Raw genomic sequence first — 57,671 nt, 5'->3', positions numbered from 1 at the left:
CAAAGGTCAAACAGAACATTGTCCGGGATGGAACGCGCCCCGTCACGCAGATTGACGAGGAACGCTATGCGGTTCTGCACGATGGCAGCTACAACAGTGACCACGTCGAAAAGTCGCTGAAGCGCCAGGTTGAGGAATCAGGACTGTCGAAGGATATCTCTGTCGGTCATCTGAATCAGGGTATCAAGGCTGACAACAGGCAGGACCTGCAGAAAAAGCTGCAATCCGGTCTGGAAGGCTTTGCCGATGAAGGCCTTGAAAAGGCTGCTGAAAACCTCACCAAAAGCAGCAAGCCACAGAAGACAGCTCCCCGGGTTGTCGAAACCGCTGAAGAGCCAAGGAAAAAGTCTTTCCTCAAACGGTTCTTCTGACAGGCCCCTCCGGAAACAGGACAAAACCCCGATTGAAGCCGGCCCTTCATCGGGGTTTTCCTGTGAGGCGTCGGAAAAGCTTGATTTTTGAACGCAAAAGGCCTTCATTCTACAAACCTTGGAGTGTCATGCAGGAGTTCGGATCATGCTCAATCTCAACAGTGGCTATTTTATCATGCTGCTGGGTCTGGCCGCTTACATCGTTGTCGCCGTAACGCTTGCCGGTTTTCTGCCTGACCACTGGGCCGTACAGATACTCTATGCTCTCGTCGCAGGGATGGCCTGGATCTATCCGGCTGTTAAGTTCCTGGATTTTTCCTACAGAAAACAGCAGGACAAAAAAGCCACAATTGCCAAAGAGGATCACCCCTCACAGGATTGAGCGAGAAACCAAGCAGATGCGTACAAGCCCCCTTCTACTGTCGCTGTTTATGACAGTCTGGCTGTCTCCCCTGACAGCAAATTCCGCAGAACCTCCCCTTGAAAGAAGCGAGGCCCTCGCGTTCTGCAACAAGGAGCTGGCACGACACATCGGTGCCACGGAAGCCGGAGCCAGAGCGGGGCATTGCACATGCGTTGTTGATTTTGCGCTGGATTCAACACCCAGGGCTCTCAGGGATCCCCTGGCGCGCATCGTGCGCCGTCAGCCGCTGGAACAAAGCCACAGACAGGCACTGGAAAGCGAAGCCGGGAACGCACTTCTCTATCTCGGCCTTGTTGGCAGTCGCTGCCCCATGGTGATTGAGGACCCCCTGATCCAGAGCCTGATCTGGAAGGAACTCCGCAAGAACTAGGATCGCAGGCTCCTGATGTAATCCAGCCAGTTCGCCAGTTCCGATGTCCGCCTTTCCAGAATCAGATCATCCGGATCAGCCTTGATTGCGGCCAGAAGGGCGGAATCCTGTTCCAGCTCTTCCAGCCAGTCTGCCAGTGCTTTTTCCCGACCGGAGAAAAGCCCCTGCTCCCGGTTGATATAGTCTGCAATATCACCGGGTCCCAGCTCCGGGTGATACTGGACACCCCAAAAATCCGGTGATCCCGTTTCCCCTCCACAGGACGGGCCTATTGCAAAGGCCTGAACCGGAGAGTGATCGTTGCCGGCAAGCAACCGGGCGGAAGGGGGAAGCTCCTGCACCTCGTCACGGTGAATACAGGGCACAACCATGCCTTCCTTCCTGCCGTCCATCATTCTGTGACGCTGCCCTTCCCCTGTCAGCCTGAGCGGAAGGGTCAGACCGATTTCCAGCCCCTTCGGACTCGCCCCGACCCGTCCCCCCAGAACGACAGCAGCCAGCTGCATTCCGTTACAGGATCCAAAGCAGGGACGCTTGTGATCAAAAGCCTGCTCCATAACAGTCCAGAGAGGCCGTGAGCGCTCATCGTCCGTCGACCAGGAATTCGCGGATCCGGTAAAGACAACGCCATCCTGCTCTGGCAGCAGATCAGACAGAACAGCAGCATCAAAGCCATCTTCATAGGGAGTCACAGCACTGAACCGTACATCACCTGCAAGCCGGGAGAGCAAGGCGCCATACTGATCCGCAGCCGGATGCCTTTTGCCCTCTGGCAGAACCTCGGGGGCATTGCTTTCAACCACCAGGATTTTCATAACACGTCTCCTTGGACCCGGACCGGAAAAGAACAGAAACCATATTGCAGCCCTTTTTGGAAAAATCAGCCCGGAAAAGACCGACTAACACTTTTTTAATCAGAAAGGCGTTCAATGGAATCCTGTTTTGTTCCCTTGCCTGCACCGTCAGGCCTGTGAATTTGATTCACTTTCAAGTTCCTGAAAGCTCTGAAGGAATCCCGATTTTCTATAGGAAACAACAACAATTAGGGTTAACATGGCGCTACAGGGAAAAGAATTGTCGCTTTGGCCCGCTTCAGCAATCAAGCAGAGACAACAGAAAAAATGCTGATCAACAGCAGAAAAAACAGTCCCGTTCTCAATTGGCTCACAGCTGAGCCAAAGGCTTCCGACAACGAAAACGCAGCTCTCTTCAGCTCCATTGTCCCGTCTTTTCCTGCAATCCCTCTCAAAATTATCCGACCAACAAAGGATCTCATCCAATGAGCAAGTCCAGCAAGCAAAGCATTGCCGACCTGATTTCACGGATCAACGAACACGCTCTGAAAAAACTGCCAAAAGACAAAACAGCACAGGTGCAGGACTTCATTGAGCAGTTCTTCAGCAATGTTCCACTGGATGACATAGAAGACGAAAGCACCGAAAACCTGTTTGGTGCAGCCATGAGTGCCTGGGAAAGCATCCAGTGCAAGAAGGAAGGCGCGCACCTGGTCGAGGTTTTCAATCCCCGTCCCAACGTGCACGGATGGAAGTCCTCGCACACCGTCATCGAGATCCTGAACGACGACATGCCGTTTCTGGTCGATTCCCTGACCAGTGCCCTGCAGAGAATGGAAAAGGAAACACTCCTGATCGTTCACCCGGTCATCCACGTTGAACGGGACAAAAAGGGCAAGCTGATCAAGCTCCTGCCAGTCGATAAGGCTGAAACAGCAGGCAGCAGACATGAATCGCTGATGCAGATCCTGATCACGGAACAGACCGAAGAACAGCGTGAAGCCGTCAAAGCGGATCTCAACAAGGTTTTCCAGGACGTCCGTGATGCCGTCGACGACTGGAAAATCATGCAAAAGCGTCTGGAAAACTGCATCGCGGACATTCGCAAGAGCCCGCCGCCCCTGGACAAGAATCAGGTTGAGGAATCGCTCGCCTTTCTGGAATGGCTGGACAATGACAACTTCACATTCCTCGGTGTCCGGGAATACAGCTTTGAAGGCGAAGGACAGGACAGCATCCTCAAGATCAAGGACGGCTCCATGGGTGTCCTCAAGGATCACTCCATCCACGTTTTTGACGGCCTGCGCAGTTTCGGACGCCTGCCACAGGATGTCAGGGCTTTCATGATTCAGCCCTCCCTGCTGAGAATCACAAAGGCCAACAGGCGCTCGAATGTGCACCGCGCCACCCACATGGACACGATCGCCATCAAGCGTTTTGACAAGAAGGGCAATGTGGTCGGCGAAACGCTCTTTGCCGGCCTCTTTACCTCCTCTGCCTATGCGCGCTCACCCCTGGACATCCCGCTGCTGCGCCAGAAGGTCACCAGCACGATCAATCGCGCGAACTTCAGGCATTCCAGTCACGACGGGAAAGCCCTGTCCCACACGCTGGAAACCTTCCCGCGCGACGAGCTGTTCCAGATCAACGAAGACGAGCTTTTTGAAACAGCCATGCGCATCCTGCACCTGCAGGAGCGTCGCCGGATCGCCCTGTTTGTGCGCAAGGACCCCTTTGAACGCTTTGCCTCCTGTCTGGTTTACATCCCGCGGGATCGCTTTGATACCGCCCTGCGCCGCAAAATCGGGCAGATGATCTGCAACGCCTACAACGGGACGGTCTCCGCATTTTTCACCCACCTTGCAGACACGCCTCTGGCCCGGGTCCACTTCATCATCAAAACCAAACGGGGCGAGGTTCCCGATGTTGATGTGGCAGAGCTTGAAAAGCAGGTTGCCGAGGCAGGACGCAGCTGGGAGGACAAGCTTCGCGAGGCCCTGATTGAAGAACGGGGCGAGGAACAGGGCATCCTGGCCATGACAGAAATGGGCTATGCCTTCCCTCTCTCCTATCAGGAAGACTTCAACGAACACGAGGCTGTTTCCGATCTGACCAAGGCAGAGGAAGCTCTGCGCGGAGACGGTCTGGCCATGAATCTCTATCGCCCGCTTGGCGGAGAGACAAACGAACTGCGCTTCAAGATTTACCTGCGCAACACGGCCGTTCCGCTCTCCGACGTTCTGCCCATGCTGGAAAACATGGGACTGAAGGTCCTGTCAGAGAACCCCTATCACTTCAAAACTCCGGAGCACCGGAAGAATGCAGGCAAGGAAGACAGCGTCTGGATGCACGACTTTGAAATGGTCACCTCTGATGATCAGGAAGTCGACATCTACAAGGTCCGCGATGCTTTCCACGCCGCTTTCGCAGCCATCTGGCACAGAAAGATGGAAAACGACGGCTTTAACAAGCTTGTCCTCTCCTCTGCCCTGACAGTTCGCGAAGTCACGGTTGTTCGCGCCTATTGCAAGTACCTGCTGCAGGCCCGGATCCCCTTCTCCCAGAGCTATATGGAACAGACACTGGCCCGCAATCCGAAGGTAACATCCCTTCTCTTGCAGCTCTTCACAACTCGCTTCCTCGCAGAGGGACAGAAAGAGGATCACCCGGCGCAACAGGACATCGTCGATGCCATCAATGTCGAGCTGGAGCAGGTCAGCAATCTCGATGAGGACCGTATCATCCGCCGTTTCCGCAATGTCATCGTCAATACACTGCGGACAAATGTCGAGCAGCTGGACGAAAACGGTGATCCGAAATCCTATCTCTCCTTCAAGATTGAATCCGGCAAGATCACTGATCTGCCCCTGCCGCGTCCCTATCGCGAGATTTTTGTCTACAGCCCTGAGATCGAAGGTGTTCACCTGCGTTTCGGTCCGGTCGCACGCGGTGGTTTGCGCTGGTCGGATCGCCGGGAAGACTTCCGCACGGAAATCCTCGGACTGGTCAAAGCCCAGCAGGTCAAGAACTCTGTTATCGTGCCCGTTGGCTCCAAGGGCGGCTTTGTCGTCAAGAACCCGCCACCGGCCTCTGCCGGGCGCGAAGCCTTCCAGGACAAGGGCATTGCCTGCTACAAGACCTTTATCCGCGGGCTGCTTGATCTGACAGACAATCTCTCCGGAGGCGATGTTGTTCCTCCGCAGAATGTCATTCGCCACGACGATGATGATCCCTATCTGGTTGTCGCAGCCGACAAGGGAACCGCAACCTTCTCCGACATTGCCAACGGAGTCTCTGCAGACTACGGCTTCTGGCTTGATGACGCCTTTGCGTCGGGAGGTTCAGCCGGTTACGACCACAAGGGCATGGCCATCACAGCCCGGGGAGCCTGGGAATCGGTCAAGCGCCACTTCCGCGAGCTGGGCAAGGACATCCAGAATGAAGACTTCACCGTTATGGGCGTTGGTGACATGGCCGGGGATGTCTTTGGTAACGGAATGCTGCTGTCCAGACACATCCGCTTGCAGGCCGCCTTCAACCACATGCACATCTTTGTTGATCCCGACCCGGATTCAGCAAAGACATGGAAAGAGCGCAAACGGCTCTTTGACCTGCCACGCTCTTCCTGGATGGACTATGATCAGTCCCTGATCTCGAAGGGAGGTGGCATCTTTGAAAGAGCCGCCAAGTCCATTCCGATTTCACCGGAAATGAAAAAAGTCTTCGGAATCAAGGAAGACGAGCTTCCACCCAACCAGCTGATCCGGGCCATCCTCAAATCCCAGGTGGAACTGCTCTGGTTCGGCGGGATCGGGACCTATATCAAATCCACCTCTGAAACCAATGCCGATGCCGGGGATCGCGCCAACGACGCATTGCGTCTGAATGCAAACGAACTGACCTGCAAGGTTGTCGGTGAAGGGGCCAACCTCGGCATGACCCAGCTGGCCCGTGTCGAGTTTGGTCGCCATAGCGGCAAGATCAACACCGACTTCCTTGACAACTCGGCCGGCGTCGACTGTTCTGACCACGAGGTCAACATCAAGATTCTTCTGGGTGCCGTCGAAGGCAACGGTGACATGACACGCAAGCAGCGTGACAAACTTCTTGCCGACATGACCGACGAGGTTGCCGATCTGGTTCTGCGCGACAACTATCTGCAAAGCCAGGCCATTTCTGTCACAGCTGCCATCGGTGGACGCCTGCTCGATCGAACAGCCCGCTACATGCGTGCCCTCGAAAAACAGGGGCTCCTCAACAGGGAGATCGAGTTCCTTCCGGACGATGAACAGATTCTCGAACGCATGAAACAGGGCCTCGGGCTGGAACGGGCAGAACTGGCGACAATGCTCAGCTATGCCAAGATTTCCCTTTATGACGAACTGCTCCAGTCGAACCTTCCGGATGATCCTGCCATGGAGCAGGAACTGGTGAACTACTTCCCGACCCCTCTGCGGAAGAAATATGCCGGCGAGATTGCCCAGCACAGACTGCGTCGTGAAATCATCGCAACAGCCATCACAAACGACATGATCAACCGTGTCGGGATCACCTTTGTGCATGAAGTTCGCGAGAAAACCGGCTTCAATCCTGCCGAAATTGCCCGGGCCTATCGCGTCACGCAGGAGGTTTTTGATATCACGAGCATTTTCAGGGCCATTGAAAGCCTGGACAACAAGGTCCCCGCGACAGTTCAGGCCAGCATGCTGGCCGACTGTGGCCGACTGATTGAGCAGAGCACGGTCTGGTTCCTGCGCAATGCCAATCACCCGATCAGCATTCAGGACGAGGGCAAACGCTTTGTGAAACCTGTCGCATCCCTGACCAGCAATCTGGAAGGCCTGCTGTCGAAGGACAACAAGACCCAGATGAACCAGCGCATCAAGGCACTGATGAAGGATGGTGTTCCGGAAGATCTGGCCAAACGCATCGCCGGTCTCGGCGCTCTGGCCTCTGCCGGGGATATCGCCTGCATTGCCGAAGCTTGCAAACTCAGCGTGGAGGAAGCCGGCAGCACCTACTTCAACATCGGTGCCCTCTATGGCTTTGACTGGCTCCGCAAGGCTGCCCAGGCGCTGCCAAGCGAATCAGCATGGGACAAGCTGGCTGTAACAGCCATGATTGATGACCTCTTCGGTCATCAGGCCGATCTGACCGAGCGCGTTCTGCAATCGGCTGAAAAACTGGGCAAGGTTGACAAGGCCATTGAGGACTGGGCGGCATCCCGCCAGGCTCTGGTCAAGCGCACCGAGCAGATCCTTGCAGAGCTGTCAGCAGCAGGACAACCGGACTATGCCATGCTCGCGGTGGCGAACCGCCAGCTCAAGAACATGGTCACGGTCTGACAGCACCTGATCTTTCTGTCTGCTTCAAAAGCCGGGCCCTGTGCCCGGCTTTTCTGCTTTCCCGGACAGGGCTTCAAGGAAAAATCATAAGAAGCATTCCTTTTAATCATCCTCTCTGAATCCTGACAAACCTTTGATTTCAAACAATTGTTTAATTTGCGAACTGTCCATTGTCGCTATTGCACTTGCCTGCTCTGCCCGGGGAGAAGAAGCTTTCCACATAACAATATAAAAAACCCTGTCGGAGAGGTTCAGGATGACATCCCCATTTTCCATATCCGGATCAAACCGGAAAATAGATCCGACGCGCCGACGCGCGACCGGACTGAAAGCCGACGGTTCGCCGGATGACAATGATCGCGTAGAGATTGGCCCGACACAGCTCGCCTTTGACGAGTGGGCTGCTGCCGGGCTGGAAGCGCCCCACCTGGATACAATGCGCGCATTTCGCCTGAATCGCCTTGTTGCCGAGATCCGCAAACGCGATCTGGGCGGACTGCTGATGTTTGATCCGCTCAACATCCGCTATGCAACAGACACCACCAACATGCAGCTCTGGATCACTCACAACGCTGCGAGAGCCTGCTTTGTCAGTGCAGACGGCTACATTATCCTCTGGGATTTCCACAACTGCGAACACCTTTCCGCGCACCTGCCATTCGTCAGGGAGCTGCGCGGCGGAGCCTCCTTCTTCTATTTTGAAACCGGGGACCGCACAAACGAGCACGCAAAGCACTTTGCATCCGAAATTGCGGACATCATGCAGCAGCATGCCCCCGGCAACAAACGACTGGCCGTGGACAAGATCGAGATTGCCGGGCTGCGCGCACTCGACGATCTGGGCTTCACAGTCACGGACGGTCAGGAAGTCACCGAACTGGCCCGGGCCATCAAGGGACCGGATGAAATCAAGGCCATGCGCTGTGCTGTCCACTCCTGCGAGATGGCAGTCGGTGAAATGCACAGAACCCTGAAATCCGGACTGACTGAAAACGATGTCTGGGCTGTTCTTCACGCCGAAAACATCCGCCGTGGCGGAGAGTGGATCGAGACCCGGATTCTGTCATCCGGTCCCCGCACAAACCCCTGGTTCCAGGAATCGGGACCACGGGTGATTCAGCATGGTGATATTCTGGCCTTTGATACCGACCTGATCGGTGTCTACGGCATGTGCTGCGATATCTCGCGCACCTGGATGACCGACAACGTTGAACCCAATGCAGAGCAGAAACACCTGTACCAGGTGGCCCATGAACACATCCGGTACAACATGGAACTGCTCAAACCCGGCATGTCCTTCAATGAACTGACAGAGAAGGCACACCGCCTGCCCGAAGAGTTCAGGGAACAACGCTACGGCGTCGTCTATCACGGTGTCGGGCTTTGTGATGAATATCCCTCCATCCGCTATCCGGAGGATCTGGAAGGCCACGGCTATGACGGCGTGCTGGAACCCGGCATGATGCTCTGCGTCGAAGCCTATATCGGAGCTGTCGGTGGTCAATACGGGGTCAAGCTGGAAGATCAGGTTCTCATCACGGAAAACGGCTATGAAAACCTGACCCGCTATCCTTTCGAGGAGGCTTTCCTGAAATAGCCTCCTCCCTTCAGCAATTCTGACGAACAGGGCCCGTCAACCATCTGACGGGCCTTTCTCCCGGGAGCAGAACAGTTCGGAACTAGAACAGCTCTGACTGTGCGCCTTTCACCATGTTGGCCTGGGGCAGGTAAACCGTGAAGGTTGATCCGCGGCCGACCTCACTGTCGATCGTCATCACACCGCGGTGGCGATTGAGGATGTGTTTTACAATCGCAAGGCCGAGACCGGTTCCCCCCAGCTCACGCGAACGGGCCGGATCAACACGATAGAAGCGTTCCGTCAGACGCGGGATGTGTTCACGCGGGATACCATCGCCCTGATCCGTCACAGAGATTGCCAGCGACGGACGACCAAGACGGCGCATCCCGTGGCTGCCTTCGCCATAGAGCTTGCTCTTGACGGTCACAGTGGTTCCTTCACGGCCATACTTGACAGCGTTTTCCATCAGGTTCTGGAAAACCTGACGCAGTTCCTCTGCCTCCCCCTCGACGGGAACCATGGAATCAAGCTGGATTGAAATCGCCATGTTCTTCGCTTCAAGCTGGGTGTGCAGCCCGTCTGAAATGTTCTGAACCACACCGTCCAGAAGTGTTGCACTGGTTGGCTTGGTGTGTTCGAGCAACTCGATCTGTGACAGGGACAGAAGATCACCAACCAGATGGGACATCCGCTCGGCCTGATCCTGCATGATATCCAGAAAACGCTCACGCGCGTCCTCATCATCCCTTGCAGGTCCCTTGAGCGTTTCGATGAAGCCGGTCAGGCTGGCGAGCGGTGTTTTCAATTCGTGGCTGGCATTGGCAATGAAGTCGCCCCGCATCTGTTCAACACGCTTGCTGGCTGTCTGATCTGTCAGACTGATCAGAATGCGAATACCGTCCCACGTCGTTTCAGACAGACGAACGACGCGAGCTTCAAAGGAGTACTCAACATTTCCATAGATGGTAAAGCGGACCATCCTCGGGTTGGCACCCGGTTGGGCATCCATTTCATTGACGGCCTCAAGCAGATCCGGGTTGCGCAGAATGCCCGAAAGCTCGCGCCCGTAGATCTGCGATCCGAAAAGCTCTTCCGCAGCAGGGTTTGCCCGCACAATCCTGCGCTTTGAGCCCAGCATCAAAAGCGGATCGGGCAGGGATTTGAGGATTGCCTCGTTGCCCTCGATGGCAAGTTCCAGCTCACGCCTGTATTGCTGGCGTTCCTGGGCCATGCGCAAAAGCGAGGGATTAATCTCCGGGAACAGGATACTGCCTGCGCCAGCCGGTGGAAGCGGGAGGCGATCATGCCCCTTCACATGCCTCAGTGCCGTAATGAAAAGCTTGAGGTCCTCAATATGCTGGAAGTGACTGTAAAGGATGTAGGACAGTCCGGAAAAAATCAGCAACCCGGCACCCAGACCTGCCAGCCAGGGCAGCATTCCCGACAGAACCATCAGGAACAGGACAACAATTGCCGGTGAGCTCAGAACCAGTGTTGTCGCCAGAACTCTTTGAAAGGACACGGGGGGGGATGGAACAATATTCAAATGATTCGTTGCCTTCGGGCTGGCGGAGGAATCGTGCATAGTCTGTATGGAACCCAATCTGATAATCAGCAGTAATCTACAAAAATACCATGACAGTTTTGCGTCACCCCTGCTCAATCAGGCAGAAATCATGGTTTTTTTACCATCATTTCCTCTCTTTTTCCTTAACGGGCCGTCTTTGACAGCCCGCCGGGACAAACCGGCACGATCCCCCTTTATTCCGTTATCGCATCATGCGCACCGATCAGGGCCATCGTGACCAGATCGTTGACACCGGCACCCATCTGGACAATCTGCGCCGGCTTTTCAAGACCAACCAGCATCGGCCCCACGACAGGCTTGTCACCGCCAACCCTGAGCAGCTTGGCAGAGATATTGGCCGACTGCAGCGCGGGCATAACCAGAATGTTGGCAGGACCAGTCAGACGGCTGAAGGAATAGAGTTGCTGCTGCAGGTCAAAATCCAGGGCAACATTGGCCTGCATTTCACCTTCGTACTCAAAGTCACAGTCGCGTTCATCCAGCAGGGCCACGGCATCACGGATACGCTTGGTTACATCCCGAAGCGGATTGCCGAAGTTCGAGAAGCTGAGGAAAGCCACTCGCGGCTGATATCCCATGGAGGCAACCTTGCGGGCCGCTTCCTCGGCAATCTGTGCCAGTTCTCCTGCTGTCGGAACCTCGGAAACAGAGGTATCTGCCATAAAGACACTGCGCCCGCCGATCATCATCATGGACATCCCCATGACACGGTGCCCCTCGTCACAGTCAAAGACCCGGCGGATGTCGTTCAGGGTGGCAGAGTAAGACCGTGTCAGCCCTGTCACCATGGCATCCGCGATCCCGTTGTGCACCAGCAGGGAGGCATAGACATTCCGGTTGTGGTTCACCATCCGCTGGCAATCGCGATAAAGCTTCCCTTCACGCTGCAGGCGGTCATAGATAAAGTCGATATAGCGCTGTCTTTCATCAGACTTGGCAGCGTTGTGAATCTCGATGAACTCGCCGGAGATTCCCATATCCGTCATCTTGCGGCGAATAATCTCCTCGTTGCCCACCAGAAGCGGGGTCCCGTAACCGGCATTGAAGAACGCAACGGCTGCACGGATTGCCGTTTCCTCCTCTCCCTCGGCAAAGACAACACGCCTGGGATTGTGGCGCACCTTCTGGGCAATCCTTGAGAGCGTCGTGGCTGTCGGGTCCAGACGCGCGGACAGTTCCTGCTCATAGGCATCAAGATCCTCGATCTTGCGTCGTGCAACCCCTGTGTCCATCGCAGCCTGCGCAACCGCACGCGGAACAACAGCAACCAGACGGGGATCAAAGGGAGCCGGAATGATATAATCCCGTCCATACTTGAGCTGACGGCCGGAGTAGGCCTTGCCAACCTCGTCGGGAACATCCTCGCGCGCCAGTTCGGCAATGGCCTTTGCCGCTGCGACCTTCATCTCCATATTGATCGAGGTCGCACGAACATCCAGAGCCCCCCGGAAAATGTAGGGGAAACCGAGGACATTGTTCACCTGGTTCGGATAATCCGAGCGCCCGGTTGCCACAATGACATCATCCCGAACAGCCTGGGCCTCTTCCGGTGTAATCTCCGGATCCGGGTTCGCCATGGCAAAGATAATGGGATCAGGCCCCATGGACGCGACCATGTCCGGCGTCAGGGCTCCCTTGACAGACACCCCGAAGAACACATCCGCTCCTTCAAGAGCTTCCTCCAGAGTCCGGGCATCAGTCTTTGCTGCGTGAGCCGATTTCCACTGGTTCATCCCGTCTTCACGCCCCTGGTAAATCACACCGCGGGTGTCACACAGCAGAACATTGTTGTGCGGAACCCCCATCGCCTTGATCAGCTCCGTACAGGCAATCCCTGCAGAACCGGCCCCGTTGACCACCATTTTAATGGTTTTGATATCCTTGCCCGTCAGTTCCAGGGCGTTGAGCAATCCCGCTGCTGCAATGATCGCCGTGCCGTGCTGGTCATCGTGAAAAACGGGAATATCAAGGAGCTCCTGCAAACGCTGCTCGATGACAAAGCAGTCCGGTGCCTTGATGTCCTCAAGATTGATGCCGCCAAAGGACTTGCCCAGATAGCGCACACAGTTGATAAATTCCTCGACATTTTCTGTATCGACTTCCAGATCAATGCCATCGACATCTGCAAAGCGCTTGAACAGAACAGCCTTTCCCTCCATCACGGGTTTGGAACCCAGCGCACCCAGATTTCCAAGCCCCAGAACAGCTGTACCGTTCGAGATCACGGCCACGACATTTCCACGGGCCGTGTAATCATAGGCCTTGTCCGGATCCTGGGCGATTTCAAGACAGGGGGCAGCAACACCCGGAGAGTAAGCAAGCGCCAGATCACGCTGGGTTGTCAGGGGTTTGGTCGCACGGATTTCCAGCTTGCCGGGACGACCGGAAGCGTGCAGTTCAAGGGCTTCCTGATCGATAGAGGACTTGCTTTGACTCATCTTGTTAGAAACTCCACTGTCAGAGACGTCTTTGAGAGGGGACTCTTTTTTTTGAATAGGGGGAAGTTACTCTGCACAGAGTTCCGACAGGAGTAAACATCTCATTAAGAATTTTGTTCTGATGGCGACAACTTTGTTCACTTTTCCTGCTCTTCTGCCTTGTGTTAAGGTCCAGTTTCCTCGCGTTCCATTTGTTTATTGTTTCGTTTAACAGGCTCATCCATCCGTGACAGATTCAGACTACCCGACACCAGAGACACTTGCTGAAGAAGACGTTCAGGAACAAAGTGTTAAGCCAAGAAGAGGCCGACCTTCCAAAAGGCAGGCGGATGATTCAGACACACCACAGGCCAAGGCTGAGTCAAAGGTCACTCCCATGATGGCCCAGTATCTGGAAATCAAGGAGCGAACCACCGACGCCCTGCTCTTCTACAGGATGGGTGATTTTTACGAACTCTTTATGGATGACGCACTGGTTGCCGCAGAAGCCCTGGACATTACGCTAACGAAACGAGGTCATCACAACGGTGATGACATTCCCATGTGTGGTGTCCCCGTCCACGCTGCAGAAACCTATCTGTCCCGCCTCATCAAGAAAGGCTTCAAGGTTGCCATCTGTGAACAGATGGAAGATCCGGCAGAAGCAAAAAAACGCGGTTACAAGGCCGTTGTAAAGCGGGATGTTGTCCGGCTGGTCACCCCCGGAACCATCACGGAAGACAACCTGCTGGATGCCCGCAGCAACAACTATCTTGCCGCGCTGACAGACGCGGCCGGCGAATACGGCCTGTCCTGGCTGGACATGTCCACAGGCGTTTTCCACGCACAGCCCGTCACCGTTCCCGGCGAGGACATCAGCGGCCCCCTGCTTGCAGCGCTGGCACGCCTGTCACCGGGCGAGCTTCTGATTCCGGATCGCCTGCTCGGACGCGAAAATTTCAGAACTGTTTCTACAGAATGGCAGGATCGCCTGACTCCGATGCCCTCGGCACGCTTCGACAGTGAAAACGCCCGTCAACGCCTGCAGGATGTCTTTGATGTCAAGGCTCTGGATGCCTTTGGTGCGTTCAGCCGCGCCGAACTTTCTGCTGCCGGTGCGCTTCTGAACTATGTTGAACTGACCCAGAAAGGCAAGTTTCCGCGCCTTTCACCGCTTCGCCAGCTACGCGAGGGGGCCGTTATGGAGATTGACGCTGCCACGCGCCGCAATCTCGAGCTGACACAGGCTCTTACAGGCGGTCGCAAGGACAGTCTTCTGGGCACCATCGACCGGACCGTCACAGGTCCGGGTGCCCGCATGCTTGGCGAGTGGCTGTCCGCGCCACTGACGGACCCGGACGCCATTGTTTCACGCCATCATGCTGTCGGCTGGCTTCTGGAAGAGGAACTGCTCCGAACCGATCTGCGCGACACTCTGCGCCAGAGCCCGGATATGGAGCGCGCCCTGTCCCGCCTTTCACTGGGACGGGGTGGTCCCCGTGATCTTGCCGCCATTCGTTCAGGCCTTCAGGCTGCAGAAACCCTGCGCCGCATGCTTTCTGCGCGTGGCTCGGAATTTGTTCCCGAGCTGCTCTCCCTGCTGGAACAGAGCCTTGGCGAACATGAAGAACTGGTTGATCGCCTGCAACGCGCTCTGGCAGAGGACCTCCCCCTGCTTGCACGTGACGGGGGGTTCATCGCACAGGGCTATGAGCCCCAGCTGGATGAATTCAAGACACTGCGCGATGAAAGCCGACGCCTGATTGCGGCCCTGCAAAGCCGATACGTCGAGGAAACAGGCGTCAACAGCCTGAAGATCAAACACAACAATGTGCTTGGCTACTTTATCGAGGTCAGCACAGCCAACGCAGGGAAGATCGACACCTCCCCTGACAGTGCCTTCATCCACAGACAAACCCTTGCCTCCGCCATGCGCTTTACCACCGTGGAGCTTTCCGAACTGGAACAGAAAATCTCGGGTGCAGCACAAAAGGCACTGGCAATCGAGCAGGAGCTGTTCAGCGATCTGGTCAGCCGCACCCTTGGGCAGGGCGACACCATCGCCGAGGCCGCACGCAATCTTGCTGCGCTGGATGTCTTCACTGCCCTGTCCCAGATTGCCATGGAACAGCGCTGGACCCGACCTGTCATCGACAGCTCGCTCGACTTTACAGTTGAAGGCGGTCGTCACCCGGTCGTAGAGGCAGCACTGAACAAGGCCGGCGAAGGTCCCTTTGTTGCCAACAACTGCGATCTGGGCAAGGCCCAGCGTCTCTGGCTGATCACCGGCCCGAACATGGCCGGTAAATCCACCTTCCTCCGGCAGAATGCCCTGATTGCCGTGCTCGCACAGATGGGGTCTTTCGTCCCGGCCCGCTCTGCACGCATTGGCACGATTGATCGCCTGTTCTCCCGGGTTGGTGCTGCAGATGATCTTGCGCGCGGTCGCTCCACCTTCATGGTCGAGATGGTTGAAACTGCTGTCATCCTGAATCAGGCCACAGAACGTTCTTTGGTGATTCTGGATGAAATCGGTCGCGGTACAGCAACCTATGACGGCCTGTCCATCGCCTGGGCCTGTGTGGAGCACCTCCATGAAACCAACAAATCACGCGCACTCTTTGCCACGCACTACCACGAGCTGACCAGCCTCACAAGCAGCCTTGCCTCACTCTCCTGCCATTCCATGCAGGTCAAGGAGTGGGAAAACGAGGTCATCTTCCTGCATGAGGTCGGTCAGGGTGCAGCAGATCGCTCCTACGGTATTCACGTTGCACGTCTGGCCGGTCTGCCAACCGTTGCCATCGCACGTGCAGAACAGGTCCTTGAAGCGCTGGAAAAGGATGGGCAGAGCGGGGATCTCACACGCATGGCCGATGATCTTCCGCTCTTTTCCACACTCCGGCAGGAACCTGCCCAGCCTGTCTTCAGCGGCCCCTCTGCCCTCGACAGCAGGATTGCAGAGATCAATCCGGACAGTCTCAGCCCGCGCGAAGCCCTGGATCTTCTCTATGAACTGAAGCAACTGGGCACCACCTAGTATTCTGTAAAATACCTCCCCCTCCACCCCCTACTCCAGGTCAGACCACAATGCTCAAGGAAGCCGTTTCTCACCCTTATGAACAGGATGTCCCCAACCGGGAACGGATCATCGACAGCATTGCTGTTCAGGCACAGATTGAAATGGTGCAGGACAACAGGGATCTGAAGGACAGCCAGCGTCGCGGCGAAATCCTGAAAATCCTCAAGGAGACCCTCAAAGCCGGACGGGAAGAGGTCAAACAGCGCTTTGAGCAGAAGACCTCGGGCACTGTTGTGGTCAAGGCACACTGCTATCTGATGGACCAGATCGTTCTGCTGCTCTATCGCCACGTCAACGAATTTCTCTATCCGGCCAGCCTGACCAAGGGAGAACACCTCAGTCTGGTCGCCGTTGGTGGTTATGGCCGCGGTGAACTGGCCCCTCACTCCGACGTCGATCTGCTCTTTTTGATGCCCTACAAGAAAACGGCCCGAACAGAACAGATCGTTGAAAGCATTCTCTATTTCCTGTGGGACCTGAACATCAAGGTCGGACAGTCCGTACGAACCGTCAACGAATGTATCAAGGCAGCGCAGGGCGATATTACCATTTCCACATCGCTGCTGGAAGGACGCTACCTGATCGGGGATGAACGTCTCTACCGTGCCCTGCACGTCTATTACGAGCGCAACATCCAGTCCCGCATGGAAAACGAGTTCATCGAACAGAAACTGGCAGAGCGCAGAACCCGCCACAGCAAACAGGGGGTTTCGCGCTACACGCTTGAACCGAACATCAAGGATGGCAAGGGCGGTCTGCGCGATCTCCAGACTCTCTTCTGGATTGCCAAGTTCCTTTACAAGGTCAACGACATCCGCGAACTGGTCAGTGCCGGCGTCTTTACAAAAAAGGAAGTCCGCAAGTTCGAGAAGGCCCAGGATTTCCTCTGGTCCCTGCGCTGTGCCCTGCACTATCTGACCAACCGCCCGGACGAACGCCTCAGCTTTGATGTCCAGCGCGAACTGGCCGTTCAGATGCACTACACCGATCACGCCGGAACACGGGGCGTCGAGCGGTTTATGAAACACTACTTCATCGTGGCAAAGGATGTCGGGAACCTGACCCGTATCTTCTGTGCCGCACTGGAGGCTGATCACAACCGCCGTTCCCGTTTCCGCCTGCCGCTGACTTTCCTCAGCAAGAAACGGACAGTCGAGGGCTTCGCGCTGGAGGGTGACCGGGTCAGTTTCCGCGCCAGGCATGATCTGAAGGAAAACCCGCTGGATATCCTCAAGATCTTCCACGTTGCCCAGAAAAACAAGCTGGACATCCATCCGGATGCCCTGCGTTACATCACCCAGTCCCTCAAGCTCCTCAACAAGACATTCCGCGAGAACGAGGATGCCCAGAAACTCTTCCTGGCTATCCTGACCGATCCGAATGAACCGGCCCTGACACTGCGCCGCATGAACGAGGCCGGTGTTCTGGGGCAGTTTATTCCCGACTTTGGCAAGGTCGTGGCCCTGATGCAGTTCAACATGTATCACTCCTATACTGTTGACGAGCATACGATTTTCACCATTGACGTGCTGACGCAGATCGAACGGGGCGATCTCAGTGAAGCGGCTCCGATCGCAACAGAAGTCATTCACAAGGTCCAGTCCCGCCGGGCGCTCTATGTTGCGATGCTCCTCCACGACATTGCCAAGGGACGACCGGGGGACCACTCTGTCGAAGGAGCCAAAGTTGCCCTGAGGCTCTGCCCGAAACTGGGCCTGAGTCCCGAAGAAACCGAGACCGTCAGCTGGCTGGTCCGCTATCACCTGACCATGAGCGAAACCGCTTTTTCCCGCGATATTGACGATCCCCAGACCATTCAGGACTTTGCAGAAATCGTCCAGTCTCCGGAACGGTTGCGCCTGCTGCTTGTTCTGACTGTAGCCGATATCCGCGGGGTTGGTCCCACTGTCTGGAACGGCTGGAAAGCTGCACTTCTGCGGGATCTTTACTGGCGTACCGAGAGTCTTCTGTCCGGCGAACACGCCGAAGAAGGCCGTCAGCATCGCATCCAGGCAACCATCCACCAGCTTCAGGAAAGGCTGGAAGAACAGAACTGGACCCAAAAGGCGATCAAAACGCACATCAAACGCGGAACAGACAGCTACTGGCTTTCAACAGACACCTCTGCCCAGGTCCGCCATGCCCGCATGATGAAAGAGGTTGAGGACAAGCAGACTCTCTTTGCGCTGAGAACCTATGTTGATCGCTATCGCCAGATCACGGAGGTGACCCTCTATGCCGGTGACCACCCCGGGCTTTTCAGCCGCCTGGCCGGAACCCTTGCCCTCTATGGCTGTTCTATCGAAGGTGCAACGATCTACACGCTGCGCAACGGAATGGCTCTGGATACCTTCTACGTTGTCGACAGCATGACCAAGGATCTGATTGACGATCCCGAACGACTGCAAAAGCTGGAAGAGAACATTGAAAGAAGTCTGACCGGAGAACTCAAGCAGACCCGGCAGCTTGCCGACATGGCCCACCACCTGCCAAGCCGTATCCACAAGGCCATTCAGGTGACCCCGCGTGTCATCATCGACAACAATGCCAGCCAGCATTACACCGTCATTGAAGTCAACGGAAAGGACAGAACCGGTCTGCTGTTCGATCTCACCAAGGCTCTGACGAAGATGGGACTTCTGATTCACTCGGCCCGGATTTCAACCTACGGCCTTCGGGCTGTGGATGTTTTCTATGTGGAAACCGCACTGGGTGAAAAGATCACAAGCCATCAGAAAAGAACAGCTGTCCTGAAAAAGCTGATGTCCATTCTGGAATAGCAACAGGAAGAAAAGCTGTCTCTATCGCTGCGTTGAAGCCAGCAAGGCACCAGCGCCAACAAGAACGCCCCCGGTAATCCTGTTGAGCAGCCGGATGTTCCCCGCTTTCTGAAACAGGGGCACAAGCCGGTCACCAAGAACCGCATAGGTCATCATGCTGGTGAACTCGATCACGGCAAAGCTGATCGCAATGGTGAGAATCTGTGGTGTTCTGGGCAGAGCTGGATCCAGAAACTGCGGCACGAAAGCTCCAAAGAAAACAATGGCTTTCGGATTTGAAATGCCAACCAGAAAAGCCTGCACAAAAAGTCCCCTGGCCGACTTGCGCGGCTTGTTGTCTTCTGAATCAGCATTACGGGCCACCGCCGGCGCACGCCAGGCCTGAATGCCCAGATAGCAGAGATAGGCCACACCGGCCCACTTGATCACTTCAAAAAGCGTTGCAGAGGCCGCAAGAATTGCGCTCAGACCGGCAAGGGACAGAAACAGAAGCAACAGCATGGACACCACGCCGCCAACTGTGGTCCAGACGGCAGAAACAGCGCCGCGCTCAATACCAACGGAAAGAGCCAGCAGCATGTTCGGGCCCGGTGTCATGGAGATTACAGCCGTAAAGGCAACAAATACAAGCCAGGTTTCAAGAAGCATCAAGCTTTCTCCCTTCACACAGATCAGCTGTCTGTCCGCGATGCCTTTTCAGAGATACCCGATGTGCCCCGGCGTTTTTCCAGCGCCGCCCAGACATCATCGGGACGAATATCCTGATCTGCCCAGAGCACAAGCAGATGAAACAGGAGGTCCGCTGATTCAGCCGTCAGGGCCTCGCGATCCCCTTTCATGGCCTCAATCACCGTTTCAACCGCTTCCTCACCAACCTTCTGAGCAATTTTGCCAGTCCCTTTGGCAAAGAGCTTCGCTGTCCAGGATTCAGAAGGATCAGCACCCTTCCTGCTTTCCACTGTGGCAAAGAGTTCATCCAGAATGCGCGCATCAGACATGGCTCAGGCCCCTTCTGTCAACCGCATCGGAATACCGGAGGCAATCATGTGTTCCTTGGCTTCAGCAATGGTGTGGGTCCCGAAGTGGAAGATTGAAGCGGCAAGAACAGCCGTCGCATGGCCATCGCGCACACCTTCTGTCAGGTGATCGAGATTGCCAACACCACCGGAAGCAATCACCGGAATGCGCACAGCATCGGCAATCGCACGGGTCAGATTGATATTGTAACCCTGTTTGGTGCCGTCACGATCCATGGAGGTCAGGAGGATCTCACCAGCACCGTTGGCTTCCATTTTCCGGGCCCATTCAACGGCATCCAGTCCTGTCGCGTTCCGGCCACCATGGGTAAAAATCTCGAACCTGCCGGGCTCGACTTCCTTGGCATCAATCGCAACGACAATGCACTGGCTGCCAAACTTCTTGCTGGCTTCCGTCACGAAGTCCGGATTGGTCACAGCCGTTGTGTTGATGGAAACCTTGTCCGCACCGGCGAGCAGCAGCTTGCGAATATCCTCGAGCGTACGCACTCCGCCGCCCACAGTCAGCGGCATAAAGCATTCCTCGGCCGTCTTGCGCACGACATCCAGCATGATCCCGCGGTCTTCATGGCTCGCTGTGATGTCCAGAAAGCAGAGTTCATCCGCACCGGCCCTGTCATAGAGGCGGGCCTGTTCCACAGGATCACCCGCATCGCGCAAACCGACAAAGTTCACGCCTTTGACAACACGGCCATCCTTGACATCCAGACAGGGGATAATTCGAGCCTTCAGCATTTTCGTCCTCAATACCCGTTAGCGCACCAGAAGAAATTCAATGAAACGCGACCTTAAAGCCTGCCGTCTGCAACAGCAACAGCTTCTGCAGGATCAATGCGCCCGTCATAGAGGGAACGCCCACAGATCACACCTTCAATTCCTGCAGCTTCAACAGCTTTCAGCGCCTTGATGTCCTCAATCGAGGCCACACCACCGGAGGCAACGACCGGGATGGAGATGGCGCGGGCCAGATCCGCGGTGGAGTCCACATTACAACCCTGCAGCATGCCGTCACGGTCAATGTCCGTGTAAACAATCGAAGCCACACCCGCATCCTCGAACTTGCGCGCCAGATCAACGGCGGACACATCACTGCTTTCCGCCCAGCCCTCTGTCGCGACCATTCCACCCCTTGCATCAATACCCACAACGATTTTGCCGGGGAAAAGCCTGCAGGCTTCCCTGACGAGATCAGGGTTTTTGACGGCAATGGTACCAAGGATCACACGCGTGATACCGGCTTCCAGCCACTGTTCAATCGTTGCAATATCGCGGATACCTCCACCCAGCTGGGTGGGCATGGAGATCGAGGACAGTATTCCTTCCACAGCAGACCTGTTAACCGGCTTGCCTTCGAAGGCACCGTTCAGATCAACAATATGAAGCCAGCGAAATCCCTGCTCTTCAAAGGAACGCGCCTGGGCAGCCGGACTGTCATTGAAAACAGTCGCAGAGTCCATTTCACCCTTGCGCAAACGGACAGCCTGTCCGTCTTTCAGGTCAATTGCCGGGAAAACGATCATGATCGGGATACCTTACCTTGGAGTTTCTCTCTTCACCCGATCAGCCATGCCTTAAAGCGTTGGGAAGGTCAACCTCAATGCGGGATCAGAATCTTGCTGTAGTGATGTCCTGCCACCCATTCGCCATCAACGCAAGCATAGGTGTGCTGTGTCCCCCAGCGAACAAACCCGCAACGTTCATAGACATTGATCGCCGCTTTCTGCGTTTCCCGCACGTCCAGATTGAGGACTTCCAGACCACAGTCTCTCGCCTCGGCCTCTACAGCGCGAACCATCTGTGCAGCCAGTCCGTGTCCGCGTGCCCAGGGCGCAATGAAGAAGGAGGAGAGATGACCTGCATGGGCTTGCGCCTCATTGTTCGAGGGCTGTCTGTAAAGCTGGGCAGATCCGCAGATCACACCATCAAGACGGGCGACAAAGAGGGTCCGCTGCGGAATGAGAACAACGCCCTTCCAGTGCTTTTCCAGAACGTCACGCTCCGGAACACGAAGCCAGCCAAACCCGCCGCCCTCTTCAATCGCGGCCTCTGTGGCATCACAGAGATCGTGAAGATCAGGCCCCTTGAATTCCTTCAGGAGCTCGACAGATGCTGTGGCTTGGAAATCAGGCATAGCGTTCATTGTTCTCATCATTTTTTTGTTCGCAGTCCATCTGTTTTATCGCGAGTAACACAACAGACGTGATCCAGTCGCAGAGTCCGGCTGGAATTTCTTTCGGTCAGCCTGTCGGTTCGACAGTGTGATAAACCTGTAGAGCGAGTGTCTGTATGACCACTTTGTGATCGTTTCTTTTCAAACACTCAAGCAGAAAACCACAACCTTAAAGTGAAATTCCTTTCAATTTCACTAAAAAGCCTTCCCTCAGGCAGACCATTGCAGGAAATTGGCAAAAAGCTTCAGCCCTGCATCCTGGGATTTTTCAGGGTGGAACTGGGTTCCGATCATGTTGTCCCGTCCGACAACCGCAGTCAGCGCACCTCCGTAATCCACCTCTGCCAGAACATGATCCCTGCTCTTTGGCAGATAGTGATAGGAGTGGACAAAGTAAACATGTGTCCCGTTATCAAGCCCGTTCAAAACAGGGTGATCGCCCTGAAGCGACAGGGTGTTCCAGCCCATGTGCGGAACCTTCAGGGAAGGATCGGCAGGATCGATTGCAACAATGTCACCGGCAATCCAGTCCAGCCCCCTGCAATCCCCGTGCTCACGGCCAACAGAAGCCATCAGCTGCATGCCAACACAGATTCCGAGAAAGGGCACGGAGCGCTTCAGAACAGCGTCTTCCAGCGCCGCAACCATTCCATCAAGGGAATCAAGGCCGGCCTTGCAATCAGCAAAGGCACCAACGCCCGGCAACACAATCCGGTCAGCCCGGGCCACCAGATCGGCATCAGCGGTTACGACGATATCAAAGGCCAGACCGGCTTCACGCGCAGCACGTTCAAATGCCTTGGCAGCAGAGCGCAGGTTGCCGGAACCATAGTCCACAATTGCCAAGGTTTTCTGGTTCGGGGATGTCATCTCAGACGTCCTCTTCTTTTCATTCTAACGCTACAGAAATTCAAACAGGGTCCCTGAATTACAGGGCACCCTTTGTCGATGGCACTTCATTGGCCCGGCGGGGATCAATTTCCACCGCATCGCGCAAGGAGCGCGCCAGACCCTTGAAACAGGCTTCAATCATGTGGTGATTGTTGAAGCCATGCAGTACCTCGACGTGGAGAGTAATCCCCGCATTGAAGGCAAAGGCCTGGAACCATTCGCGAAACAGCTCTGTATCAATCTCGCCAATCTTGTCCTGGGTGAAGTCGACATTCCAGACCAGATAGGGACGATTTGACAAATCAAGGGCAACACGTGCCAGCGTTTCATCCATTGGCAGAAGGCAGGATGCATAGCGACGGATGCCCTTCTTGTCGCCCAGCGCCTGCTTGAAGGCCTGACCCAGAGCAATCCCGACATCTTCAGTTGTGTGGTGAAAGTCGATATGCAGGTCGCCTTTGGCTTCAATATCAAGATCCATCAGGCCATGGCGCGCGATCTGGTCCAGCATGTGATCCAGGAAACCAATGCCGGTGTTGACATTGCACGTTCCTGTGCCATCCAGATTGATAGACGCCCTGATCCGGGTTTCTGATGTATTGCGTTCAACAGAAGCCTGACGCATTGCCTGTCCTTTCACTCCCGAGCCTTTGAGATTGCCTTCTTTTAGCAGGTCTCTGACAAGCCCGTCACTCACTATTGTTGCGCAGGGGCTTCAAAGTCAGGATTTTTTCAATCCCAACACATCCTGCATGTCATAAAAACCCGGTGCCCTGCCCTGCAACCAGAACGCAGCCTTGACAGCACCCCGGCTGAAAACCTGGCGGTTGCTGGCCCTGTGCCCGATCTCGATGCGTTCACCTTCTGCAGCAAAGATCACAGAGTGATCCCCGACAACATCACCACCGCGCAATGTCGCAAAACCGATGTCTCCGCGTTTTCTCTCGCCCGTGATGCCATCACGCACCTTGTCAGCCACAGCATCCAGATCGACACCCCGTCCCGTTGCAGCCGCTTCTCCCAGTGCCAGGGCTGTTCCGGACGGTGCATCAACCTTGTGACGGTGGTGCATTTCCAGAACCTCGATGTCGTAGTCTTCATCCAGAGCAGCAGACACCTGCTGTACAAGGGAAAGCAGCAGGTTGACTCCAAGGCTCATGTTTCTGGCAAAAACAATCGGCGCCTGACGGGCTGCATCCTGAACCACAGCCAGATCGGCCTCTGTCATGCCGGTTGTTCCGATCACCAGTCCGGTTCCATGCCTTGCAGCCAGTTTCGCATGTGCCGTCGTCGCGACAGGGGCCGTAAAATCAATCACAACATCGCTTGTTGAAAACAGAACATCCAGATCATCGCTTGCCTGAACGCCCAGGGCTCCAATGCCTGCCATTTCACCAAGATCCCGGCCCACCAGTCCGCTTTCCTGTCGTTCGGATCCGCCGGCAAGTCTGACAGCCGCTCCCGCCTTGCCTGCCTCGACAACAGCAGAAACCAGCATGCGTCCCATGCGCCCACCGCAGCCCGCAATACCGATTGCGAAGGAAGAAGAATTCTGAGGATCAGACATGACAAAGCTCCAGACAGTCGAACAAAAGCTGTTTCCTGTTCCCACTCTTAACAGCTTTCCCAAGCTGTACAAGCTTTAGAACGTCCAAAACCGATCAAAGAATACCGTCGTTTTCGTATGGATCGCTTTCGTGTCGCTGTCTGGCTGTTGTTGTCTGTCTTGCAAGCTGCAGGCGCGCATCTGTCGGCGTCAGCACCGCTTTTTCAAACAGGCAGCGTGCATATTTCCTGCCGTTGTTCAAATCCCAGCCATCCCTGTCGATACCGGCCATGCGCCAGTCTCCGTCCTTTCGCCCCAGGATATGGGTGGCAATCAGACGAATTGCCTCGAGATGATCCGTGTTCATGTGATCCACGATATCCTCCTCACTGGCCATCAACCGAGCTGAATCAGAAGTATCGACAGCAAGCTCCTCTGCGCTGATCCAGTGAATGTCTCCAAAACCGGCAACAATATGCGCCGCAGAAACATCAACCCTGTAGAGATTGAAATCAGCAAAGCCGGCATAGCCTGCCGCGGAATGGTGATACCGGAAAAAACGGTCAAGCAACCGGCGGGACTCAGCCGCATCATCCACTCTGCTGACTGTTCCAAGCAGAGTCACCCGCGCACCTGTCAGGGGATCGGCAAGATGTCCGGTGTTGTCAAACAGCAGGCTGACCCTCGGCTCTACAAGGAAATTCCGGGTGTGCTCGGCCAGATCAGACAGCAGCATGTAGGGCGTTCCGTCGTGATCAACCATCACAAGAACCAGCGACACATAGGGTACTGCTGATCCCTTCATTCGCGATTCAAGCCCGTCGGGCCACTCTGTCATCGTCGTGCCCAGAGAAGCCTTGTGAACGGCGCGCATCACATATCTGGCCCTAGCTGCAGGGTCGAGATCCATAAAGGCATTTTTCTGATCTGGTGCTTTGTTTTCTGTTGTCATTTCCAAACCTTCCGCTTCATCACGGCAAACCAACGCAGATGTGATGATGTTCCCGGGGAACCATAAAAGAGATATGAACCTTGCCACGAGTTTAAAGCATAAAACACAGGCAAGTCTTTGATTTGTGTCACATCCTGTGCAGGAAGACAGATGCCTGATTTCTCGGCAGATTGTTGCGTCCGGTCACAGGCAATGGTATTAAAATAAATGCGAAAGCAGTCACATCCCTTGAAAAGCCTCAGGGTTTTACACAGTTGTTTCTGCAAAAGCCGTTTTCGGCACCAATATCGCTCTACAGGGAAAAGAGGAATTATTTATGACAGCATCCACTGCTCCTTCCACCGGTCGCAAGGTTCTTCTGGTTGATGATGACGATGCCCTGCGCACTTCCCTGAGCGAACAGCTTCGGCTCCATGAAGAGTTCGAAACAGCCGAGGCAGCAACGGGCCTGGATGCCGTTGAAATTGCCAAGAATGAAAACTTTGACGCCGTTCTTCTGGATGTCGGCCTCCCCGACATGGACGGACGCGAAGTCTGCCGCCTGCTGCGCAGAAACGAAGTCAAATGTCCGATTATTATGCTGACAGCAGCTGAATCGGATGCTGACACCATTCTGGGTCTGGATGCAGGTGCCAACGACTATATCACCAAGCCTTTCCGTCTGGGTGTTCTGCTCGCACGTCTGCGGGCCCAGCTGCGCCAGCACGCCCAGAGCGAGGACGCCATCTTTACGATCGGCCCCTACAGCTTCCAGCCCAGCAACAAGCTCCTTCTGGAAAACGAGACCCAGAAGAAAATCCGCCTGACCGAAAAGGAAACAGCCATCCTGAAGTTCCTTTACCGCAAGGGTGCACAGGTTGTCGGACGCGATGTTCTGCTCAACGAGGTCTGGGGCTACAACGCCGGTGTGACAACCCACACACTGGAAACACACGTCTATCGTCTGAGACAGAAAATCGAGCCCGATCCTGCAAATGCCACCCTGCTTGTGACCGAGCCGGGCGGGTACCGACTGGTTCCCTAAAGGCCGGAACAGGCTGTCTTCAGCAGAGCCCGCAACATTTAAAAATTAAATATTTTCAATGTTTTGAAGAAATATCAGGACAAATGAACAATTGCGCCTCTACTACTTGATCCATTTCATCCTATATTCATAATAGGACGCTAAAAGGGTCAGCAGAAATTGAGCAATTCTGACTGGAATTCTCGGCGAATTCATAAGGGCTGTCAGTCAATCTGCATACAAGAACCCCCAGAAAGCTTCGGCTCAAACCATTGGGAACAAGGCAGTTCGGTGTGATAAAGGCTATCAGTACAGGTCTCAACGACCAGCTAGAGTATGGAACCAAAAGCGATTTTTCCGTTCGCATTTGGGGTACACGTGGTTCCATTCCCTGTGCAGACAAGGATTTCCTGACCTTTGGAGGAAACACCTCCTGTGTCGAGGTTGTCTGCGGCAAACGCGGTCTCGTCTTTGACGCCGGTTCCGGTATTCACACACTGGGCAAGCGACTCAGCGAAAACAATCCGGACGGGCTGGTCACGGATGTTTTCCTGTCCCATACCCACCACGATCACATTCTGGGTGTTCCCTTTTTCAAACCCAACTTTTGCGGGGCCAGCAAAATCCGTTACTGGGCCGGTCACCTGAAAGACCAGGATGAAAACCTGCATGACATCCTCTGCCGCTTCATGCAGCAACCTCTCTTCCCCGTTCCTCCGGGTATCTTCATGGCCGATGTCGAGTTTCGCGATTTTGTCGCCGGGGAAGACATTGAACCCTTCCCGGACTTCACCATCAAGACAGCCCCTCTGGTTCACCCGAACGGCGCCACGGCCTACCGTGTGGATTACGAAGGCCGTTCATTCTGCTATGTCACTGACACAGAACACAAAATCGGTGAGCCCGACCAGAACATCCTGAAACTGATCGAAGGTGCCGACTGTGTTGTTTACGACTGCAGCTTCAATGACGAGAATTTCGGGAACTTTATCGGATGGGGACATTCGACCTGGCAGGAAGGCCTCCGCCTCTGTGAGGCTGCAGGAGCCAAACAGCTGATTCCCTTCCACCACAGCCCCTCCAGTGATGACAGCTTCCTGAAGGAAGAGGAAAAGCGGGCCCAGGCCATTGCACCCAACACGATTTTTGCCCGTGAAGGCATGACAATTTACCTTTAGGATTCTTTTCACCTTAATGTGAAACAGTGTTTCTGGAGCCCGCTTCACAAAAAGAAGTAAGCTGTCAGAAGGTTAATTGATCAAACAGTTCCAAGAAGAAACTGATTTCTATTTCGGGGGCAACTTGCATGACATTTCTGAGTAAGGACCTGCTCAGTAGCGGGATTGAAAAGACCCTGCCAGAACGTGTGAAACGTGCCATTGAGGATCAGGAAAACAGAACAGAGAAACTGATCGGCTGGATTCAGCTGTCCGTGGTTCTGATCTTTGGAACCCTCTATCTGATTTCCCCCAAGACCTTTAACGAGGCTGCGCCGTTCGAACCTGTTCCCTGGGCGCTTTCCATCTATCTTCTCCTGACGCTTGTCAGGCTTGTCTGGGCCTACAATTTCCGCCTTCCGGACTGGTCTCTGGCGCTTTCAGCCTTTTTCGATATGGCGCTGCTGATGAGTCTGATCTGGTCGTTCCACATCCAGTACAATCAGCCCCCCAGCTTTTACCTCAAAGCACCCACCCTTTTGTATGTCTTTATCTTTGTTGCCATTCGCGCCCTGCGCTTTGAAGCGAAGTTCGTTGTGATTGCCGGTCTGATGGGCGCACTGGGCTGGGGGTCCATGATTGTCTACGTCCTGGTCATGAACCCTCATCAGGACATGATCACCCGGGACTACGTGCACTACATGACCTCGAACTCCATCCTGCTGGGAGCAGAGTTTGACAAGATCATCTCCATCCTGCTTGTCACGGGAATACTGGCCGTCGCCCTGATCAGGGCCAGACGCCTCCTGATCGCCTCGGTCTCCGAAAAGCAGGCTTCCGAAGAGCTTTCCCGCTTTTTCTCCCGTGATGTCGCCCAGCGGATCAAGAACTCTGATGACGGCATCAAGGCCGGCATGGCCGAACGCCGGGAAGCTGCCATTGTCAATCTGGACATGCGCGGCTTTACAACACTTGCTGCCAGTGAATCTGCCGAAAAGGTTATGGGGATGCTCGCCGAATACCAGGGCCTCTGTGTCCCGGTGATTCAGAAACACGGCGGGTCCATCGACAAGTTCATGGGCGATGGCATCATGGCAACCTTCGGGGCCTCAACACCATCGGAAAGCTATGCTGCCGACGCCATGCGAGCCATGGATGAGCTGATGGACATCACTGCAAAATGGACATCCGGAGAAACGAGCAGCGACGGGTTGCCCCGTCCGTCCGTCAACGGCTCCATTGCTGTCGGCTCCATTCTCTTTGGTGCCGTCGGTGATGAAAGCCGTCTGGAATACACTGTAATCGGTGATGCCGTTAACCTGTCGGCAAAACTGGAAAAGCAGAACAAAAACCTGGGTGTGCGGGCTGTTGGCGACAAACTGAGCTACGACAGGGCCATTGAACAGGGCTATACTCCCCTGCTCCCCAAGGAAACAAAGGATCAGGAAACAGTTGATGGTGTTCGCCACCCCATGAATCTGGTAATTCTAGCGTCCTGACAACAATACTGTAAAATCCACTCAATCCCGAAGAACTGTCACAGTGACAGTTTAGCTTGTCGTGTTTTCCGGAGAAGTTAGGCTGTCATGCTCACCGAACAATCATCCCTGTCCAGAGGTATCCTGCTGATTTTGCTCGCCATTGCCAGCTTTTCGGCAGGTGATGCCTCCGTCAAGTGGATTGGCGGCACTGTCAACGAGGTCCAGATTGTCTGGGCCCGTTATCTGGCCCTGTTCTTTTTTATTGCACTGCTGCTGACTGCCCAGGGCAAAATCCGTGCAGCCATCCGTCTGAACAGGCCGACACTCACCATTGGCCGTTCAGCACTGCTGCCTGCCTTTGATTTTCTTTTCATCACCGCCTTTATCCTGCTTCCCCTGGCAACAGTGAATTCCATCTCTTCCTCTGTCCCCATCATGGTCACCATTCTCTCCGTGTTCGTGCTCAGGGAAACAATCCGGATTTACAGATGGATCGCCGTGATCATCGGGTGTGTCGGGGTCCTGATCATTGTGAATCCTCTCTCCGTTTCTTTTGACAGGAATCTCGTCTTTCCCCTCTCCGGCGCCGTGATCCTCGCCTTTTATCAAATTCTGATCAAAATCGGGGCCAACCGGGAAAGCCAGGGCACCAACCAGCTCTACATGGGTCTGGTCCCCTGCATTCTGACCAGTCTCTGTGTTCCTTTTTTCTGGCAGGAGCTTTCGATGCAAACGCTTCTTCTCCTGATGGGTATCTCCCTTTTCCATGCCGTCGGACACTTTCTCATGATTCTGGCCATGACCCTGACAAGCCCTTCCAACCTGCAGCCCTTCTTCTATACCGGCCTGCTCTGGGCGACCTTCTATGGCTGGTTTTTCTTCTCGGAACTTCCGGATCTGAAAGTTGTGACCGGCCTGTGTCTCATTGTTGCCAGCGGGCTTTTTGTCCTTTATCGCCAGAGGGTTCTCCAGAAGCGTGGAGAAGCTTCATAGAGAGCACTTGCCAGAAAAACAGGAATTGATCACACTCCCTGCAAGAACAGAAAACAGGGATCCAGTTTCATGCGCAGCAGCAAAACCATTCACGTTGTTTCATGCCATGCTGAAGGCGAAGTCGGCGATGTTATCGTTGGCGGTGTTGCCCCGCCTCCGGGCGAAACGCTGTGGGAACAGAGAAACTTTATCGCCAGGGACGAAACACTGCGGAACTTCGTTCTGAACGAACCGCGCGGCGGTGTTTTCCGGCACGTCAATCTGCTGGTTCCCCCGAAAAATCCCGAAGCCCAGATGGGCTGGATCATCATGGAACCGGAAGACACGCCCCCCATGTCGGGTTCAAACTCGATCTGTGTTTCCACTGTCCTGCTCGACAGCGGAATTGTTCCCATGTCCGAGCCTGTCACGGAAATGGTCCTCGAAGCGCCGGGTGGCCTCGTCAGGGTAAAGGCTGATTGCAGAAACGGAAAAGCCGAGCGGATTACCGTTGAAAATCTGCCATCCTTTGCGGACAGGACAGACGTTCCGCTGGAGGTTCCCGGTCTGGGGACCATCACGGTTGATACAGCCTATGGCGGGGACAGCTTTGTTATGGTGGATGCAACGAAACTGGGCTTTGAACTGGTGGCTTCGGAAGCAGAGCAACTGGCTGACACCGGGATCAGAATCACCAATGCTGCCAACGAGCAGCTGGGTTTCACCCACCCCGAGAACCCTGAATGGGATCACATTTCCTTCTGTTCCTTTGCAACGGAGCCGAAAGAGGAGGAAAACGGTGATCTTTCCATCCGCTCGGCTGTGGCCATCCAGCCCGGCAAGATCGATCGTTCCCCAACCGGAACAGCCCTCTCTGCCCGCATGGCGACCTTTCATCACAAGGGTCTGATGAAAACGGGGCAGCGCCTGATCGGACGCTCCATTATTGATTCCACCTTCACAGGTCAAATCAGACGGGAGGTCACCGTCGGCGACAAACCGGCGATTGTCCCCGCCATTACAGGACGCGGCTTTATCACCGGAACACACCAGCACATGCTGGACCCTTCCGACCCCTGGCCGGAGGGCTATCGCATCAGCGACACCTGGCCCATGAAAAAGTGATTCCAAATCGATTGACGCAATAAAAAAGGCCGGGTTTCCCCGGCCTTTTTCTTTTGTCATCCCGTCAGATTATTCGGCTGGTTCCTCTGCAGAGTAGCCAACACCCAGACGGTCACGCAGATCATCGCGGATCAACGCCTTGGTCAGGGACACACACATCAGAACCATAACCATGGTAAAGGGCAGTGCGCCGATAATCATCGCGTTCTGAAGGGCTTTGAGGCCACCGCCTCCGGCAAGCAGAAGCGTGGCAATAACCAGTGTCAGCAGGCTCCCCCAGATGATGCGGTGCTTGATGCCTGTATCCACGCTGCCACCAGCCATAATGGTGTTCATCACCAGAATACCGGAGTCAGCAGAGGTGACGAGGAAGGTCATGATCAAAATCACTGACATCACAGTAATTCCAAACAGAAGGCCACCATCCAGAATCTGGCCCAGCGTTGCAAAAAGCTTCGCCGTTGTGGACGCACCGATCAGGGCACCCTCGGCCACACCGGACAGCTCCAGATCAATGGCGGTACCGCCCAGGATGGTCATCCAGGCAAAACACACCAGGGACGGAGCAATCACAGCACCCAGAACGAACTCGCGGATCGTCCGGCCCTTGGAAATCCGGGCAAGGAAAAGACCCACAAATGGCGAGAACGCAATCCACCAGGCCCAGTAGAAGGTGGTCCAGCCGGACTGCCAGCCAAAGAGACGACCTTCTTCACCGATCTTGTAGATTGCACTGACCAGCTGATCGGAATTGCTCAGGGCAAGGAAGCTTTCCGGCAGACCGGACTTGAAACCGTCCAGATTGCCCCAGGCATTTGTTGCGGAAGAGTAAAGCGCACTGACATCCTCGGCAGGCAGTGCTGCAACAGCTTCAGGCAAGGCAGAAACAAAGGCCTCCTGTGTCAGCGGGCTGTAGGCCTCGAAAGACAGGGCGGCAAAGTGGATCACATAGTCCACAAAAGCCTGACCGTAGGTTGTCATCGCAAAGGCAAAGGACCCCGCCACAACAAAGGTCAGCAGCAGGATACAGGACATGATCAGGTTCAGATCCGACAGGATCTTCACACCCTTTCCAACACCCGATACAGCCGAGAGAATGGACATGCCCATCACCAGAACCAGCGCAACAATCAGGCCGACTGTGCTCGGTACAGGTGCCTCGCCATCCGTAATGGTCACAAGCCATTCCATACCGGTAATGCTGTAGATACCATCCACAAGCTGGCTCACACCGAAGCCGATGGTCACGGAAACACCCAGAATGGTCGCAATGACAGCCAGAACATCAACAATATCACCGAGGATACCGTTTACGTGCTTGCCAAACAGAGGTGTCAGCGCAGAGCGGACTGTCAGCGGCATCCCGCGTGTGTAGGCATAATAGGCCAGTGACAGGCCTGTTACGACATAGATCGCCCAGGCGTGAAAGCCATAGTGCGCAAAGGTATAGCGGTATGCAGACTGAACCGCTTCCTGACTGTTTGCAGCAATATCCGTGTTTTTGATCAGTTCCGGATTGCTTCCCCAGAGCCCCAGAGGCTCAGCGGTCGCGTAAACCATCAGGCCGACACCCAGACCGGCACCGAACATCATGGAGAACCAGGAAAAGTTTGAAAACTCCGGTTTTTCACCGGGTTGCCCCAGCAAGCGGCGGCCAGAAGACGGAATGATTGCAATGGCAAAGAGGAAAAGCGCAAAAAGGCCAACGGTCAGGACATAGAAGGTGTTGAAAGAGTTCAACAGTGTTCCGTTGACAAAGGACAACATTTCTCCGGCATTCAATGGCCAGACAAGAGCCCAGAGAACCAGGGCTGTCATAAGCACCTTGCTTACAACTGCAATAGTTTTGCTGTAGCCCTCATAAAAACCCTGATCTGCTGTTTTGATATCAAGGTTTGTAAAAGGCGGTTTAATTCCCATCAAGACATACTCCCTGTTATTAATTTTGCTTTAACCTAATAAAAGAAAATGTCGCCAACTTTCCTATTAGCGACATTTTTCAGGGCGTATTTTGAAAAAACCGAACAGCTACCAATACAAATTGAAAATATTTTCAATATTAATCTTCTACTGACCAGATTGGATTTTTGATTTTTGAAAGCATTTCTGTATGGGATAGTTTTTCTAATTCTGGAATTAGAAAATTTCTGGGTTCTCTGGCTTTTTTGTCTGGATTATTACTTGATGACAACTGAACTGTTCTTGCTTTTTCCGATCTTGCTCCAATTGCCTTTTTTGAAGCAAGATCAAAGCCGTGCTGCCGTCCGCCACGCAATTCAAGATAGACTTCAGCCAGCAATTCGCAGTCAAGCAGGGCGCCGTGATAGGTCCGTGACGAGTTATCAATTCCGAAGCGCCGACAGAGCGCATCAAGATTTGCCGGCGCTCCGGGAAACATCTCCCGCGCAATCAGGACAGTATCAATGGGCTTGTTCACAAGTTTTGGCCGACCGGCCCATTCCAGCTCTGCATTGAGAAATTTCATGTCAAAGGCAGCGTTGTGAATCACAAGCGGATCCTCTTTGACAAAATCAAGGAATTCATCAACCACATCTGTGAAAACCGGCTTGTCAGAAAGGAATTCACTGCTGATGCCGTGGACCTTGAAAGCCTCCTCCGGCATGTCCCGTTCAGGATTGATATAGAGCTGCAGTGACTTTCCTGTCGGAATGTTCTGGATCACTTCCAGACAACCGATTTCCACAATTCTGTGACCTTCTTCGGGTTTAAAGCCGGTTGTCTCGGTATCAAGGACAATTTCTCTCATGGACTGTCTTCACTTGCTGAATTGGACGGTTTTATTCGGTTTCAGGGATCTGATCTGTCGAATGACTGATTCAATATCCCGTCTGGTTTTTCGCATGCCAAGGCCTGTTTGAACAACCCATTGTGCTCTGATTGCCTTTTCCCGGACAGGCATTTGCTTGCCCAAAATGGATTGCAGCTTCTCCGCGGTCATGTTGGGACGGCTCAAAACACGCTGTTTCTGGAGAAAGGCAGGAGCCTGAACAACAAGAACGGCATCACATTCCCTGTCTGTTGCTGTTTCGTACAGCAGGGGAACATCAAGAACAACCAGGGGACTTCTTTGAAGGGCCTGCTGTTTGAGGAACCTTTCACGATCCTCTCTGACAAGGGGATGAAGGATGGTTTCCAGCTGTTCAAGAGCCTCGGGATTTCCAAAAACCCTGTTTCCCAGCTCTTTTCTGTTCACTGCACCTGCTGAATCAAGAACGGCCTTTCCAAAGCATGCAGCAATTCTTTCAACAGCCCGTCCTCCGGAAGCCATCAGGCTGTGCACTGTTGCATCGGCATCATGCACAGAAATCCCTGCTTCACGAAAGAAGCGCGCCGCTGTCGATTTCCCCATGGCAATGGACCCCGTCAGCCCCAGGACAAACAAGATCAGACCTCCCTGTCAGCAGTTTCCCCGCCCAGAACTGTCCGCCTCAGGGCCTCTGTGACTTCCGGTTCCCGCCCGAACCAGGCCCTGAAACCCGGGCAGGCCTGATGCAGGAGCATGCCCAGCCCGTCAACAATCCTGTAGCCTTTCTCTCTGGCAGCAGCCAGCAAAGGCGTGATCAGGGGCGCATAGACAATATCAGTGACAACCGCATTTTCGGGCAAGGCGGAAAAATCCAGATCAAGCGGGGGCTGACCTTCCATTCCCAGAGATGTTGTGTTGATCAAAAGATCGCAGTTTTCCAGAACGCGATCCTTTTGATCCCAGTCAATCACTGTGATCAGCCCGGCTTCCGCGTTTTCCCGGCTGTTGTTGAGATCTTCAGCCAGTTTTTCAGCCCGGCTTGCCGTTCTGTTTGTCAGTTTGATTTGCGAAACGCCGGCGTGTTGCAAAGCGACCAGAATACCCCGTGCTGCACCACCGGCGCCCAGAACACCAACCCTCAGGCCATGAAAATCAAGCGAGGACCCCTGTCGCAGATTTTCCAGAAAACCGATCCCGTCGGTGTTGCTGCCATGAATTTTACCGTCTTCCCTGAAAACAAGGGTATTGACCGCACCAATTCTCTGGGCCAGGGGATCAATCTCGTCACAAAAGGCCATCACAGCTTCCTTGTGGGGAACGGTCACATTTGCTCCCCGGAAACCGGCAGCCTGAAGACCTTTAACGGCTGTTCCCAGATCGTCCGGGGCAACCGACAGAGGGAGATAGGCGCCGTCTATTCCGTAAGCCCTGAGCCAGTACCCGTGAAGACGAGGGGATTTTGAATGGGAAACAGGAAAGCCGATCACTCCGGCCAGTGCGGCCTTTCCGCTTAAAAGAGTGTCTTTCTTGTCAGGAGAATCAGTCATTTTTACCAAATCCGTTCACAAGTCGATCAGGAGGAAAACTCACGGGCCTGTCGTTCTTCAAAGTGGCGATTGTAGTGTTTGATAATGGTGGCAGCCGTTTCCTCGATTGAACGCCGTGTGACATCAATAATGGGCCAGCGGTTTTCATTACAGAGCTTGCGGGCCATTTTGACTTCTTCTGTCACAGTCTCGAGATCAACGTAGTCTGTTTCGTCATCGTGCTCGTGCGTCATCAGACGCAAGCGGCTTTTGCGAATAAGAACAAGGGATTGCGGATCCTTGGTCAATCCGATCACAAGCGGACTGTCCAGATTGAAAAGCTCTTCGGGCAGGGGGCAGCCGGGGACGATCGGAACATTCGCAGTCTTCAATCCCCTGTTTGCCAGATAGACAGAAGTCGGGGTTTTCGATGTTCTGGAAACCCCGATAATCACAATATCTGCAGAATTCAGGTTTTGGGGCAACTGGCCATCATCGTGGTTCAGGGTGAAGTTCATCGCCTCGATCCGGTTGAAATACTCTGTATCCAGAGCATGCTGGAGCCCCGGTTTTCCCGACATTTCAAGGTTGTAGTAATTCGCCAGGGCATGGATAACAGGGTCGAGGACGGGAATGGAGGGCACACCGTACTGCCTGCATCCCCTGATCAGAATGTCCCTGAGTTCCCGGTTGACCATTGTAAAGAGAACCGGACCCGGATTTTCCCGCACTCCCATCAGGACCTTTTCCATCTGGGTTTTCGTTCTGACCAGCGACCAGACATGTTCAACAGGTTCTGCGACATCAAACTGGACCATGCAGGCCCGCGTTACGGAGTTGATTGTTTCACCTGTTGAATCAGAAACAAGATGCAGATGCGTTTTTACCAAGGTCACAATCCTTCAGACTTGAACTGTGAGCAGTTAAACAAACATCCCGGTTTTTGAACACCGCTTTCGAGCCTTCTCTTTGAAAGAAAAAAGCCGGAAAGGAAAAAAATCCGTGGATAAGAGTCTGAAGGACTCCGAGCGAATCTGGGGATAACTTTTGGGATTCTTTGAAATCCCTCATTTCTTCAACGTTCTCTATGTCAGTATTTCTCTGGTTTTCATAGGGAACTTTCAGTTTTTCAGGGGTGTGAATAAACCGGAGTCGATTCAGGCGTCAAAAAAACTTATCCACATGATTCACCTGTTTCCGACAAAAAGCACGACTCTTCAAAAAAACAGGGAGTCCCTCCTTTCAGAAAAAAAGTAACTCACAAATTTTTGTCCGTGTGATTCAGAATTTCGAAAATCTGCGGATAAAACTGTGCAGAGAATTTAATCCACATGACTCACAGGGATTAACAACAAAAACAAACCTTTCATAAAATAATACTATGAACTGGAGGGCATTTGACTCATCACAAGGCAAGCGCCATACAGGACAGGTAGGAACGTGAACGACTGACAATTCCCGAAAAGGGATTTCAGCAAACAGAACTGCTGTTTTGAACAGACTGCCACTTTCATCTGTTTTACGTTCAAACCCGCCTTAAGCAAGCGAACCAGGAGATACAGAAACCAATGAAAACCAATGAAAAACTCATGATTCGTGCCCTTAAAGGCGAAAAAACCGAGCGTCCACCCATATGGCTCATGCGTCAGGCCGGACGCTATCTGCCGGAATATCGCGCAACCCGAAAGGAAGCCAACGGCTTTCTGGATCTCTGCTACAATCCGGAACTGGCAGCAGAAGTTACCTTTCAACCCATTCGACGCTTCGGGTTTGATGCTTCAATCCTCTTCAGCGATATTCTCGTCATTCCCCATGCTCTGGGCCAGAAAGTCTGGTTTGAAGAGGGAACAGGTCCAAAACTGGAAGCATTACAAGACGCACAGGACATTGAAAATCTCACCCTTGAAAACCTTCACAGCCATATGGCACCGGTCTATGAAACCGTCGAACGACTGAAAGAAGGTCTTCCAGAGGAAACAACGCTGATCGGCTTTGCCGGAGCTCCATGGACTGTCATCAGTTACATGATCGAAGGCGGGTCTTCCAAGGATTACGCCAAAGCAAAGAGCTGGGCCTTCGCTCAACCGGAAACATTCCAGAAACTGGTTGATCTCGTTGTCGAGGCCACATCCCTTTATCTGATTGAACAGATCAATCGCGGTGCAGAAACAGTTCAGATCTTTGATTCCTGGGCCGGTGTCTGGCCTGAGTGGGCTCTGAGAAAATGGTGCCTGGAACCCTGTAAAAGGATTATTCAGTCGATCAAGGCTGTTCACCCGGATGTTCCTGTTATCCTCTTTCCGCGCCTCGTAGGCCCTTCCTACAAAACCTTTGCACTGGAATCCGGTGCCGATGCCCTGGGGCTAGACACGACCCTGTCCCTGCAATGGGTTCGCGAGGAAATTCAGAAACATGTCACCGTTCAGGGCAATCTTGATCCCCTGGCACTGGTTGCTGGTGGCAAGGCACTGGATCAGTCCATTGATGATATTTTGTCTCACCTCTCAGATGGGCCTTTTGTTTTCAATCTTGGTCATGGCATTGTTCCTCAAACGCCAATTGAACACGTTGAACAGATGCTGAAACGTGTCCGCGGATTTTAATCCGGAACAAACAAGGCAAATCAGGAGCTTATATCGTGATGGAAGATCTGTCCTCCTTTCTCTCGCCAGCTTATGACTGGATCAAGGTCATTCACATCCTTGCTGTTATTTCCTGGATGGCCGGTCTTCTCTATCTGCCGCGCCTGTTTGTCTATCACGCGTCTGTTCCTGCAGGATCTGAAAGATCCGAGCTGTTCAAGGTGATGGAATACAGGCTTTTCAGGTTCATCATGGGCCCGGCAATGCATGTTGCCTGGTTTGCCGGGCTTTTGCTCGCCATTATTCTGGAAGCCTGGGAAGATGGTGGCTGGTTTCACGCAAAACTCACAGCGGTTGTATTAATGACTGTTTTTCATGCCTATTGCGGACGGTTGGTCAAGGCATTCAAAGCAGACAAAAATGTAAAATCAGAGAAGTTTTTCCGGATTTCCAATGAAGTACCAACACTTCTTATGGTTTTGATTGTAATTCTTGTGGTCGTAAAACCGTTTTAAATGGTTTACAAATATTAACACAAGAAAACTGGTTTTTTTTTCTGGAATCGATTATCGTTTGAATCGGTTTTTGACCAGAGAAAAGTATGACGCATAGTTCTTCCAGTGATCATCGATTTTTGAAGGCTGTAACCCAGCTGGTCGACACGCCGGTTATCCAGCGTGAAAAGATATATCAGTCTGCGGCTCTGGCTCTGGCTGAGGGCACCGGCTATCGCTACACCGGTACTGCAACGGTTCTTCCTAATGAAAATCAGGTTTATGTCCAGTCCTTCTGGGATGGGGAGGAAATGGGCAAGGGATTGATTTATGCCCTGGAAAACACGCCCTGCGATATTGTTTACAAGAGCTGTGAATACTACTGCCATACAAAGAACCTGATCGAGGATTTTCCCGAGGATCTTCTTCTTGCAGACATGAATCTGAAATCCTATCACTCCATGGGCATTCAGAACAAAAGCGGGAAGGTGATCGGCCACGTTTTTGCCCTTCATGATCAGGATGTCGGCGAAGACGAGAACTTCGAGGATCTTTTCAAGCTCGTTGCTCACTGGTGCGCCATTCAGTTCGAGAACGAGGAGTTGATTTCGCGCCTGAAGGACAGTGAAAGCAAGGCTCTGGAGGCCCAGAATGTTGCAGAGCGGGCCAGTCGGGCCAAATCAAGCTTTCTTGCACACATCTCACACGAACTGAGGACCCCGTTGAACGCCATTATCGGCTTCTCGGAACTTCTGGAGCAGGAAATATACGGTTCCCTGGGGAATGAACGTTACAAATCCTATGCAGAGGACATTGTCAGCAGTGGTAAGCATCTTCTTTCGCTGATCAATGATATCCTCGAGATTTCAAAGCTGGAAGTTGATGAAACCAATCTCAATGAATCAATTTTCTCTGTCCAGGAAACCATGAATCAGGCTTTCACACTCATTCAGACTGAAAGCATAAAAAAACAGCTGCAGACAGAGCAGTTTTTTCCGGACGGGGATATTGTCATTGAAGGAGACAACCGGGCCTTTTTGAAGATCATCACCAACATCCTCGAAAATTCGATCAAATACACGGATGATGGTGGTTGCCTGATCGGACGGGCGGCACTCAATCAGGAAGGTAATCTGGAAATTATCCTGTCTGACAATGGCTGTGGAATAGCGGAGGAAAACCTCGAAAAGGTCATTCAACCCTTCCTGAGCAGTGACAACTCCTACAGCAGGCAGGAAAGTTCCGGCATCGGTCTTGGTCTGGCCATTGCTGACGGTTTGATCAAGCTTCACGGAGGTCATCTGAAGATTTCAAGCCAGTACGGAGAAGGCACAGTTGTGACGATTATTTGCCCGAAGGAAAGGATTCAGGCAGAGGCCCTTGTCTATTCAGGGTAGGGCCTGCGTCATTCTTTTACTTGACGGGTAATTTGGTGTACTATATCTCCCTAGTGAATAAGACAGTGACTTTAAAAGACAGATCAGAAAGGTCTCTGTTTTATTCTTCCTTCCTCTTTTGTTTCAAAAATGTGGTGCATCCTGACGGGATCAAAGTCTGTGCCCGGCTTTTTTGAAACACCTCAATTTGACAGATTTTCATCGGGCAGTGGTTACACAGGGCTACAGTTGTTTGGCCGTCTTTCTTTCTACAGAAGCCCGAACAGTGAAAAATCGTTAGACAGTCCATCAAGCTGAACAGAAAATTTCATGAATTTACAAGATCTTAAAGCAAAAAGCCCGGCAGAGCTTCTCGCTCTGGCTGAAGAGCTGGAAATTGAAAACGCCAACAGTTTGCGCAAGCAGGACATGATGTTTGCCATCCTGAAACAAATGGCTGACAACGATGTGCCGATCTACGGCTCAGGAGTTCTTGAAATTCTGCATGACGGCTTCGGTTTCCTGCGCGCGCCGGAATCAAACTACCTTCCGGGTCCGGATGACATCTACATCAGTCCGAATCAGGTTCGCCGGTTTGGCTTGAGAACAGGTGACACTGTTGAGGGTCAGATCCGTGCGCCGAAGGAAAACGAGCGTTATTTTGCCCTTTTGAATGTGAAATCCATCAACTTTGATACGCCGGAAAACTCCCGTCACCGTATCAACTTTGACAACCTCACACCGCTTTATCCGGATGAAAAGCTGAACCTCGAGCTGGGTGACGGATCCAAACGGGATCTGACTACGCGTGTGATTGATCTGGTGACACCACTGGGCAAGGGACAGCGTGCCTTGATTGTTGCGCCCCCCCGGACCGGTAAGACCGTTCTCATGCAGAACATTGCCCATGCCATTAACAAGAATCACCCCGAGGTTTTCCTGATTGTTCTTCTGATCGATGAACGTCCGGAAGAAGTCACCGACATGGCACGTTCCGTGAAGGGTGAAGTGGTCAGCTCGACCTTTGACGAGCCTGCGCATCGCCACGTTCAGGTGACAGAGATGGTTCTCGACAAGGCCAAGCGACTGGTCGAGCACAAGAAGGATGTTGTGATCCTGCTTGATTCCATCACCCGTCTGGCACGGGCTTACAACACTGTGGTGCCAAGCTCAGGCAAGGTTCTGACCGGTGGTGTTGATGCCAATGCCCTGCAACGACCAAAGCGTTTCTTCGGCGCAGCGCGTAATGTGGAAGAAGGCGGTAGCCTGACAATTATTTCCACATCCCTGATTGATACAGGAAGCCGCATGGACGAGGTGATCTTCGAGGAATTCAAGGGAACCGGTAACGCAGAAATTGTTCTGGATCGTAAACTGGCTGACAAGAGAACCTTCCCGGCGATTGATATCGGTAAATCCGGTACTCGTAAGGAAGAGCTTCTGGTCGACAAGGCTACACTCTCCAAAATGTGGGTTCTTCGCCGGATCCTCATGCCAATGGGTGTTACGGACTCAGTCGACTTCCTTCTCGACAAGCTCAAAAACACCAAGAGCAATACAGAGTTCTTCGACAATATGAACCAGTAAGTCGAAAGAAAGCCCCGGGAATTTTTCCGGGGCTTTTTTAATATTTGAACGACTTTGTCTGATGTTTCTTCTCAGTCAAAAAATTATGAATATATATCAATATTTTAAATAGAAAAACCTCTACTGGATTTTCCTGTGACTTTCCTATAGGTTGATTTTTCACTTCACGTTTTTGCGATCAACCTGTGTGCTAACTTATTATGTCTGTTCAATCTGTTAATTCTGCCGAGGTTGATACTCCTTCTGGTCAAAAAGAACAAAGTCCCTCAATAGACAGCGGATTGCTATCCTTTTGCATGCTGTTGCATTTTCTGAAGGTTCCTGTTGACCCTGACGCCATCCGTAATGAATTTGCCCCTGCAGGAACAGCTTTTGATAGTTTAACAATCCTTCGGGCGGCAAAATCACTTGACCTGAAGGCGCGGTCTTCTGTTGTTAAGCCAAAACGTCTGGATCGTGCTGCCCTGCCCGCTATTGCGCGTGGCAGAAACGGCGAGTTTTTCATTCTTGCCCGGGTCCAGGGACAGGATGTTCTGATACAGCGTCCCGGGCATCCTCCGCAAACCCTGACTGTTGAACAGCTCTGGTCTGAATGGGCCGGTGATATTGTCTATCTGACCAAGCGATCGGTTCTTGCGGGGGAAGAACGCAAGTTTGATATCACCTGGTTTATTCCGGTTATCGTAAAGTACAGAAAGCTCTTTGGTGACGTTCTGCTGGCCTCCTTCTTCCTGCAGCTTTTTGCACTGGTCACCCCCCTCTTCTTCCAGGTTGTTATTGACAAGGTGCTGGTTCACCGCGGTTTGACAACTCTTGATGTTCTTGTGGTTGGTCTGGTCGCGATCACTCTTTTTGAAATCGTGCTGGGAACCTTGAGAACCTATATCTTCTCCCACACGGCCAGTCGTGTTGATGTTGAACTGGGCGCCCGTCTGTTCAGGCATTTGCTGAACCTGCCGATTGCCTATTTTGGCAGCCGGGCTGTGGGTCAGATTGTTGCACGTGTCAGGGAACTTGAGTCCATCCGGTCCTTTTTGACAGGCAATGCCCTGACTGTGGTTCTGGATCTTGTTTTCACAGTCGTTTTCTTTGCTGTGATGTTCTATTTCAGCCCCCTGCTCACCTTTATTGTTCTGGGATCCATTCCCTTTTACGTCATTCTGTCGATCGCTATCACACCGGAACTGCGCCGCAGAACGGAAGAAAAGTTTCAAAGAGGCGCTCAGAACCAGTCCTTTCTGGTTGAGTCCGTTTCGGGGATCGAAACCCTCAAGGCCATGGCTGTTGAGCCGCAAATGCGTCAGCAGTGGGAAGAACAGCTGGCCGGTTATGTGAAGGCTTCCTTCAGGGGGACAGTGCTGGGAACCCTTGGAGGTCAGGGTGTTCAGCTGATCAACAAGATCCTGATGGCATTGCTGCTCTGGTTCGGGGCAAAGCTCGTCATTGAAGGGGAGCTGTCTGTGGGGCAGCTGGTTGCCTTCAACATGCTCTCCGGACAGGTCAACCAGCCCATTTTAAGGCTTGCACAGCTGTGGCAGGATTTCCAGCAGTTCAGGATTTCACTGGAGCGACTGGGGGATGTCCTGAACACTCCGGGTGAACAGGATCGGAAAAATCACAAGGTTGCCTTGCCACCTGTCCAGGGCGGGATTTTACTGGAAGGTGTAAATTTCCGTTACAAGGCTGATGGTCCGGTTGTTCTCAAAGATGTGTCTGTCGAGATCAAGCCGGGGCAGATTATCGGGTTTGTTGGTCGTTCCGGCTCCGGAAAGTCGACAATCACAAAGCTTGTTCAACGGCTCTATGTTCCTGAAAAGGGCCGTGTTCTGGTTGACGGAACAGACATTGCCCTGATGGACCCGGCCTGGCTGAGACGACAGATCGGCGTTGTCTTGCAGGAAAATGTCCTGTTCAACCGCTCAATCCGGGACAATATTGCCCTTTCCGACCCTTCCCTTCCGATGGAAAAGGTTATGGAAGCTGCAAAGCTTGCCGGTGCGCATGACTTTATTACCGAACTGCCACATGGTTACGAAACGGTTCTGGAAGAAAGAGGCGGCGGTCTGTCCGGAGGTCAGCGCCAGCGTATTGCAATTGCACGGGCCCTTGTCAGTGATCCCTCCATCCTGATCTTTGATGAGGCAACCTCTGCCCTGGATTATGAATCAGAGCGGATTATCCAGGACAATATGAAAGATATTTGCAAGGGGCGAACCGTTCTTGTTGTCGCGCACAGACTGTCTACTGTCCGTCAGGCTGACAGGATTGTTGTTCTTGATGCGGGGCAGATTATCGAGGAAGGCACTCATGCGGAACTTCTGAACCTGCAGGGACGATATTACGATTTGCATTGTCACCAGGTGGGGGAAAGATAGATGAAGGATTTCCTCATCAATACAGTCCAGGTTTGGCGTGCTTCCCGCCAGGAAGACAAAAAACGCGAGAAAATAAGCAGAACGGGTGATGAGCTCGAGTTTCTGCCGGCAGCTGTGGAAGTGCTTGAAACACCGGCTTCTCCTGTCGGGCGTGCCATGACCTGGTTTATTGTTCTGCTTTTTACGACAGCCCTGTTGTGGAGCTATTTCGGCTGGATTGATACGGAAGCTGTTGCCAATGGAAAAATTGTTCCGGGTGGTCAGGTGAAGACCATCCAGCCTCTCGAGATTGGTTCTGTAAGAGCCATACACGTGAGGGATGGCCAGAAGGTTTCCAAAGGAGATCTTCTGATCGAACTCGACCCCACGGAAAGTGATGCAAACGAAGAGAGGCTTCAACAGGATCTGCTTGCTGTTCAGCTTGAGATCAGCCGCTTGAAAGCCCTTTTGGAACTAGCAGAAGACCTGACGGCTGTACCCCTGGATGGAACACTGTCCTTTGAAGTGCCGGACGGAATTTCAGAAGACCTCTTTCTCGTTAAAAAAACCCTCCTTTTGCAAACCCTCGGAGAGTTCAAGGCACAGAAGGCTTCGCTGCGAAGTCAAATTGCCCAGAGAAAAGCAGCAGCCGGGATGATCGATGCTGACATTCGAAAATATGAGGAGATTATTCCCCTGCTTTCCGAAAGGGTTGAAGCAAGGGAGAAGCTTCTGAAAACAAAGGCTGTGAGCAGAACAGCCTATCTGGAACTGAAACAGCAGCTTGTTGAAAACAAGGGTGATCTTTCCATTGAGAGACAGAGGAAAAAAGAGGTTCTGGCCCAGATTTCAAGCCTTCAGGAACAGCTGATAGAGAGTGAGGCTTCCTTCTTTGTGGAACAGCAAACCCTGCTGGCTGAATCCCTTCAGCAAGAGGCTGCATTGCTGCAGGAGCTCCGCAAGGCTTCGGAGCGCAACAGACTGAGGAACCTGCGTGCTCCGGTTGATGGCATTGTTCAGCAGCTTCAGGTTCATACTGTTGGGGGTGTTGTTCAGCCGGCGCAGGCCATTATGACGATCGTACCGGAAAATGTTCCCTTGCAGATTGATGCAATGGTTGAAAACAAGGACGTGGGCTTTGTTGAGAAAGGCCAGCGTGCCGAGATCAAGGTGGAGAGCTTTCCCTACACAAAGTACGGCATGATTGAAGGGGAAGTTGAAAGCATTTCCGCCGATGCCATCGAAGATGAAAACCTCGGGCGCGTCTATCAGGTCAAGGCCAGTATGAACAGTGATCAGATTCTTGTTGATAACCGCTGGGTCAAATTGACACCGGGCATGTCTGTGACGCTTGAAGTCAAAACAGGAAAAAGAAGACTGATCGAATTTTTCCTGGCTCCGTTGCTGCGCTATCAGGATGAAGCGCTGAAAGAAAGATAAGATTTGAAAACAGGGGTTATTTTCCGTGGGTGAACTGGTTATTGACCAAAGTAAAAAACGAAAGACCTTGGTGATGTGGAGCGGAGGACTGGACAGCACCTATGGTGTCGTTCGGTTGCTCAATGAAACAGATGATGAGGTTTATGCTCACCATATGCACCGTGTTGCCAGACATGATCGTGGTGACAGATCCAGCATGACTTGTGAAAGCGAAGCCATTGCGATCGAAAAAATGAAACCCTTTATCCAGGAATATTACAGGGATTTTCATTTTTCGGAGAGTTTGGTGGATCTGTCTGATTTTTCGGCTTTTGCACGGGATACGACAACAACCATGTTTTTTGCAGCCCAGGTTGCGAAGTCATTTGGTTTCACTGTTCGGGACAGAATTCTTTTCAGTATGAATAGTGACGAAGACCGGGACTGGAATCCCGGCAGTGAAATCTACTCTTTTTTGCGCATGATGAATGTAGGACTGCTGAAAAACATCTGGCGCAGTGAAGATGTACCTTACTGTTTTCTCTGGCCGGAGCCTCCATCAAAACAGGAAGAGGCTGATTACATGCCTTATGAGCTGTTTTGTTTGACATCCAGTTGCAGGGATCCGCTCCTTTCTCCTGATGGCCATGAAGTCAAATGTGGTCGCTGCGCCGAATGTATCACCCTTCGTTCCGTTCGACACAGGGAGCTTCTGGAAAAACCGGAAGCTTCCGTCTCTTCTTCTCTGATTGGTCAGGGAATAAAGGAAGAACAGGCCAATGGATAAGGAAGCGGCAAGGCAACTTTGCCTGAATTTGATTGAGGGCGAGTTCCCCCGGGAATTTTTTGAAAAGAGAAGAACTGTTCAAACAGAAAGTCACTCTCCTTCCCGAAACAGGGAAAGTCAAAAAGCGCCTTTGGAACTGTTTGAACAAAAATGGTTCAAACATGCTTTGGATAATCTGTCCGGTTGTGGATTTTACAGTGCAGGTCAGGGTGATGATGCGGTTGCCATGGCGCATTCCGGGTACGATTTCGTTGTCAGGCTGGCGCAGAACGAGAAGCCTTTTTCTGACTTTGTAGCGCTGTGCCAAAGAGAGGTCTCTCCACATTTTCCGGAATTTCTGGCTCATGAAACAAAAGGTGGTTTCTCTGTTTCAATTGTTGAGAAACTTGAACCGGTTTCTGTCGAGGATACAGAGTTCTGGGATACCGTTTATCATGCGGCTTCCCTTGCCTATGCCATTGCAGATGGTCGACCCTGCTTCGGACAGAACAGCCCGGAGGCATTGACTCTGGCAGCAGGAAAGCTGGGGAAAGCGGCCCGCCATCATTATTATGCGCTTGATCTCTCTGTTGAAAATATCATGAGACGAAAGTCGTCCGGTGAGGTGGTCTTCAATGATCCCTGGTCACCCTGGGGGGAGAGTTGATGTGATGGATCATCTTCTGAGCCTGATTCCCTTCGACAACAGTTTGAGTTTTCTGATTTATCTGCTGGAACTGGCCGGTGCTTTTCTGGTCTTTACCTTTGTGACTTACTGGACGCACAGAATTGCCCATTGCTGGAAGCCGCTCTGGTATCTGCACGAAGCGCATCACTCTGTCCCCTACAAGGGAGAATACGAGTTTTCCCTTCTTAATCTGGTTGGCTGGTATAACGACTGGCGTTCAACTCTGGATGTATGGGTGACAGAGGTTCTGCCTATGGCCGGTCTGGTTTTACTGTGGCCCGCTACCTGGCCGTTGGCTGTTCTGTTCTATATCGACAACGTTCTTTCTGAGGGACTGACAGATCACAATCCGCGGATCAACATTCCGGGATTGGCCATGGGCAAATATCACATCGAGCATCACAAGGATATGTCCGTCAATTTTGACGGCTACTTCCGTTTGTGGGACAAGGTATTCGGGACACAGCGCAATGTCGTTTGAAGATGTTTATAACCGTTGGGCTGAAGATTACATGCACTTCTTCTATGATCGCCCTGAAGATGCGGTTGAGGAAGCACGCAACAGCTTTGGCAAAGTTGTAAAATCCTATCAGCCCGGGGGAAAACTGCTGGAGGTGGGATGCGGAACAGGCGCTTACCTGAAGGCCTTTGCTGATCTGGGGTACGCAACATCAGGCGCTGACCTGAGTGAAAAGTCACTGTCGGTTGCAGCTGACCTCCTGAAAGGTTGGGATATTCGTTCCGATCTGTTCAGATTTGATCTCCTTCAGGATCAGTATGATGGTCAATATGATGCCGTGATCGCAGTGGGTTCGCTCCTTGCGCACTTTCTTGAGGAAGGCCAGCAAAAAGAAGCGGTCGGGAAACTCCTGGATCTGACTTCCGAGGGAGGATTGCTGCTGATCAGTCTTTATGACTTTGAGGCCATGATGGCTGAAGAGCCTGATGATTTCCTCTACAGTTCGCATCAGTTGGGATCGGCTGGGAATGGAAACAGGAGAACCTGTCTGTCCCGCCGTTGCTGGACACAGGATCCAGTGTCAGGTCTGCGCAACCCGGTTCACACGCGGTTTTTCGAATTACAGCCGGAAAGTGGGGAGACCAAAAGGATCTCGATGCAGAACAGGGCACTGACACACAGGGAACTGGAGGAAATTCTCCGGGATTTTGGTGTTCAGGGCTTTGACTGGCTCTGGCCTGAAGACAGCGGCTATCACCAGCCGCTCTGCCTGATCCGCAAGCCCTTTGCAGGAAAAAACGCTGCAGCAGGAGAAAGGCCAGGTGGGAAAAGAAAGCAGTTGCTTGAGCGGCAAGTACCTTCGCGCAGGAAAAGTCTGGTTTTCTGGGATGGTTCGAAGGAAAGCACAGATTATCTGGAAAGGCTTCTGACAGAAACCGACGATCAGGTTTTTGCCCATCATCTTCTGAGGGAAGAAGAGCAGGATCAAAGGCGCGTTCTTCGGGAAGAGAGTGACAGAAGAGTCAGGGATTTGCTGCCGATCCTGCAAAGCAGGCATCGCCCCTTTGGTTTCTCGAGCTCCGTTCTGGATCACAAGGGGCTGTCCTGGACGGCTCCGGACAACATGATCAACATGTACTTCATGACCCAGGCGGCCCTGTCGCTTGAACTGAATGTGCTGGATCGTATTCTGATGCCGCTTGTCGTGCCGCCGCCAAGTGATCCCGAAGATGAAAAGTTTGCGCTGGAACTGCAAAAACGCGAAACGCTGAGCATTCAGAAGTTCCTGATGGAGCGGGAGGAAATCCCGCAGACCAGGTTCTGGATCAGAAGGAGTGCCTCATGAAAACCTTCAATGAGTCAAACCGTGATCCGGGCGCCTTTGATTCAATCTACGACGACTGGGCCGAGAGCTACACTGCCAACTTCTATTACAGTGCCGAGAGTGCTGTCAGCGAGGCACGTGACGGTTTCGGGCGTTATCTGGGCTATTTCCTTCCCGGTGGTTCCGTACTGGAACTGGGCTGTGGTGTCGGTATTTACCTGGCGGGTCTTGCCGAGTGCGGATTTGATGTAACGGGTCTGGATATCAGCCCCAAATCACTGGATCTGGCGCGCCGGTTCCTGAAGGAAAGAGAGCTGGAGGCAAACTTTATTGAAGGAGACCTGCTGAAACTGGAGCCGGAGCAGAGCTATGATGCCATTGTGGCTGTCGGTTCCTTTCTGGCGCATTTCCTGACAGAGGAAGACCAGTTTGCCGCGTTGGAGAAAATGCTTGGGTTCCTCAAGCCCGGTGGCCTCCTGATGCTCAGTCTGCATGATTTTGAAAGACTGATGAGAGAAGAGCCTGACAATCATCACTATGGCCTTTCCCACTATGGCAACCAGATGGAGAACGAAGGGAATGGCGACAGCCGGATCTGTTTTTCCTGGCGCCAGTGGAGCCGGAATGAAAAGGGTGAGAAAGAGCGGGTTCACAGATGGTTGCACCACACCATCACAGCGAATGATGAGCTGAAGACCATAGAACTGGTCAATCGTGCCCTCACCCACAAGGAGCTGGAGGCCATGCTCGCACGGCTCGGTCTTGAGGATTACGAGTGGCTCAGCAAGGAACAGAGCCGCTATTTCCAGCCAATCTGCATGATCCGCAAGCCGCTGGCAGAACAAAGGCCGGCCCTGGCTCCGAGCACAGACAAAGAGGCAAAGCCACCGGTCCGACAAGGCCGGGCCCAGCTTCGCTTTACCTATGGGGAAGACAATCAGCCGATGCTCCAGTCCCGCAGGCGCAAGAGCCTGATCCTCTGGGACGGGACGGAGGAAAGCACCGGTTATCTGAGACGGTTGCTGCAGGAAACGGATGAGGAGGTCTTTGCCCATCATCTGGAGTGCAAGGGGCCGGATGAAGAGGGAAACAAAATCAGGAGTGCGCGGACAGAGCGTGTGATGGCCCTGCTCCCTGAGCTGATGCAGGGCTGTCGGCCCTTTGGCTTCTCCCGGGCCAGAGTGGATCTTCATCAGCTGCCCTGGATTGCCTCTGACAACATGATCAACATGTACTTCATGACCCAGGCGGGTATGAGCTGTGGTTTGACCCGCATGGACCGGATCCTGATGCCCCTGTCCGGCGATCGGGGAGAACCTCTGCAGACCGGTTCAGCCAAAACAGCTTTCCTGCGCAAGGAAACCCTTGCCGTCAGAAAGTATATAACGCGATCAGAAGAACAACCATCGGTTATGTTCTGGTTACAGGATCAGAAGGGATAGAAATGTCTCAGGCGACGGAAAAACAGCCTTTTTTTGCAGGATTACCGGAAGAAGCTCTGGAAAATGTCACGGCCTATGAGGACCTGCCGCTGGAGCACTGGTATGATCATCCGGACATGTTCTTCTTTGAAGAGCCGGTCAATGCTGTTGATTACTTGCGTGATACTGTTGGTGTTTCCCTGCGCAAAAAGCTTCCGGACGGTGGAAAGATCCTGCAGCTGGGCTGTGGTGTCGGACTTTGCGCGGTTGCACTGGCCCAGTTGGGATACGAGGTCACAGGCTTTGATTCCAACGCACAGGCCATTGAACTGGCGCGCCAGTTCAACCGGGACTTTGAGCAGTCTGTGACCTTCCATCACGGGAAGTTCCTTGAGGATGCGGACACGGAGGCTCTGGAGCTCTATGATGCTGTTCTCTGCATTGAAGACGCCCTCACCTGGTGGCTTTCAGAAGAGGAGCAGCAGGCTGTTGTGAAAAAAATGAACAGTCTTCTCAAGAAAAACGGGGAGGTTATTCTTGAGGTGCAGGACTTCAACAAAGTAATGAAGGATTCTTCATTTGACCGGGTTGAAGGCTTCGGAAGCCTTGTAAACCGCGCCGAAGGCCCCTGCGCCGCCCTCCTCCGCCACCGCTGGTACGGCAGTCCTCGCCAGAAAATATTCAAAAAGACTTATTATCGTATTGCGAGCGATTCAAAGCTGTGGTTTTATTCTTTAATTATGTTTTCTTTTCATGAGAGCAGATTTTAACTTGGAGTTTGTTTAATGAGTAAAATTTATATGTTTTTGATGTTTTTTATTGTTTTATTCAATAATAATACAGCTTATTCTTCTGAATTATTTGAGCAAAGATTAAATGCTATGTTTGATGGTAGAGGAAATTTTAAGCCATGGAAACAAGACGAAAAAGTAAAATGCTTTTTCGATTTTGGAGAAAAATATACGCAAGTAGCTAAGGAAAAAGCTTCGCTTTTAGCGAAAGAATTAAATTTGGATCTATCTTTTGGGAAAAAAGATATAAATTGCAGTGTAATTGTAAGGGAAAATGCTTTTAGAGCAGCTTTAATTTATGGGGATGAATTATTTAAACCCTATTTTAAAGACGATAAGAAATATTTTGCTTATTTGAAAAATGAAGCAAAAAACTCCTCATATGAAATATACCTTCCACTTTTTATTAATAACCAAAATATATCACTATCAGTAACTTTGATGTCATCCTTTAAACTTAAGAATGATTTTTTAAGTGAAGATGAATTTATTGAATATATTATAACAAGAATTTTCTTTCCTGATTTAAATCTCTCATTCGATGAGTATGAAAAAAAGCATTTTTTCTTACCACTTAGTAATAACTTGGATTTGAAAATTGCTAAAAATCTATATTCTAAATAGAAATTTATTTAAGGAATTAAAAAATGAGTAATAGAAATGATCGTCGCAGAGATAAAACATTAAGTGGAACCATTGATCCAAGCTATGATCCGGAGGAGAATGTAGGAAGCTTAGAGGTTGGTCTTGGTGTTAGCCTTGATGGGAAAGTTAAGGGGCGAGTAGTTGGCGCAAGTATTCAAACTTCTGGAACAATCGAAGTAGATTTTGATGATTACTCTCTATCATTCAGCCCAAAAGGTTTAGGTAGGGTATCGAACGGAATTGTTGAAGCAGAATTGGGCGCCGAATATAGTGCAAAAGCTGATTTTGATGATTTGGATACTGAAGTTACAGATGTTAAAGGCTATGGAAAAATTGGCGTTTCTTATGACAAGGCCTCTTTGGAAGCAGAAATATCAGCAGAGAGCGTAGATGGCGCTAATTTTAGTGTTGATGGTGATGTAACAGGAAAAGTTCCTGGTGTTGAATTTAGCCTTGTCGACTTTTTAGGAAGTATTTTTGGTTCTTCTGATGATGAAGCGGATAATGCATCTACAAACGACTCCCGTAGCCGTGATTATAGTGATTTAGATAGGCATGGTATATCAGGAACAGCTTCAAATTATGGGGCAGGTGTATCTGTTGCTGCTGGTGGTTCTGGAGCACATCCATCTTTTGAAAAAACTTTTGGTGTAAATAATAAAGCCGCTCAAAAGGCCGCGAGAGAACAAGCTGAGCGTGATAGAAAAGCAAATGAACCAGGAAAATCTGTAACAGATGGAGGTTCTGGTGATCATCCTTCACGTGAACGAACTCGCGGAAGAACAAGTGATCATGATGGGCCGTCTAGTAGCAGTGATACTGGTGGTGCTGCTGCTGGTGGCGGTTTGTGTTTTGCCTCAGAAACCCCAATTCTCATGGCAGATGGATCTGAAAAAGCAATCAAGGATGTATCCAAAGGAGACTGGGTTGCTGCATTTGATGGATTTGGAGAAATTCAACCTGGTTTGGTTATAGCAAAATTCGATTATGAAGAGCGTGAAGTAATATTTGTTGACGGAGTTTTGGTTACTCCTGCTCACCGTTTTTTGACTGAAAATGGTGATTATAAAGCTATTGGTGAATTTTCAATTGGTGATAACCTTGTATTGTCAAACGGTAAAACCCATAAAATTAAAAATATAAATAATGTAGATGGTAAAAGAAAAGTTCATAATTTTACAGTTGATATATTTAATACTTACATAGCTTCAGGATTTAGAGTTCATAATATTAAGCCGATAGCTCTGGATTTAAATAACGATGGTAGTATAGCTCTTGTTGATTATGAGGAGTCCGCTGTATTTTTTGATACCAATAACAATGGTTATAAAGAGAACGTCAGTTGGGTTGGTTCTGAAGATGGTTTTCTTGTTATTGATAAAAACAGTGATGGGCAAATTGTCGGCGATGAACTGATTATTGCAAACCAAACAATTGATAATACGAAAGATACGGATTTAGAAGCTCTTGCAACCCTTTATGATAGCAACAAGGACGGTATCTTTGATTCACAAGATACTGATTTTAAACAATTTAAAGTTTGGCAAGATCTTAATCAGGATGGGGCGGTCAATGACGGTGAACTAAAACATTTAGCCGATTGGGGCATTAAATCAATTGACCTCTCAATTAATAAAAATACGACACAATTTGATAGTCACCAAATTTTAGGTACGACGTCTCTAACAAAAGAGGATGGTAGCTCACAACTTGTCGCTGACTTGGCTATTCAAGCGAGTTCTGTTGGTTTTAAAATTGAAGAAGGCACAAATTCTTTTCTCTTAAACAGTTCAAATAATACCACTCGGTACTTGTCCAAAAAAGATAACTCCGCCGATATTACCTTGAGTGAAGTAAATGTTAGTTATGCGATTGGTAGTGATCTTAATGATCAAATTAAAGCGGGTTTAAGAAAAAATGTTATCATTGCTGGAGCAGGAGGTAATGACTTACTAGAAGGATCCAGTGGAAACGATTGGTTGTCGGGTGATGCTGGGGCAGATAGCTTGAGAGCTGGCAAAGGTAATGATGTTCTTTTTGTGGATGATAAAGACCTTCATATTAATGGCGGAGAAGGCTTTGATATTGCTCAAGTTTCTGGTGATGGAGGAGTAACGCTTAATCTTGATCAATCGTCAATTGAAGCCGCAATTGGTAATAATGGTAATGATGATTTTTCTTCTTCAAGTGATGAGGAAGTCTTTCTGTCTGGACAAAAAGGAAATGATAAGCTTCGTTCAGGCGCGGGAGATGATTTACTGATTGGAGGTGCTGGATCTGATTCTCTGCATTCTGGTGCTGGCGATGATAGATTATTTGTTGATGCCGATGATTTTTTAACAGCTGACAATGTTAATGCTGGCACAGGGAATGATTGGGTTTATGTGTCTTCTGCTGAAGCTGTAAACATTAGCCTTGATGAGATCGAAGCTGAGAATGTTATTGGTAATGATGGAGATGACACTTTTACAAAGATAGGCTCAGAAGATGTATACATCTATGGCGGAGCTGGCGATGACACTATTCAGGGCGGTGCTGGCCTTGACATCTTGGAAGGTGGCGAAGGCGCAGACTCTCTTGATGGAGGAGAAGGCAGGGATATTCTGTCTTATGAAACCTCAAATCTAAGTGTGTCCGTAAATCTTGAAGCGAAAACAGCTTCTGGTGGCGATGCTGAAGGCGATACCTTTGAAAACTTTATAGGTGTTGTTGGTTCCATTAGAGGGGATGAACTAACAGGGGATACAGAAAACAACGTACTCTTTGGAAACGGTGGTAATGATCTCCTCGAAGGTGGTGCAGGCGCTGATTACATCGATGGCGGTGAAGGATCGGATACGGCATCCTATGCCAGCTCCAATGCGGCGGTAACGGTTGATCTTGAGCCAACTGTGGATGGTGATGACACTTACGCCAAGCAGGTTTCCGGTGGCCACGCCCAGTATGACCGTCTGGTCAGTATTGAAAATCTTGTTGGTTCTGCACATGCCGATACGCTGCGCGGCAATGATGAAGCAAATATCCTGGAAGGTGGCGCAGGCGCAGACTCTCTTGATGGACGCGCGGGGGATGACACCCTCTCCTATGCCGGTTCCGATGCTGCTGTAACGGTGGATCTGGAAAGCCAGTCTGTTTCCGGCGGTCATGCCCAGGGGGACAGTGTCAGCAATTTTGAGCATGTTGACGGTTCTGCCCACGATGACACTCTTTCTGCACGGGAAGCCGGCTCTTATCTCTTTGGTGATGCGGGGGATGACACCCTCACCGGCCGGTCCGGTGATGACACCCTGCAGGGCGGTTCTGGGGCGGATACCATTACCGGCGGCGCAGGCACGGACACTCTGAGCTATGAAAATTCAGCGGAAGCTGTGACTGTGGATCTGGGGGCCGGAACAGCCTCTGGCGGGGATGCCGAGGGCGACAGCTTCAGTGGTGTTGAAAACCTGCAGGGCTCCTATCACGATGACACTCTGACCGGGGATGCCGGTGACAACGTTCTGGAAGGCGATCTGGGGGCGGATACCCTGGATGGTGGTGACGGAACGGATACAGCCTCCTACGAAGATGCGCTCTATGGTGTGGATGTCAGCCTCAAACGGGGTGGTGGGCGTCGCTATGCTGACCTTTCTGTCACGGGATACGATGATGCTGCGCGTCGTTATGGTGATGTGGTTCCCGACACTGACCCCGATTATACAGGCCGTGTGGTTCACAGTGGAAGTGACCTTTCTGTGGCCTATGTCTCTGCCGAGCCGCTTTCCGCAGGCTGGATGACGGCGGGTTTTGCCGTTGATCTGGGCGACAATGATGCTGCGAAGGCGGGCTTGCTGCTGGGCGAGACCGTAGAGCTTTCCACAGGGGAGATCCGTCCGCAGTCCGGCGCCTATATGGATGTTGAACTGCAGGATGAAAGGATTGCCATTCGCTTCTATCGTCAGGATGGCTCGCTGGAAGCCAGCTACACCAATGTCATTTCGGATGCGAAAGAACAGGATTTTGCTGTGGCCTATGACAGGGAGAGCGGGATTGTCGCCCTCTTCGTCAATGGTGATGTGGCGCGCTCCTATCAGTGGAAGGAAGGCCTCGATCTGAATATCGGCAGCTATGGTTCCAACGGTGCTGCGGTAACTGTGGGTGCGACAGGTCCGTCCTATGCCCTGGCGCTTGGCCTGATTACGGATGAAGCCGTCAATGATGTTCTGACCAATATCGAGAACCTCCGCGGTTCTGACAGTGGCGATATCCTGACAGGGGATGATCAGGCCAACGTGATTGAGGGTCGCAGCGGGAATGACCGTCTTTCCGGTGAAGCGGGGAACGATCGCCTGATCGGTGGTGCTGGCTCTGACAGCTTTGACGGTGGTGAGGGTGACGATACGCTTGTGATTGATGCCAGCGATGCCCAGTCTGCGATTGATGGCGGTGCGGGTATTGATACTGTCGAGGTCGAAGGTGATCGCGGTGTCACTCTTGATCTGGACGCTGCCTCTGTCGAAAAGGCTGTTGGTGGAGCCGGGAATGATCACTTTGTGATCGGCGATGTCAACAATGCGGAAATCTCTGGCGGAGAGGGCTTTGACGTTGTTGAGTTCTCCGGCGCATCTTCGGACTATTCTGCCGCCTTTGATGCTGATGGAACGTTGCGTCTGAGCGATACCCGGACAGGTGACGCTGCGAAAAACGGAACGGCTTCTGTGGCATCCGATGTTGAATGGATTGCCTTTTCCGATGGTTTTCATGTTCGCAATGGACAGCAGCTTGAGAAGCTTTTCTCGAAGGAAACCGACAGCTCCGGTGATACTCCGGTCGAAAGTCTGAAGCTCGCTTCAGGCCTGTCCTGGTCGGATGTTTCCCTTGCGCGGACTGGCGTTGACCTTGTGATCACCTTTGCCCGGAACGGAACAGATCACAGCTATGCTGTTGCCGACTGGTTTGTTGAAAGCAGCAGGGATCTCAAGCGTTTGTCTCTGGATGACGGGACAGTGGTTTTCCTGTCCTATCTGGATGACAAGATCACAGACACTGCAACTGCTCTTGGGGATATCGCAACCATCAAAACCGGATCTGATTCCGCAGAAACACTCAGCGGGGATGCCGGAAGCGACTATCTGTCCGGTGGAGCAGGCGATGACACACTGAATGGTTCCGGCGGTGATGATGTTTATGTCTTTGGCCGCGGTGATGGCAGTGACCTTGTGCACGACCAGCATCGTTATAATGAGGATTATCAGGAGGCTTATACCTATTACACGACAGAGACGCATACCTACAGAAATGGTCAGGATGAGATCCGAACGTCTCAGGTAACAGTTCAGCATACAGGCTACCGGACAAAAACCCGTGAAGTGTACAATGACGGTGGGGATGACATCCTTGCCTTTGGTGCGGGTATCACGGTAGCGGATCTGTTGATCCGTCAGGATGGAACTGATCTGATTGTTGCGCTGAAGGATCCCTCCAATGCAGATGCGGCCTTTGAGGCTCTGAGTGATCGTATCCGTCTGAAGAACTGGACGGAGGAGAAAGACCGTATCGAGACCTTCCGCTTTGAGGATGGTTCCGAGCTGACAGTCAGTGGCATTGTCAGTGCTGTTGGCACAGCCGGTGCTGATGTTCTGACGTGGAGCGAGACGGCTGTTGATGCTGATCTTGGTGCAGGGAATGACACCGCGACCACGGGTTCAGAGGCGGATACGCTGTCCGGTGGAGCAGGTGATGATACTCTGGATGCCGGGGCGGGTGATGACCGTCTGACCGGTGGTACGGGGAATGACACGCTGATTGGTGGCTCGGGAACAGACACCTACGTCTATGCGCTTGGTGATGGTCAGGATGTGATTCGCAACACTGATGTGGCTGGCAGGGTTGAGCTGGGTGCCGGTATTGCAGAGAACGATGCCGTCTTTACCCGTTCCGGTGATGATCTTGTTGTGAGTCTGCCGCAGGATGGGCGGATTACGGTTGAGGGCTATTTCAGCTCTGATGCACAGAAGGTGAGCTTCGCGCTTTCCGATGGTTCCGATCTGCCCATTCGCCTGCTTCAGGAAGGAACATCTGCGGATGAAACGCTAACCGGAACGGAGTTTGGTGATCGTCTCTTTGGTCTGGGTGGTGCTGACACGCTGAACGGTGGTACCGGAAGCGACTATCTGTCCGGTGGAGCAGGTGCTGACACGCTGAATGGTTCCGCTGGCGATGATGTTTATGTCTTTGGCCGCGGTGGTGGCAGTGATCTTGTGCATGACGAGCACCGTTACAGTGAAGACTATCAGGAGGCCTATACAGCCTATCGGACCTGGACCTCGACCTATACCTATGGTCAGGATGACAAGAAGGGTACACGGACACACCGAGAGGCCTACACAGCCTATCGGACAGCAACGCGTG

At 52.3% G+C, this 57,671-nt stretch carries 44 protein-coding genes and 1 pseudogene (1 of these 45 running past the window's edge); 28 read left to right on the top strand and 17 right to left on the bottom strand.

Features of this window, described 5'->3' with window-relative positions:
• From AAAH10_RS13375 to AAAH10_RS13365, 3 genes are all read left to right on the top strand, one after another.
• Positions 1 to 371 carry the end of a hypothetical protein gene (locus AAAH10_RS13375; RefSeq protein WP_343564399.1) on the top strand. Its footprint begins 565 nt before the window's first position, so 371 of the gene's 936 nt are visible here — the last part of the coding sequence; its start codon lies beyond the left edge, outside the window; the stop codon is at positions 369 to 371.
• Between the two features lie 145 nt (positions 372 to 516).
• On the top strand, positions 517 to 753 hold the full coding sequence (locus AAAH10_RS13370; RefSeq protein ID WP_343564396.1) for a DUF2842 domain-containing protein: 237 nt from the start codon (positions 517 to 519) through the stop codon (positions 751 to 753).
• Between the two features lie 16 nt (positions 754 to 769).
• Positions 770 to 1,165, top strand: coding sequence for a hypothetical protein (locus AAAH10_RS13365; RefSeq protein ID WP_343564393.1), 396 nt, complete (start codon positions 770 to 772; stop codon positions 1,163 to 1,165).
• Here AAAH10_RS13365 and AAAH10_RS13360 read toward each other — a convergent pair.
• Complete coding sequence (locus AAAH10_RS13360) at positions 1,162 to 1,980, bottom strand: type 1 glutamine amidotransferase (RefSeq protein WP_343564390.1); 819 nt, start codon at positions 1,978 to 1,980, stop codon at positions 1,162 to 1,164. The genes AAAH10_RS13365 and AAAH10_RS13360 overlap by 4 nt on opposite strands.
• 464 nt (positions 1,981 to 2,444) lie before the next feature.
• Between AAAH10_RS13360 and AAAH10_RS13355 the strand changes: the two genes are divergently transcribed.
• Together AAAH10_RS13355 and dddP are read left to right on the top strand one after the other, a co-directional pair.
• A complete protein-coding gene (locus tag AAAH10_RS13355) occupies positions 2,445 to 7,304 on the top strand; it encodes an NAD-glutamate dehydrogenase (RefSeq protein ID WP_343564387.1) in 4,860 nt (1,619 codons plus the stop codon).
• Between the two features lie 256 nt (positions 7,305 to 7,560).
• Positions 7,561 to 8,901, top strand: coding sequence for a dimethylsulfonioproprionate lyase DddP (dddP, locus tag AAAH10_RS13350; RefSeq protein WP_343564384.1), 1,341 nt, complete (start codon positions 7,561 to 7,563; stop codon positions 8,899 to 8,901).
• A gap of 82 nt (positions 8,902 to 8,983) precedes the next feature.
• Here dddP and AAAH10_RS13345 read toward each other — a convergent pair whose 3' ends face one another.
• Both AAAH10_RS13345 and AAAH10_RS13340 read right to left on the bottom strand, forming a co-directional pair.
• Entirely contained in the window at positions 8,984 to 10,468 is a 1,485-nt protein-coding gene (locus tag AAAH10_RS13345; RefSeq protein ID WP_343564381.1) for an ATP-binding protein, read from the bottom strand.
• A 176-nt stretch (positions 10,469 to 10,644) separates the two neighbouring features.
• Complete coding sequence (locus AAAH10_RS13340) at positions 10,645 to 12,909, bottom strand: NADP-dependent malic enzyme (protein WP_343564378.1); 2,265 nt, start codon at positions 12,907 to 12,909, stop codon at positions 10,645 to 10,647.
• A gap of 376 nt (positions 12,910 to 13,285) precedes the next feature.
• On the opposite strand from AAAH10_RS13340, the gene mutS reads away from it, so the two are divergent.
• A complete protein-coding gene (gene mutS, locus AAAH10_RS13335) occupies positions 13,286 to 15,928 on the top strand; it encodes a DNA mismatch repair protein MutS (protein ID WP_343564624.1) in 2,643 nt (880 codons plus the stop codon).
• Positions 15,929 to 15,978: 50 nt separating this feature from the next.
• Positions 15,979 to 18,750, top strand: coding sequence for a [protein-PII] uridylyltransferase (locus AAAH10_RS13330; RefSeq protein WP_343564376.1), 2,772 nt, complete (start codon positions 15,979 to 15,981; stop codon positions 18,748 to 18,750).
• A gap of 21 nt (positions 18,751 to 18,771) precedes the next feature.
• Here AAAH10_RS13330 and AAAH10_RS13325 read toward each other — a convergent pair whose 3' ends face one another.
• The 9 genes from AAAH10_RS13325 to AAAH10_RS13285 form a co-directional block, all read right to left on the bottom strand.
• The gene (locus AAAH10_RS13325; RefSeq protein ID WP_343564374.1) at positions 18,772 to 19,398 is read right to left on the bottom strand and encodes a LysE family translocator; all 627 of its coding nucleotides are present in this window, start codon (positions 19,396 to 19,398) and stop codon (positions 18,772 to 18,774) included.
• Positions 19,399 to 19,421: 23 nt separating this feature from the next.
• Complete coding sequence (locus tag AAAH10_RS13320) at positions 19,422 to 19,748, bottom strand: phosphoribosyl-ATP diphosphatase (RefSeq protein WP_343564372.1); 327 nt, start codon at positions 19,746 to 19,748, stop codon at positions 19,422 to 19,424.
• A 3-nt stretch (positions 19,749 to 19,751) separates the two neighbouring features.
• Complete coding sequence (gene hisF, locus AAAH10_RS13315) at positions 19,752 to 20,522, bottom strand: imidazole glycerol phosphate synthase subunit HisF (RefSeq protein ID WP_343564370.1); 771 nt, start codon at positions 20,520 to 20,522, stop codon at positions 19,752 to 19,754.
• A 53-nt stretch (positions 20,523 to 20,575) separates the two neighbouring features.
• Positions 20,576 to 21,307: a 1-(5-phosphoribosyl)-5-[(5-phosphoribosylamino)methylideneamino]imidazole-4-carboxamide isomerase gene (gene hisA, locus AAAH10_RS13310; RefSeq protein ID WP_343564367.1), complete on the bottom strand. Its 732-nt coding sequence runs from the start codon at positions 21,305 to 21,307 to the stop codon at positions 20,576 to 20,578.
• A 74-nt stretch (positions 21,308 to 21,381) separates the two neighbouring features.
• Entirely contained in the window at positions 21,382 to 21,918 is a 537-nt protein-coding gene (locus tag AAAH10_RS13305; protein ID WP_343564364.1) for a GNAT family N-acetyltransferase, read from the bottom strand.
• A gap of 249 nt (positions 21,919 to 22,167) precedes the next feature.
• On the bottom strand, positions 22,168 to 22,827 hold the full coding sequence (gene hisH, locus AAAH10_RS13300; RefSeq protein ID WP_343564362.1) for an imidazole glycerol phosphate synthase subunit HisH: 660 nt from the start codon (positions 22,825 to 22,827) through the stop codon (positions 22,168 to 22,170).
• Between the two features lie 58 nt (positions 22,828 to 22,885).
• The gene (gene hisB / locus AAAH10_RS13295; RefSeq protein WP_343564359.1) at positions 22,886 to 23,473 is read right to left on the bottom strand and encodes an imidazoleglycerol-phosphate dehydratase HisB; all 588 of its coding nucleotides are present in this window, start codon (positions 23,471 to 23,473) and stop codon (positions 22,886 to 22,888) included.
• Positions 23,474 to 23,569: 96 nt separating this feature from the next.
• On the bottom strand, positions 23,570 to 24,415 hold the full coding sequence (dapB, locus tag AAAH10_RS13290) for a 4-hydroxy-tetrahydrodipicolinate reductase (protein ID WP_343564356.1): 846 nt from the start codon (positions 24,413 to 24,415) through the stop codon (positions 23,570 to 23,572).
• A gap of 94 nt (positions 24,416 to 24,509) precedes the next feature.
• Complete coding sequence (locus AAAH10_RS13285; RefSeq protein ID WP_343564353.1) at positions 24,510 to 25,346, bottom strand: HugZ family pyridoxamine 5'-phosphate oxidase; 837 nt, start codon at positions 25,344 to 25,346, stop codon at positions 24,510 to 24,512.
• Positions 25,347 to 25,662: 316 nt separating this feature from the next.
• On the opposite strand from AAAH10_RS13285, the gene AAAH10_RS13280 reads away from it, so the two are divergent.
• The 5 genes from AAAH10_RS13280 (at position 25,663) to AAAH10_RS13260 (ending at position 31,084) form a co-directional block, all read left to right on the top strand.
• Positions 25,663 to 26,370: a response regulator transcription factor gene (locus AAAH10_RS13280; protein ID WP_343564351.1), complete on the top strand. Its 708-nt coding sequence runs from the start codon at positions 25,663 to 25,665 to the stop codon at positions 26,368 to 26,370.
• 272 nt (positions 26,371 to 26,642) lie between these two features.
• The gene (locus AAAH10_RS13275) at positions 26,643 to 27,527 is read left to right on the top strand and encodes an MBL fold metallo-hydrolase (RefSeq protein ID WP_343564349.1); all 885 of its coding nucleotides are present in this window, start codon (positions 26,643 to 26,645) and stop codon (positions 27,525 to 27,527) included.
• A gap of 128 nt (positions 27,528 to 27,655) precedes the next feature.
• On the top strand, positions 27,656 to 29,005 hold the full coding sequence (locus tag AAAH10_RS13270; protein ID WP_343564348.1) for an adenylate/guanylate cyclase domain-containing protein: 1,350 nt from the start codon (positions 27,656 to 27,658) through the stop codon (positions 29,003 to 29,005).
• Between the two features lie 87 nt (positions 29,006 to 29,092).
• On the top strand, positions 29,093 to 29,980 hold the full coding sequence (locus tag AAAH10_RS13265; protein WP_343564347.1) for a DMT family transporter: 888 nt from the start codon (positions 29,093 to 29,095) through the stop codon (positions 29,978 to 29,980).
• A gap of 69 nt (positions 29,981 to 30,049) precedes the next feature.
• Positions 30,050 to 31,084, top strand: coding sequence for a trans-3-hydroxy-L-proline dehydratase (locus AAAH10_RS13260; protein WP_343564345.1), 1,035 nt, complete (start codon positions 30,050 to 30,052; stop codon positions 31,082 to 31,084).
• 69 nt (positions 31,085 to 31,153) lie between these two features.
• On the opposite strand, the gene AAAH10_RS13255 is transcribed toward AAAH10_RS13260, so the two are convergent.
• From AAAH10_RS13255 to AAAH10_RS13235, 5 genes are all read right to left on the bottom strand, one after another.
• Positions 31,154 to 33,004 (bottom strand): BCCT family transporter, encoded by a 1,851-nt coding sequence (locus tag AAAH10_RS13255; RefSeq protein WP_343564343.1) that lies wholly within the window; start codon positions 33,002 to 33,004, stop codon positions 31,154 to 31,156.
• Positions 33,005 to 33,143: 139 nt separating this feature from the next.
• A complete protein-coding gene (gene dnaQ / locus AAAH10_RS13250; protein ID WP_343564341.1) occupies positions 33,144 to 33,851 on the bottom strand; it encodes a DNA polymerase III subunit epsilon in 708 nt (235 codons plus the stop codon).
• Between the two features lie 9 nt (positions 33,852 to 33,860).
• The gene (gene coaE / locus AAAH10_RS13245; protein WP_343564338.1) at positions 33,861 to 34,487 is read right to left on the bottom strand and encodes a dephospho-CoA kinase; all 627 of its coding nucleotides are present in this window, start codon (positions 34,485 to 34,487) and stop codon (positions 33,861 to 33,863) included.
• Positions 34,488 to 34,489: 2 nt separating this feature from the next.
• Positions 34,490 to 35,398 carry a shikimate dehydrogenase gene (locus AAAH10_RS13240; RefSeq protein ID WP_343564336.1) on the bottom strand — a complete coding sequence of 303 codons (909 nt, stop codon included), beginning with the start codon at positions 35,396 to 35,398 and terminating at the stop codon, positions 34,490 to 34,492.
• A gap of 26 nt (positions 35,399 to 35,424) precedes the next feature.
• Positions 35,425 to 36,267: a pyruvate, water dikinase regulatory protein gene (locus AAAH10_RS13235; RefSeq protein ID WP_343564333.1), complete on the bottom strand. Its 843-nt coding sequence runs from the start codon at positions 36,265 to 36,267 to the stop codon at positions 35,425 to 35,427.
• A 666-nt stretch (positions 36,268 to 36,933) separates the two neighbouring features.
• On the opposite strand from AAAH10_RS13235, the gene hemE reads away from it, so the two are divergent.
• The 16 genes and pseudogenes from hemE to AAAH10_RS13160 form a co-directional block, all read left to right on the top strand.
• The gene (hemE, locus tag AAAH10_RS13230; protein ID WP_343564622.1) at positions 36,934 to 37,980 is read left to right on the top strand and encodes a uroporphyrinogen decarboxylase; all 1,047 of its coding nucleotides are present in this window, start codon (positions 36,934 to 36,936) and stop codon (positions 37,978 to 37,980) included.
• A 38-nt stretch (positions 37,981 to 38,018) separates the two neighbouring features.
• Positions 38,019 to 38,474 carry a protoporphyrinogen oxidase HemJ gene (gene hemJ / locus AAAH10_RS13225; RefSeq protein WP_343564330.1) on the top strand — a complete coding sequence of 152 codons (456 nt, stop codon included), beginning with the start codon at positions 38,019 to 38,021 and terminating at the stop codon, positions 38,472 to 38,474.
• A gap of 86 nt (positions 38,475 to 38,560) precedes the next feature.
• Positions 38,561 to 39,850 (top strand): sensor histidine kinase, encoded by a 1,290-nt coding sequence (locus tag AAAH10_RS13220; protein ID WP_343564328.1) that lies wholly within the window; start codon positions 38,561 to 38,563, stop codon positions 39,848 to 39,850.
• 309 nt (positions 39,851 to 40,159) lie between these two features.
• Complete coding sequence (rho, locus tag AAAH10_RS13215) at positions 40,160 to 41,416, top strand: transcription termination factor Rho (RefSeq protein WP_343564325.1); 1,257 nt, start codon at positions 40,160 to 40,162, stop codon at positions 41,414 to 41,416.
• A 200-nt stretch (positions 41,417 to 41,616) separates the two neighbouring features.
• A complete protein-coding gene (locus AAAH10_RS13210; RefSeq protein WP_343564323.1) occupies positions 41,617 to 43,791 on the top strand; it encodes a type I secretion system permease/ATPase in 2,175 nt (724 codons plus the stop codon).
• Positions 43,792 to 45,210 carry an HlyD family type I secretion periplasmic adaptor subunit gene (locus AAAH10_RS13205; RefSeq protein ID WP_343564322.1) on the top strand — a complete coding sequence of 473 codons (1,419 nt, stop codon included), beginning with the start codon at positions 43,792 to 43,794 and terminating at the stop codon, positions 45,208 to 45,210.
• A 25-nt stretch (positions 45,211 to 45,235) separates the two neighbouring features.
• Positions 45,236 to 45,976 carry a hypothetical protein gene (locus AAAH10_RS13200; RefSeq protein WP_343564321.1) on the top strand — a complete coding sequence of 247 codons (741 nt, stop codon included), beginning with the start codon at positions 45,236 to 45,238 and terminating at the stop codon, positions 45,974 to 45,976.
• 166 nt (positions 45,977 to 46,142) lie between these two features.
• The gene (locus AAAH10_RS13195) at positions 46,143 to 46,622 is read left to right on the top strand and encodes a hypothetical protein (protein ID WP_343564319.1); all 480 of its coding nucleotides are present in this window, start codon (positions 46,143 to 46,145) and stop codon (positions 46,620 to 46,622) included.
• Between the two features lie 4 nt (positions 46,623 to 46,626).
• On the top strand, positions 46,627 to 47,124 hold the full coding sequence (locus AAAH10_RS13190; RefSeq protein WP_343564317.1) for a sterol desaturase family protein: 498 nt from the start codon (positions 46,627 to 46,629) through the stop codon (positions 47,122 to 47,124).
• Positions 47,114 to 48,448: a class I SAM-dependent DNA methyltransferase gene (locus AAAH10_RS13185; RefSeq protein ID WP_343564315.1), complete on the top strand. Its 1,335-nt coding sequence runs from the start codon at positions 47,114 to 47,116 to the stop codon at positions 48,446 to 48,448. Before AAAH10_RS13190 ends, AAAH10_RS13185 begins: the two co-directional genes overlap by 11 nt.
• A complete protein-coding gene (locus tag AAAH10_RS13180; RefSeq protein ID WP_343564314.1) occupies positions 48,445 to 49,869 on the top strand; it encodes a class I SAM-dependent methyltransferase in 1,425 nt (474 codons plus the stop codon). Before AAAH10_RS13185 ends, AAAH10_RS13180 begins: the two co-directional genes overlap by 4 nt.
• Before the next feature lie 2 nt (positions 49,870 to 49,871).
• Positions 49,872 to 50,618, top strand: a complete 747-nt coding sequence (locus AAAH10_RS13175; RefSeq protein WP_343564313.1) for a class I SAM-dependent methyltransferase — start codon at positions 49,872 to 49,874, stop codon at positions 50,616 to 50,618.
• A gap of 15 nt (positions 50,619 to 50,633) precedes the next feature.
• Complete coding sequence (locus tag AAAH10_RS13170; RefSeq protein ID WP_343564312.1) at positions 50,634 to 51,263, top strand: hypothetical protein; 630 nt, start codon at positions 50,634 to 50,636, stop codon at positions 51,261 to 51,263.
• A gap of 756 nt (positions 51,264 to 52,019) precedes the next feature.
• Positions 52,020 to 52,259: a hypothetical protein gene (locus AAAH10_RS13165; protein WP_343564311.1), complete on the top strand. Its 240-nt coding sequence runs from the start codon at positions 52,020 to 52,022 to the stop codon at positions 52,257 to 52,259.
• A pseudogene (locus tag AAAH10_RS16550) lies at positions 52,160 to 53,878 on the top strand (SPM autocatalytic domain-containing protein); the annotation flags it as partial. The gene AAAH10_RS13165 and the pseudogene AAAH10_RS16550, both read left to right, overlap by 100 nt.
• Before the next feature lie 36 nt (positions 53,879 to 53,914).
• A partial coding sequence (locus AAAH10_RS13160; RefSeq protein ID WP_343564309.1) for a calcium-binding protein occupies positions 53,915 to 57,671 on the top strand: 3,757 nt, incomplete at its 3' end.

The organism is Carbonatibacter coralli (assembly GCF_039592655.1).
GTDB classification, from domain to species: domain Bacteria; phylum Pseudomonadota; class Alphaproteobacteria; order Kiloniellales; family Kiloniellaceae; genus Carbonatibacter; species Carbonatibacter coralli.
This window is presented reverse-complemented; position numbering and strand designations above follow the sequence as displayed.

Coding starts and splice junctions, on each gene's coding strand:
- AAAH10_RS13240 (WP_343564336.1), bottom strand. CDS start 35,398: ATGACTGATTCTCCTGACAAGAAAGACACTCTTTTAAGCGGAAAGGCC.
- AAAH10_RS13220 (WP_343564328.1), top strand. CDS start 38,561: ATGACGCATAGTTCTTCCAGTGATCATCGATTTTTGAAGGCTGTAACC.
- AAAH10_RS13305 (WP_343564364.1), bottom strand. CDS start 21,918: ATGCCTGATTTCCAAGCCACAGCATCTGTCGAGCTCCTGAAGGAATTC.
- rho (WP_343564325.1), top strand. CDS start 40,160: ATGAATTTACAAGATCTTAAAGCAAAAAGCCCGGCAGAGCTTCTCGCT.
- dnaQ (WP_343564341.1), bottom strand. CDS start 33,851: ATGAGAGAAATTGTCCTTGATACCGAGACAACCGGCTTTAAACCCGAA.
- hemJ (WP_343564330.1), top strand. CDS start 38,019: ATGGAAGATCTGTCCTCCTTTCTCTCGCCAGCTTATGACTGGATCAAG.
- mutS (WP_343564624.1), top strand. CDS start 13,286: ATGATGGCCCAGTATCTGGAAATCAAGGAGCGAACCACCGACGCCCTG.
- hisA (WP_343564367.1), bottom strand. CDS start 21,307: ATGATCGTTTTCCCGGCAATTGACCTGAAAGACGGACAGGCTGTCCGT.
- AAAH10_RS13320 (WP_343564372.1), bottom strand. CDS start 19,748: ATGTCTGATGCGCGCATTCTGGATGAACTCTTTGCCACAGTGGAAAGC.
- AAAH10_RS13265 (WP_343564347.1), top strand. CDS start 29,093: ATGCTCACCGAACAATCATCCCTGTCCAGAGGTATCCTGCTGATTTTG.
- hisH (WP_343564362.1), bottom strand. CDS start 22,827: ATGACATCCCCGAACCAGAAAACCTTGGCAATTGTGGACTATGGTTCC.
- AAAH10_RS13325 (WP_343564374.1), bottom strand. CDS start 19,398: ATGCTTCTTGAAACCTGGCTTGTATTTGTTGCCTTTACGGCTGTAATC.
- AAAH10_RS13285 (WP_343564353.1), bottom strand. CDS start 25,346: ATGACAACAGAAAACAAAGCACCAGATCAGAAAAATGCCTTTATGGAT.
- hisB (WP_343564359.1), bottom strand. CDS start 23,473: ATGCGTCAGGCTTCTGTTGAACGCAATACATCAGAAACCCGGATCAGG.
- AAAH10_RS13170 (WP_343564312.1), top strand. CDS start 50,634: ATGAGTAAAATTTATATGTTTTTGATGTTTTTTATTGTTTTATTCAAT.
- AAAH10_RS13255 (WP_343564343.1), bottom strand. CDS start 33,004: ATGGGAATTAAACCGCCTTTTACAAACCTTGATATCAAAACAGCAGAT.
- AAAH10_RS13280 (WP_343564351.1), top strand. CDS start 25,663: ATGACAGCATCCACTGCTCCTTCCACCGGTCGCAAGGTTCTTCTGGTT.
- AAAH10_RS13185 (WP_343564315.1), top strand. CDS start 47,114: ATGTCGTTTGAAGATGTTTATAACCGTTGGGCTGAAGATTACATGCAC.
- dapB (WP_343564356.1), bottom strand. CDS start 24,415: ATGTCTGATCCTCAGAATTCTTCTTCCTTCGCAATCGGTATTGCGGGC.
- AAAH10_RS13355 (WP_343564387.1), top strand. CDS start 2,445: ATGAGCAAGTCCAGCAAGCAAAGCATTGCCGACCTGATTTCACGGATC.
- AAAH10_RS13370 (WP_343564396.1), top strand. CDS start 517: ATGCTCAATCTCAACAGTGGCTATTTTATCATGCTGCTGGGTCTGGCC.
- dddP (WP_343564384.1), top strand. CDS start 7,561: ATGACATCCCCATTTTCCATATCCGGATCAAACCGGAAAATAGATCCG.
- AAAH10_RS13190 (WP_343564317.1), top strand. CDS start 46,627: ATGGATCATCTTCTGAGCCTGATTCCCTTCGACAACAGTTTGAGTTTT.
- AAAH10_RS13180 (WP_343564314.1), top strand. CDS start 48,445: ATGAAAACCTTCAATGAGTCAAACCGTGATCCGGGCGCCTTTGATTCA.
- AAAH10_RS13260 (WP_343564345.1), top strand. CDS start 30,050: ATGCGCAGCAGCAAAACCATTCACGTTGTTTCATGCCATGCTGAAGGC.
- hisF (WP_343564370.1), bottom strand. CDS start 20,522: ATGCTGAAGGCTCGAATTATCCCCTGTCTGGATGTCAAGGATGGCCGT.
- AAAH10_RS13360 (WP_343564390.1), bottom strand. CDS start 1,980: ATGAAAATCCTGGTGGTTGAAAGCAATGCCCCCGAGGTTCTGCCAGAG.
- AAAH10_RS13210 (WP_343564323.1), top strand. CDS start 41,617: ATGTCTGTTCAATCTGTTAATTCTGCCGAGGTTGATACTCCTTCTGGT.
- AAAH10_RS13175 (WP_343564313.1), top strand. CDS start 49,872: ATGTCTCAGGCGACGGAAAAACAGCCTTTTTTTGCAGGATTACCGGAA.
- AAAH10_RS13165 (WP_343564311.1), top strand. CDS start 52,020: ATGGAGGTTCTGGTGATCATCCTTCACGTGAACGAACTCGCGGAAGAA.
- AAAH10_RS13205 (WP_343564322.1), top strand. CDS start 43,792: ATGAAGGATTTCCTCATCAATACAGTCCAGGTTTGGCGTGCTTCCCGC.
- AAAH10_RS13340 (WP_343564378.1), bottom strand. CDS start 12,909: ATGAGTCAAAGCAAGTCCTCTATCGATCAGGAAGCCCTTGAACTGCAC.
- AAAH10_RS13345 (WP_343564381.1), bottom strand. CDS start 10,468: ATGCACGATTCCTCCGCCAGCCCGAAGGCAACGAATCATTTGAATATT.
- AAAH10_RS13270 (WP_343564348.1), top strand. CDS start 27,656: ATGACATTTCTGAGTAAGGACCTGCTCAGTAGCGGGATTGAAAAGACC.
- AAAH10_RS13365 (WP_343564393.1), top strand. CDS start 770: ATGCGTACAAGCCCCCTTCTACTGTCGCTGTTTATGACAGTCTGGCTG.
- AAAH10_RS13330 (WP_343564376.1), top strand. CDS start 15,979: ATGCTCAAGGAAGCCGTTTCTCACCCTTATGAACAGGATGTCCCCAAC.